At 61.0% G+C, this 57026-nt stretch carries 54 protein-coding genes and 3 pseudogenes (2 of these 57 only partly in view); 12 read left to right on the top strand and 45 right to left on the bottom strand.

All coding sequences use genetic code 11. The features are described from left to right. From ACVIJ6_RS15905 to ACVIJ6_RS15865, 9 genes are all read right to left on the bottom strand, one after another. Nucleotides 1-778 carry the 5' portion of a DUF2336 domain-containing protein gene (locus tag ACVIJ6_RS15905; protein ID WP_456773468.1) on the bottom strand. 311 nt of this gene lie to the left of the window's left edge, so only the first 778 of its 1089 coding nucleotides appear in the window; the start codon lies at nt 776-778; its stop codon lies off the left edge, out of view. Between the two features lie 70 nt (nt 779-848). Further along, the gene (locus ACVIJ6_RS15900) at nt 849-4292 is read right to left on the bottom strand and encodes a bifunctional diguanylate cyclase/phosphodiesterase (protein ID WP_456773467.1); all 3444 of its coding nucleotides are present in this window, start codon (nt 4290-4292) and stop codon (nt 849-851) included. A 276-nt stretch (nt 4293-4568) separates the two neighbouring features. Further along, nucleotides 4569-4934, bottom strand: coding sequence for a response regulator transcription factor (locus ACVIJ6_RS15895; RefSeq protein ID WP_456773466.1), 366 nt, complete (start codon nt 4932-4934; stop codon nt 4569-4571). Between the two features lie 871 nt (nt 4935-5805). After that, entirely contained in the window at nt 5806-6174 is a 369-nt protein-coding gene (locus tag ACVIJ6_RS15890; RefSeq protein WP_456773465.1) for a hypothetical protein, read from the bottom strand. An 81-nt stretch (nt 6175-6255) separates the two neighbouring features. After that, a complete protein-coding gene (locus ACVIJ6_RS15885; protein ID WP_456776997.1) occupies nt 6256-7554 on the bottom strand; it encodes an MFS transporter in 1299 nt (432 codons plus the stop codon). A gap of 127 nt (nt 7555-7681) precedes the next feature. Continuing rightward, the gene (locus ACVIJ6_RS15880; RefSeq protein ID WP_456773464.1) at nt 7682-8329 is read right to left on the bottom strand and encodes a hypothetical protein; all 648 of its coding nucleotides are present in this window, start codon (nt 8327-8329) and stop codon (nt 7682-7684) included. A gap of 175 nt (nt 8330-8504) precedes the next feature. After that, nucleotides 8505-8942, bottom strand: a complete 438-nt coding sequence (locus tag ACVIJ6_RS15875) for a CopG family transcriptional regulator (protein WP_456773463.1) — start codon at nt 8940-8942, stop codon at nt 8505-8507. An 8-nt stretch (nt 8943-8950) separates the two neighbouring features. Continuing rightward, on the bottom strand, nt 8951-10957 hold the full coding sequence (locus ACVIJ6_RS15870; protein WP_456773462.1) for a conjugal transfer protein TraG: 2007 nt from the start codon (nt 10955-10957) through the stop codon (nt 8951-8953). 142 nt (nt 10958-11099) lie between these two features. After that, nucleotides 11100-13238, bottom strand: coding sequence for a DUF3363 domain-containing protein (locus ACVIJ6_RS15865; protein WP_456773461.1), 2139 nt, complete (start codon nt 13236-13238; stop codon nt 11100-11102). A gap of 897 nt (nt 13239-14135) precedes the next feature. Here ACVIJ6_RS15865 and istA point away from each other — a divergent pair. Both istA and istB read left to right on the top strand, forming a co-directional pair. Further along, on the top strand, nt 14136-15668 hold the full coding sequence (gene istA / locus ACVIJ6_RS15860; protein ID WP_083780767.1) for an IS21 family transposase: 1533 nt from the start codon (nt 14136-14138) through the stop codon (nt 15666-15668). An 11-nt stretch (nt 15669-15679) separates the two neighbouring features. Beyond that, nucleotides 15680-16423, top strand: a complete 744-nt coding sequence (gene istB / locus ACVIJ6_RS15855) for an IS21-like element helper ATPase IstB (RefSeq protein WP_012041725.1) — start codon at nt 15680-15682, stop codon at nt 16421-16423. Between the two features lie 551 nt (nt 16424-16974). Here istB and ACVIJ6_RS15850 read toward each other — a convergent pair. The 6 genes from ACVIJ6_RS15850 to ACVIJ6_RS15825 all read right to left on the bottom strand — a co-directional run bounded on the left by ACVIJ6_RS15850 (nt 16975) and on the right by ACVIJ6_RS15825 (nt 19718). Next, nucleotides 16975-17484: a S26 family signal peptidase gene (locus tag ACVIJ6_RS15850; protein ID WP_456773460.1), complete on the bottom strand. Its 510-nt coding sequence runs from the start codon at nt 17482-17484 to the stop codon at nt 16975-16977. Continuing rightward, on the bottom strand, nt 17481-17945 hold the full coding sequence (locus tag ACVIJ6_RS15845) for a DUF2840 domain-containing protein (protein WP_456773459.1): 465 nt from the start codon (nt 17943-17945) through the stop codon (nt 17481-17483). Before ACVIJ6_RS15845 ends, ACVIJ6_RS15850 begins: the two co-directional genes overlap by 4 nt. A 152-nt stretch (nt 17946-18097) precedes the next feature. Next, a complete protein-coding gene (locus ACVIJ6_RS15840) occupies nt 18098-18376 on the bottom strand; it encodes a helix-turn-helix transcriptional regulator (RefSeq protein ID WP_456773458.1) in 279 nt (92 codons plus the stop codon). A gap of 136 nt (nt 18377-18512) precedes the next feature. Next, nucleotides 18513-18971, bottom strand: coding sequence for a DUF2285 domain-containing protein (locus ACVIJ6_RS15835; protein ID WP_456773457.1), 459 nt, complete (start codon nt 18969-18971; stop codon nt 18513-18515). A gap of 121 nt (nt 18972-19092) precedes the next feature. After that, on the bottom strand, nt 19093-19287 hold the full coding sequence (locus ACVIJ6_RS15830) for a transcriptional regulator domain-containing protein (protein WP_456773456.1): 195 nt from the start codon (nt 19285-19287) through the stop codon (nt 19093-19095). Between the two features lie 149 nt (nt 19288-19436). Continuing rightward, a complete protein-coding gene (locus ACVIJ6_RS15825) occupies nt 19437-19718 on the bottom strand; it encodes a DNA -binding domain-containing protein (protein ID WP_456773455.1) in 282 nt (93 codons plus the stop codon). A gap of 215 nt (nt 19719-19933) precedes the next feature. On the opposite strand from ACVIJ6_RS15825, the gene ACVIJ6_RS15820 reads away from it, so the two are divergent. Beyond that, nucleotides 19934-20191, top strand: a complete 258-nt coding sequence (locus ACVIJ6_RS15820; RefSeq protein ID WP_456773454.1) for a helix-turn-helix domain-containing protein — start codon at nt 19934-19936, stop codon at nt 20189-20191. Nucleotides 20192-20440: 249 nt separating this feature from the next. On the opposite strand, the gene ACVIJ6_RS15815 is transcribed toward ACVIJ6_RS15820, so the two are convergent. Next, nucleotides 20441-20761: a DUF736 domain-containing protein gene (locus tag ACVIJ6_RS15815; RefSeq protein ID WP_456773453.1), complete on the bottom strand. Its 321-nt coding sequence runs from the start codon at nt 20759-20761 to the stop codon at nt 20441-20443. Between the two features lie 623 nt (nt 20762-21384). On the opposite strand from ACVIJ6_RS15815, the gene ltrA reads away from it, so the two are divergent. After that, on the top strand, nt 21385-22932 hold the full coding sequence (ltrA, locus tag ACVIJ6_RS15810; protein WP_456773452.1) for a group II intron reverse transcriptase/maturase: 1548 nt from the start codon (nt 21385-21387) through the stop codon (nt 22930-22932). A gap of 640 nt (nt 22933-23572) precedes the next feature. Here the strand turns inward: ltrA and ACVIJ6_RS15805 are convergent. The 20 genes and pseudogenes from ACVIJ6_RS15805 to ACVIJ6_RS15710 all read right to left on the bottom strand — a co-directional run bounded on the left by ACVIJ6_RS15805 (nt 23573) and on the right by ACVIJ6_RS15710 (nt 44693). Then, entirely contained in the window at nt 23573-24055 is a 483-nt protein-coding gene (locus tag ACVIJ6_RS15805; protein ID WP_456773451.1) for a hypothetical protein, read from the bottom strand. A gap of 141 nt (nt 24056-24196) precedes the next feature. Next, nucleotides 24197-25120, bottom strand: a complete 924-nt coding sequence (locus tag ACVIJ6_RS15800) for a DUF2493 domain-containing protein (RefSeq protein ID WP_456776996.1) — start codon at nt 25118-25120, stop codon at nt 24197-24199. A gap of 310 nt (nt 25121-25430) precedes the next feature. Next, nucleotides 25431-26495, bottom strand: coding sequence for a DUF7146 domain-containing protein (locus ACVIJ6_RS15795; RefSeq protein ID WP_456773450.1), 1065 nt, complete (start codon nt 26493-26495; stop codon nt 25431-25433). Beyond that, on the bottom strand, nt 26495-30829 hold the full coding sequence (locus ACVIJ6_RS15790; protein ID WP_456773449.1) for a strawberry notch-like NTP hydrolase domain-containing protein: 4335 nt from the start codon (nt 30827-30829) through the stop codon (nt 26495-26497). Before ACVIJ6_RS15790 ends, ACVIJ6_RS15795 begins: the two co-directional genes overlap by 1 nt. A gap of 165 nt (nt 30830-30994) precedes the next feature. Then, the gene (locus tag ACVIJ6_RS15785) at nt 30995-31414 is read right to left on the bottom strand and encodes a hypothetical protein (protein ID WP_456773448.1); all 420 of its coding nucleotides are present in this window, start codon (nt 31412-31414) and stop codon (nt 30995-30997) included. Next, nucleotides 31407-31778, bottom strand: a complete 372-nt coding sequence (locus tag ACVIJ6_RS15780) for a hypothetical protein (protein ID WP_456773447.1) — start codon at nt 31776-31778, stop codon at nt 31407-31409. The genes ACVIJ6_RS15785 and ACVIJ6_RS15780 overlap by 8 nt, the downstream gene beginning before the upstream one ends. 90 nt (nt 31779-31868) lie before the next feature. Next, nucleotides 31869-32177 (bottom strand): DUF4326 domain-containing protein, encoded by a 309-nt coding sequence (locus ACVIJ6_RS15775; RefSeq protein WP_456773446.1) that lies wholly within the window; start codon nt 32175-32177, stop codon nt 31869-31871. A gap of 285 nt (nt 32178-32462) precedes the next feature. Beyond that, on the bottom strand, nt 32463-32996 hold the full coding sequence (locus tag ACVIJ6_RS15770; RefSeq protein WP_456773445.1) for a hypothetical protein: 534 nt from the start codon (nt 32994-32996) through the stop codon (nt 32463-32465). A gap of 79 nt (nt 32997-33075) precedes the next feature. Further along, nucleotides 33076-33270: a hypothetical protein gene (locus ACVIJ6_RS15765; RefSeq protein ID WP_456773444.1), complete on the bottom strand. Its 195-nt coding sequence runs from the start codon at nt 33268-33270 to the stop codon at nt 33076-33078. A 2-nt stretch (nt 33271-33272) separates the two neighbouring features. Next, on the bottom strand, nt 33273-33647 hold the full coding sequence (locus ACVIJ6_RS15760; protein ID WP_456773443.1) for a DUF6915 family protein: 375 nt from the start codon (nt 33645-33647) through the stop codon (nt 33273-33275). Between the two features lie 11 nt (nt 33648-33658). Continuing rightward, on the bottom strand, nt 33659-34135 hold the full coding sequence (locus ACVIJ6_RS15755; RefSeq protein WP_456773442.1) for a DUF6878 family protein: 477 nt from the start codon (nt 34133-34135) through the stop codon (nt 33659-33661). 106 nt (nt 34136-34241) lie between these two features. Beyond that, nucleotides 34242-36380: a DNA-binding protein gene (locus tag ACVIJ6_RS15750; protein ID WP_456773441.1), complete on the bottom strand. Its 2139-nt coding sequence runs from the start codon at nt 36378-36380 to the stop codon at nt 34242-34244. Between the two features lie 168 nt (nt 36381-36548). Beyond that, nucleotides 36549-37741, bottom strand: a pseudogene (locus tag ACVIJ6_RS15745) (DUF932 domain-containing protein). Nucleotides 37742-38268: 527 nt separating this feature from the next. Beyond that, complete coding sequence (locus tag ACVIJ6_RS15740) at nt 38269-39468, bottom strand: metallo-hydrolase/oxidoreductase (RefSeq protein WP_456773440.1); 1200 nt, start codon at nt 39466-39468, stop codon at nt 38269-38271. A gap of 206 nt (nt 39469-39674) precedes the next feature. Then, entirely contained in the window at nt 39675-40655 is a 981-nt protein-coding gene (locus ACVIJ6_RS15735) for a hypothetical protein (RefSeq protein WP_456773439.1), read from the bottom strand. Between the two features lie 135 nt (nt 40656-40790). Next, nucleotides 40791-42128, bottom strand: coding sequence for a S8 family serine peptidase (locus tag ACVIJ6_RS15730; protein ID WP_456773438.1), 1338 nt, complete (start codon nt 42126-42128; stop codon nt 40791-40793). Continuing rightward, the gene (locus ACVIJ6_RS15725) at nt 42125-42475 is read right to left on the bottom strand and encodes a S8 family serine peptidase (protein ID WP_456773437.1); all 351 of its coding nucleotides are present in this window, start codon (nt 42473-42475) and stop codon (nt 42125-42127) included. Before ACVIJ6_RS15725 ends, ACVIJ6_RS15730 begins: the two co-directional genes overlap by 4 nt. Then, on the bottom strand, nt 42472-43128 hold the full coding sequence (locus ACVIJ6_RS15720) for a hypothetical protein (protein ID WP_456773436.1): 657 nt from the start codon (nt 43126-43128) through the stop codon (nt 42472-42474). Before ACVIJ6_RS15720 ends, ACVIJ6_RS15725 begins: the two co-directional genes overlap by 4 nt. 6 nt (nt 43129-43134) lie before the next feature. Further along, the gene (locus tag ACVIJ6_RS15715) at nt 43135-44127 is read right to left on the bottom strand and encodes an AAA family ATPase (protein WP_456773435.1); all 993 of its coding nucleotides are present in this window, start codon (nt 44125-44127) and stop codon (nt 43135-43137) included. Between the two features lie 323 nt (nt 44128-44450). Then, nucleotides 44451-44693: a hypothetical protein gene (locus tag ACVIJ6_RS15710; protein ID WP_456773434.1), complete on the bottom strand. Its 243-nt coding sequence runs from the start codon at nt 44691-44693 to the stop codon at nt 44451-44453. Nucleotides 44694-44821: 128 nt separating this feature from the next. On the opposite strand from ACVIJ6_RS15710, the gene ACVIJ6_RS15705 reads away from it, so the two are divergent. The 7 genes from ACVIJ6_RS15705 to ACVIJ6_RS15675 all read left to right on the top strand — a co-directional run bounded on the left by ACVIJ6_RS15705 (nt 44822) and on the right by ACVIJ6_RS15675 (nt 49720). Continuing rightward, entirely contained in the window at nt 44822-46213 is a 1392-nt protein-coding gene (locus tag ACVIJ6_RS15705) for a TIR domain-containing protein (RefSeq protein WP_456773433.1), read from the top strand. A 111-nt stretch (nt 46214-46324) separates the two neighbouring features. Further along, nucleotides 46325-46747, top strand: coding sequence for a hypothetical protein (locus ACVIJ6_RS15700; protein WP_456773432.1), 423 nt, complete (start codon nt 46325-46327; stop codon nt 46745-46747). Next, nucleotides 46744-48300 (top strand): argonaute/piwi family protein, encoded by a 1557-nt coding sequence (locus tag ACVIJ6_RS15695; RefSeq protein ID WP_456773431.1) that lies wholly within the window; start codon nt 46744-46746, stop codon nt 48298-48300. The genes ACVIJ6_RS15700 and ACVIJ6_RS15695 overlap by 4 nt, the downstream gene beginning before the upstream one ends. A gap of 57 nt (nt 48301-48357) precedes the next feature. Next, a complete protein-coding gene (locus ACVIJ6_RS15690; protein ID WP_456773430.1) occupies nt 48358-48702 on the top strand; it encodes a hypothetical protein in 345 nt (114 codons plus the stop codon). 259 nt (nt 48703-48961) lie between these two features. Continuing rightward, nucleotides 48962-49159: a hypothetical protein gene (locus tag ACVIJ6_RS15685; RefSeq protein WP_456773429.1), complete on the top strand. Its 198-nt coding sequence runs from the start codon at nt 48962-48964 to the stop codon at nt 49157-49159. Next, nucleotides 49146-49346, top strand: coding sequence for a hypothetical protein (locus tag ACVIJ6_RS15680; RefSeq protein ID WP_456773428.1), 201 nt, complete (start codon nt 49146-49148; stop codon nt 49344-49346). Before ACVIJ6_RS15685 ends, ACVIJ6_RS15680 begins: the two co-directional genes overlap by 14 nt. A 2-nt stretch (nt 49347-49348) precedes the next feature. Continuing rightward, nucleotides 49349-49720, top strand: coding sequence for a hypothetical protein (locus tag ACVIJ6_RS15675; RefSeq protein ID WP_456773427.1), 372 nt, complete (start codon nt 49349-49351; stop codon nt 49718-49720). Here ACVIJ6_RS15675 and ACVIJ6_RS15670 read toward each other — a convergent pair. Together ACVIJ6_RS15670 and ACVIJ6_RS15665 are read right to left on the bottom strand one after the other, a co-directional pair. Next, nucleotides 49695-49925, bottom strand: a complete 231-nt coding sequence (locus ACVIJ6_RS15670) for a hypothetical protein (RefSeq protein WP_456773426.1) — start codon at nt 49923-49925, stop codon at nt 49695-49697. The two genes, ACVIJ6_RS15675 and ACVIJ6_RS15670, sit on opposite strands and share 26 nt — an antisense overlap. 145 nt (nt 49926-50070) lie before the next feature. Further along, nucleotides 50071-50439 (bottom strand): annotated as a pseudogene (locus ACVIJ6_RS15665) (YopX family protein); the annotation flags it as partial. Nucleotides 50440-51151: 712 nt separating this feature from the next. Between ACVIJ6_RS15665 and ACVIJ6_RS15660 the strand changes: the two are divergent. Continuing rightward, complete coding sequence (locus ACVIJ6_RS15660; protein ID WP_456773425.1) at nt 51152-52852, top strand: recombinase family protein; 1701 nt, start codon at nt 51152-51154, stop codon at nt 52850-52852. Here the strand turns inward: ACVIJ6_RS15660 and ACVIJ6_RS15655 are convergent. The 7 genes and pseudogenes from ACVIJ6_RS15655 to ACVIJ6_RS15625 all read right to left on the bottom strand — a co-directional run. Further along, nucleotides 52831-52917, bottom strand: a pseudogene (locus ACVIJ6_RS15655) (acyl-CoA thioester hydrolase); the annotation flags it as partial. The gene ACVIJ6_RS15660 and the pseudogene ACVIJ6_RS15655 sit on opposite strands and share 22 nt — an antisense overlap. A 60-nt stretch (nt 52918-52977) precedes the next feature. Further along, nucleotides 52978-53898, bottom strand: a complete 921-nt coding sequence (locus tag ACVIJ6_RS15650) for a metallophosphoesterase (protein ID WP_456773424.1) — start codon at nt 53896-53898, stop codon at nt 52978-52980. 83 nt (nt 53899-53981) lie between these two features. Beyond that, a complete protein-coding gene (gene ruvB, locus ACVIJ6_RS15645) occupies nt 53982-55028 on the bottom strand; it encodes a Holliday junction branch migration DNA helicase RuvB (RefSeq protein ID WP_012046727.1) in 1047 nt (348 codons plus the stop codon). Next, the gene (locus ACVIJ6_RS15640) at nt 55025-55444 is read right to left on the bottom strand and encodes a cytidine deaminase (RefSeq protein WP_456773423.1); all 420 of its coding nucleotides are present in this window, start codon (nt 55442-55444) and stop codon (nt 55025-55027) included. The genes ruvB and ACVIJ6_RS15640 overlap by 4 nt, the downstream gene beginning before the upstream one ends. A 46-nt stretch (nt 55445-55490) precedes the next feature. Then, the gene (gene ruvA / locus ACVIJ6_RS15635; RefSeq protein ID WP_009026702.1) at nt 55491-56108 is read right to left on the bottom strand and encodes a Holliday junction branch migration protein RuvA; all 618 of its coding nucleotides are present in this window, start codon (nt 56106-56108) and stop codon (nt 55491-55493) included. Next, entirely contained in the window at nt 56105-56632 is a 528-nt protein-coding gene (ruvC, locus tag ACVIJ6_RS15630; protein WP_456773422.1) for a crossover junction endodeoxyribonuclease RuvC, read from the bottom strand. The genes ruvA and ruvC overlap by 4 nt, the downstream gene beginning before the upstream one ends. Before the next feature lie 74 nt (nt 56633-56706). Continuing rightward, nucleotides 56707-57026, bottom strand: partial view of a YebC/PmpR family DNA-binding transcriptional regulator gene (locus ACVIJ6_RS15625; protein WP_456773421.1) — the final stretch only. 427 nt of this gene lie beyond the right edge of the window; only the last 320 of its 747 coding nucleotides appear in the window; its start codon lies beyond the right edge, outside the window; it ends in the stop codon at nt 56707-56709.

Genomic DNA, 57026 nt, shown 5'->3' with positions numbered 1-57026 from the left:
GAGCAAAGTCGAACAGTTTGGCCTCATTGAGCTGGCCCCGCGCGTGTAACGACTCGACATGTGCCATTGCCGTCGCGTGCTCATTTGAGCCGGCGCGCGTCGTGGACTGGATCTCGTCCGAAGCATTGGCAACCGCAGTTCGGATTAGCGCGGCACGCCGCGGATCGGCCGCTTCCAGCTTGCGCCTTACGATATCGGTTGCTTGCCCGAATAGCTTTATGAGTTGCTGCCGAGGGATGTCCGGGCGTGACCAAACGCAGAGTGCGAGGTCGCCGTTGTCCTTCGACCGCGAGGCAAGCATCGCGAAGCCAGAGACAGAGAACTTGGCGCCCCGGTTGCGTGCCGTGCCGGTAACGACAAGATCGTTACCCCGATCTACCAGGACATCTGTGACCGGTTCGGCAAGAGTGGCCCGCTCTGAAATAGCCAACAAATGAGCCTGACTCTTGGTGCGGGCGTTCTCTACCAGCGCCGCATCACCCAGCCGCGGGGAGTGCTTGAGGACCGGCGCGGCGACTTCGATCTCGTCATCGAACGCCAGCAAACGGATCACCTTTCCGGGGGCATCGGCGCATTTGGCCAGCCGACTCCCGAAGGCCGCGCGGGCCGTCAATTCGATCTGCTCCACCAACTTGCTCATGACATCATCGAACAGGTCGATCTGGTCAACGCTGAAGTTACCCGAGCCGTGCATGAATAGATCGGTGATCTGTCCCAGCATTTCTGCCCGCTTTGACAAACCCTTCGTTGCCAGCGCGCCTTCGAGTTGGTTGATCAAACTGCCTTGTCCGCTCATAGCTGCAACTCGAATGTGCTGACGGGCTTGCGCGCGGTTATCGCCCTGATTCCTACGCCACGACCTTAGCCGGAAGAAACCGTACGGCCTCGAAGTTAAGATCGGCTTGCGGCATTGGCCGTCCGAATAGAAAGCCCTGGACGCGGTCGACCCCGGCGGCTTTCAAGGCCTCGAATTGTTTACTTGTCTCCACGCCTTTGGCTGTAGTTGTGACATCAAGGCCGCGGGCTAGCGCCACCACCGAAGTAACGACGGCCGCGCAATCACGTCGGCTGACGACCCCTTGCGTGAAGGGTTTGTTGATTTTGACACTGTCGAAGGGGAACGCCGTGAGAAATGTCGATGAGGAATAATTGGTGGTGCTGTCGTCCAGCACCACAGAAACTCCGATATTCCTCAACTGGCGGATATCTCGTAGATACTGAGTACGACGAGTTTCTAGCTCCCCGACGTTGGCGATTTCGATCTCTAGTCGCTCCGGCGAAAGGCTGGAATCGACAAGCGCACACAGGATGACATCAAACAGGTTTTCCTTGTGAAATTGTACTGCAGACACGTTGACGGCGATCCCGACATGCGAAGGCCATGCCGCTGCATCCGTGCAAGCCTGTTGAAGGATCCACTCTCCAAGGGGCAACATCAAGCCTGTCGCTTCGGCAATCGGCAGAAACTGGTCCGGGGAAATAACACCCCTGGAAGGGTGATGCCAGCGGACGAACGCCTCCATACTGCGCACTTGGAGTGTTCGGACGTCGATGATGGGCTGGTAATACAACTGAAACTGATTTTGCGAGAGGGCCTCGCGTATCTCGGATCCGATTGTTTTCTGGTGGTCTTCAGCCGCTGTCAGCTGTGGCTCGAACACGCGAAAATCGTTTCGCCCGGCCGATTTCGTCGCGTACAGCGCCAGATCGGCCTTTTTCAGAAGCGTCTGCGGATCCGCCCCGTGCTCTGGTGCAAATGCAATCCCAATACTGGTCCCAATACTCGCGCGATGGCCGTTCAAGTCGAAAGGCTGTTCGATAAGCGCGATGATCTTTAGCGCGAGTGCGATAGCTCCCTCGCTCTGGTTCTTTTCGTTTTCCTGGATGATGGCGAACTCATCGCCGCCCAGGCGTGCCAAGACATCCGTTTCGCGCAGCGAAGATGAAAGCCGCTTTGCAACCTCAATCAGGAGTTGATCTCCTGCCGGGTGGCCCAAGCTATCGTTCACATGCTTGAACTTATCGAGGTCAAGCATCAAAACGGTAAAAGTGTTGCCATGGCGATAGTGCCGCTTTGCGGCGTCATCGAGCTTTTCAGTGAGCAAAACGCGATTGGCGAGGCCGGTAAGCAAATCATGCTGGGCAAGAAACGCGATCCGCTTCTCGCTCCGGGCCCGTTCGGTAATGTCCTCGTGGGTGGTTAGCCAGCCGCCGTTCGGCATGGAGTGACGGGCGATCGAAATAACACGGCCGTCCGCAAGCTCCTGCACTTCGCTTGCTTGCATGACATTCGCATTGACGTATACATCCGGCGCCACGGCAAAATCGGTACCTTTGTCCCGCCTGTATTGCAGGATTTGCCGCAATGACGTGCCGGGCTTTGTCTGCTCCCGGCCGAGATGATACATTTCTCCGTAGCGCGCGTTCGAGACGACAACCCTCTGTTCTGCATCGAACATGCACAGGCCTTGGGACATATTGTTCAGCGCGGCGTCGAAACGAACGTTGATCCGATTGAGCTCCGCTGCTTTTTCGGCCAAAAGCAGCTCGCCGCGCTTCTGCTCAGTGATATCCGTATGGGTAGCGACCCAGCCGCCGTCCAGGAGCGACTGGCGCTGGATGAATATCTTGCGACCGTCGACAAGTTCGTAGATTTGCTTAGATTCGGTCGGCATCACCTGAGTATATTGATCAACGGAAAGGGTACCGGTTTCTCCGCGGTCTGCGTAATGTTGCAAAATCTGCCGCAAGGGGGTACCCGGCGCGAGCAGCCGATCGGGCAAGTCGTACATCTCCTGATAGCGGCGATTTGAGATCACGAGGTTCTTGTCGGAATCAAATAGGCAGAGGCCCTGAGACATATTGCTGATAGCAATATCGAAGCGTTCATTCGCGCGCTTTAGTTCTGCGGCGTTTGCGATGAGCATCGCTTCCGCACGAAGTTTATCCGTGATGTCCTCGTGGGTCGCGACCCAACCTCCATTCTTCATTGGCGTACGCACGATCAGGATTGTCCGGCCATCGGCCAGTCGGAGCCTATGCGGCGCCCGCTCTTTCGCGCTCTTCAAAAGAGTATCGAAACTGAAGTCAGTTTCTTCGTGCCGACCTCCGAAATCCGCAAGGATTCGACCAAAAGGGGTGCCAGGCCTGACCTGCTCGTTCGTCAAGCTGTAAATCTCACGATAGCGGCTATTTGAGACCAGCAATTTCTCGGTGGCGTCGAACATACTAATTCCGTGAGGCATATTGCTGAGCGCGGCATCGAAATGGGCATTCGTCCGCGCCAATGCCCGCGTATTGTAGGCAAGCGTATTCGTCTGTCGCACTAGTACAACTGTACCGAAAGCGATGATGGTAACGGCGGCCACAACGAGCAAGCCGAACGTGTAGAGGTGTCTAAACCATGGCTTCAGCACCTCGCTACGGACGTAGGTCACCATGACCACCAGCGGCAATCCGCGCACGGCCTGATAGCCGGCTATTCTGTTTATGCCGTCCACTGGGCTTACCAACTCGTAGGCTCCCGTCTCCGAGACTGGGAGATGCTTAGTCAATAATGGGCTGCCCACCAATGACAAGCCGAGCGCCTCGCGATTTTCCGGCTCTCGGGCAAGTAGCCGCCCCTCGCGATGCACCAACGCGACGGAGCCGCCCGCGCCGAGATCGATGGAACGATAAATTTTGGTAAAGTAGGACTGATCGAAGGGAGCGGTCACGATACCGGCAAAGCTGCCGTCCTCGTTGTTCAGCCTGCGAGACGCCGCCGAAAACCATTTGTCGCTGACCGCCGAGCGAAATGGCGGCGCAACGAATAATTCGTCGTCTGCTCGGTCTCGTTGGACTATGAAATGGGACATGTCCGAAATGTTGGGGCGTGAAGGCGTGTGGTCATAGGAATGAGCGAGTACGTTTCCCGACGCGTCGGTCCAGCCGACGGCGACTAGGATAGACGAGCTTTTTTGCAGTTGGCGCAGCGCCGCATTTGCCGCCCCCGGATCGATGTCCTTTTTAGACAGGCTTCTTTGACGAATGACTTCCGCTTCGAGCAGAACTCTATCGATATCGTCGAACGTGAGCACCGTATGCTCGGCCAGGATCTTCGCGAAGCTCTGGGCATCGGTCTTCGCCGCCGCGATTCTGTCCCAGTAACGACCGTGCAAATCGACGAAAAAAAGCACGATGATCGCGGTTGAGAACAGAGCCCCCAGCGCCGCCAGCATCGATCCAGGCGATGTCGTTAGCTTTCTTCCCGGCATTTCCAAACCGTGTCGCAGGACTATGGCCAGCGTCACCGTCGCGCGGACACCTTAATATTTCGTACGTAATGTTGCTGCCGATCCAAGAAGTTACCTCTCGAACAAAAGTCAAACTTTCGTTCAAAGAGCGAGTCTATCTCTGGGCGCGTTGTAAGGTAGCACCATAGAACAAGTTATCCGTAATTTTACGGGCTCTTTCGCTTCGGTACCGGAATGCGGCATACGTAGCCGTCGGGACAAAAAGCTCGGTCCATCGATAGTGATATAATGATCTCTTGAAGCTCAACTAATTAGCTAGCGCAACGGATCTTCTCATGGGACTTTATCGATTGCATCAATCAGCAATTTTGCCGGAAAAGGTTTGCTCAGGTAAGCGATACAGCCCACATTAGATGCCTCCTGGCGGATAGCGTAACTATCAACCGCTGTCATGAAAATGACAGGCAAACCGATGCCAAATGAGGTTAGTCGCCGCTTAAGATCAATACCTGACATTCCTCCGAGATTGATGTCTGAAACCAGGCAATCCGCGTCGGATTTAACGATTTCTTCGAGAAATGATTCCGCCGAGGAAAATGTCTGAACGCGGAAACCGTGTGCTGACAAAAGGCGATCGAGACTCTGCAGTATGCTCGAATCGTCATCAACGATAGCTATAGTGCGTATGCTGTTGCTCATCAATCTGAACCGGCCCGAAGGCGGTCTTTCTTATCGCGGTATTGCGTCTCGTCATTAGCTTATTCGCTTCCAGGCGACTAAATAGCATGAATGAGCATGATGATCGAAGATAAGTTAAAGAGGAAGTGTAGACTGTTTTGCCTCCGATGCGCCACCGGTACTCTTGCGCAGTTGCCCCTGACTTACCGGAACATGGGCGCTCGTTGATGCCCAAAGGCCCATAGCTACTTACAGCTTTCCGGCTACGCGCGCGTGCTGCGCATGTCGATAACTCGGATTCTCTGAATATCACGTTGTTGGTTGGACTCTCGGAGGACACGTGGGCCTCGAGCTTTGGCACGGCAGCCCAAGCGTTCGACCGCTGCTGATCACCGGAACACCTCCTGTTACTTTGATATCCGCCGGCGCCGAGCGGGCCTTCAAGCAAACCCTAATCATGGGCCTAGCAGGTACGCGCGTATTCGACCCGGCTGATCATGCAGGGACCTGCGACCGCCGCGACGACGGGTATCGGAAATCTCGGGTCGCGGCATTCCGGTCTTCGCCTTAGACCGACGCGGTCGGCGCAAGCAGCAAAACCGGTCGACCGGCATGCTAGACTAAATTGAGGGGACTTGGTCGGCAGGAGGTATCGAAACGCGACCAATTTCGCAGGGCTCAAGAAACGGAAAGAATTCGCATAAATTCTCGATTACGCATTCACGTCTATTTCACGCCGATGCCTACTTAGTTAAGCGAAATGTTGCCAGCTTCGACCAGGTTAGTGTCGGCCAAACGCTGCTTTGAGGCGTCCACAAATGCGTACGCGCCCATTTGGACTCCAGATGCGCTTTTGTGCACTCTCGCAGCTCCCTTTTCCATCTCCTGGTCATCAGATCCGGTCACCCGTCATTAACAAAAAGGTGGGGGTGCCTTCGAATAAGCCTATCCTGTCTTTAATTCTCTCATACTTTATGCGAGCTGCGCTCTCGATCAAATCATGAGCTGCTGCAAACGCGTCCCACGCGTCTTCGAGGTCGGCGTAGTCTCTCTTCCCAGACAAACCGGCTAGCGCCTGCAGCGTGACAATTACCCTGATGCCATCGGTTCGACCGGGTGGGTTGATCCAGAAGGCAATGCCGCGGAGCTTCTTATGATAGCTAGGTGCCAAACGCATCTCCGAAGACAGCAGATAGGACGATTTGCTTTGCAACAGAATTTGGCGCTCTCGTCCACGGTCTGCTAGTCGCAACGATGACACTTTAAAGTTCCTAAAGGCGAACGCAGCAGTTCCAATCACTCAGAAGGCGGGGACATGCTGGCAATAGTGCGCGCAGCCCCTTTACCAATCCACTCCGTCACACGCCTCGAAAATGGGCCGCTCGAAGGCTGGCCTTCCGGATCCGGCCGGGATGCCGCGCGCTTTGGGCGGCCGCGCGAACGGACGGCAGAAACTTTTGCCGAACGTACGTATCCACGGCATCGCAAACCACAGCAACGCGGCCGTTTGAAGGGCAACGCTGAGACCGAATGCGGCCTGATACGCGGCTACCGGATAATGCCCCTCCTGAGACGGCCATTGTCCGACCACGATCCCAATGCCGTATTGAACCAAGAACGCCCAGCCGAAGTGCAAGAGGTTGAGAGCGCCGTTGGCGCGCGCGGCAAATTGCCTGGGGAAATAGTCGGCGATGGCCGCGAAGCTTAGTACGGTTGCGGCGCCGGCGATCGACACCATGGACCAAGGCAGAAGTGACGGCAGCGGGAGGCGCAAAATCAGCGCAAGTTCGGCCACCGCGAACAGTCCTCCCACGCCCGCCAACAGGATTTCCGTTCTTATGTTGTGTTTGCGTAGACGATCGGCCATGGCACCGACAAACAAGGCTCCAAAGCTAAGTACAACCGCCATAAGGAACATTTGATGGACGCGGCTCTGTTGGTCGAATCCTTCTACGTCCGTAAGCCAGGCTGCGGCCCACAATGACTGCAACGCCCAAGACGAGCCGATGCAGGCCGCCGACAGCGGTGCAACCCTCAGGAATCGCGGATCTGAATAGACCGACCACAAGGTAAATGGCTTTAGAGCTGATGTAACGATCTCTGAATCCTCGACCCGTTCCGGAACAATCATATAGATGAGTCCAGCTACCGCGACCGTCCCAATGGTCAGGACTTCGAACAGGCTTCGCCAGCCAATCCAATTCAGCAACCAATCGGTTGGCGCCGTGGCTGTGACCGCTCCCAGAGATCCCAACATGATCATCCAGCCGTTCATGAGCGCGACGCGCTCTTTCGGAAACCAGGTGACGACGGCCTTCAGTCCCGCCATCAACGAGCCGGCAACGCCGAGTCCAATCATGGTGCGCGCCACAAGAAGCTCTGGAAAGCTCGATGCGGTACCGAACAGCGTAGCGCCGCCGGCCGCGATGACCAGCAGCACACCCTGGACTCGACGCGGCCCAAATCGATCCAGAAATGCCCCTATTGGGATCTGGACGAGGCCAAAGACCAGGAAATAGACCGACGCGAGCAGCCCGATCTCTGCGGCGTCAATCCCGAAGTCGGAGGCCAATGCCGGCGATATCGCGGCATTGATCGTCCTAAACAGGTAGGCAAGGTAGTAACCCGCGGCGAAAGGCAGAAAGACTGAGAAAATCAGGCACCACTTCGCAGGTAGGGACTTCTGGGAGACCTCTGCCTCCCTTGTCGACTCTGAGTCGGAATCGATAGGTCTCGGCTGCGGGTTAGGCTTTCCATATTCAGCAGTATCAAGCGGGCCGGCTGAACGCGCCTGGACGCTCGCGAAAGTACATATTGCCGCCGCCCTCCCCGGCGGCAGCGAACGATTCGGGATTGATATCAACCTCTTCCGCAGCAGATCCCTGATCTCTGTGTACCTGATTTTGGCGGCGCGAGATCTCGTTGGCTTCGCAGTCGCTGGAATCGAGGCGGTCGATCGTCTCCTGCATCAAAGGCTGGCCCTGCCGAACCCGCCGGTCGACCTGCTCGGCCAGAACCTTGAAGCGCTCGTCGCCGAGACGAGCCGCTTCCTGCTGCCGCGATTGCGGGAGCGATGGCATGACTGAAAGGTGATACCGGGCATGCAGCGCGACGGTTTCCGCCATGATCCGCATGTTTCGCTCAAGGCGATCGAGCTTATCGTCCATGTCGTCAAACCGGTCCCTCACGGTATCTTCAATCGAGGGGGCTACGCTCAGAAAGCGTTCAAGGGCGGCTTCCACGACCATGCTCTTGCCGACACCAGGACGTTCAGTTGCAGCGGAAAATCGATTATACAGCTCCTCGGTAAGCCTGACGGTCACCTTGCGGCTCCGCTTAGGCCTACGCGCGGAAACCGGCGAAGCGTCCACTTCTGCGTGGCTAGCCTGCATATCGAGTTCGCTCTGGAGCTGCATGACCATCTTCCTATTCGCCAAGGACACACTGATCATTTGCACCGGGCCGACCGGCACGAGATCAGGTGATCAATCCTGAACGAAATAAGAAAAAGGCCTCATCGGCGTTGCTTTCAAGCGAACGAAGATATCGATCGTAGTTTGGCGCAGCAAAAGAAAGGAATGGCGAGGTCAATCAAGCCGAACCAGGCTCGCTCGATTGCTTACCGTGCGGCTCGGCATCCACTGATATTTCCTGTGCCAGGCTCTGGCCCTTGGCCAGCCTTCGCGCCAACGCCTCGACAAACCGTTCGTAACGTTCGCGCCCCTTGGCTTGCGCAGCAGGAAGTGCGGCCTCAGGTACAGGCGACGTTGCGGTCAGCCAAAACCGCACGAATAGAGCGACCGCTTCATTGGAGATCGTGACATGACGTTCGAGCCGCTCGACCTGTCGCGTCAACCGGTCAAGCCGTTTTCCAAGAGCGGCTTCCATTCTCTCGGAATTGTCGGGCGACAGAAACGAGGCCAGTGCCGTCTCGACGACGAACGCCTGATGCACCCGCTTTCGACCGGCATAGTCGGCGAGTTGCCTTGCAAGCTCGGGCGGCAGACGAAATGTGTGTTTGGTCCTCATCTCTTAGCTCATAGGCCGAGGCCGTCGCCAGGATCCATCGCTGCCTGGCGGGCGATATCCGCCCCCTGCTTTCTCAATGTCGCCGCGCGTTGGACCTCGTCATCCGCCTCTTCGTCAGCAAAATCGAATTCGGCCTTCGCTGGACTGGGTTCTGGTGCGACTTCTTCATGTTGGAGAAGCTCCGGCTCCCGCCGGAGGCCACCGTTGGCTGGATCATTGCTAGTTTCGGCAGGCTGGTGTTGAACTATTGGTCTGGCTTCAGCGATATCCGCGACAGGCCGGTGCAGGCCGCTCCAGTCATCATGGCGTGCCTCGCGACGCCCTGGATTTTCATCAAGCTTCGCGGGAGTCGTGACGCGCTCGCGGAAACGCTCGTCTTCGAAATAGCGCGCTTTCTTGGCGCGGATCGGCGAGCATCCAGAAACCAGGATCAGCTCATCGTCAGGCGGCAATTGCATGACCTCACCCGGCGTCAGCAAGGGACGCGCGGTTTCCTGCCTTGATACCATGAGGTGTCCCAGCCATGGACTGAGCCGATGACCAGCATAGTTCTTCATGGCACGCAGCTCGGTGGCCATTCCCAGCGCATCCGAAATGCGCCGCGCGGTCCGCTCATCGTTGCTCGCGAAGCAGACGCGGACATGGCAGTTGTCGAGGATGGAATTGTTCGGACCGTAGGCCTTCTCGATCTGATTGAGCGACTGGGCGATCAGGAAGCTTTTCAGCCCATAACCCGCCATGAACGCCAACGCCGACTCGAAGAAGTCGAGCCTCCCAAGAGCGGGAAACTCGTCCAGCATCAGCAGCAGCCGATGCCGACGCCTTTGAGCATCCAGATCCTCCGTCAATCGCCGGCCGATTTGATTGAGGATCAGGCGTATCAGCGGCTTGGTCCGGCTGATGTCCGACGGCGGTACGACCAGATATAACGAGGCTGGCCGCTTGGCTTCGACAAGATCGCTGATTCGCCAATCACTCCATCGCGTCACCTGCGCTATGACGGGGTCGCGGTAGAGACCGAGGAATGACATCGCCGTCGATAGGACGCCAGAGCGCTCGTTCTCACTCTTGTTCAGGAGCTCGCGTGCGGCTGAGGCAATGACGGGATGTGGACCGGATCCGCCAAGATGCGCTGTCGTCATCATGGCATTTAATGTGACCTCGATCGGCCGCCGCGGATCGGACAGGAAATTGGCAACCCCGGCGAGTGTCTTGTCCTCCTCCGCGTAAAGCACATGCAGGATGGCGCCTACCAGAAGCGAGTGGCTTGTCTTCTCCCAGTGATTGCGCTTTTCCAACGCTCCTTCGGGATCCACGAGCACATCCGCGATGTTCTGGACATCGCGGACCTCCCACTCTCCGCGGCGGACCTCCAAAAGTGGATTATAGGCGGCAGAGCTTCGGTTGGTCGGATCGAACAGCAGGACCCGGCCGTGCCGGGCGCGAAAACCTGAGGTCAGATTCCAGTTCTCTCCTTTGATATCGTGAACAACACAACTGCCTGGCCAGGTCAGCAGAGTCGGAATGACAAGGCCGACGCCCTTGCCGCTCCGGGTCGGCGCGAAACACAGGACGTGCTCTGGTCCATTGTGGCGAAGGTAATGGCGGCCGAACCGGCCGAGCACGACGCCATCCTGGTCCATGAGCTGCGCGGCCCGCAGTTCTGAAGCCGCCGCCCAACGCGCCGAACCATAGGTCGCGGCCGTCTTTGCCTCGCGCGCCCGCCAGATCGACATTGCAAAGGCAACGACTATCGAGATGATGCCGCCCGATGCCGCGATGCAGGCGCCCTGCAGAAATATTCTTGGCGCGTAGGCGTCATACGCGTACCACCACCAGAAAAACGCCGGTGGATAATAGATGGGCAACCCATCAACCAGCTCAAACCATGGTGGGCCCAACCGCGGCTGAAAGCCCAACTTCCAGGCAACCCATTGTGTCGCCGCCCACATCGTCAGGAGTACGATGCCAAGCACGACGCAGGTTTGGCCCCAAAGCACCTTGGTCGAAGACATGAGTGCAAGGTGCAAGGTGTTCGCGACCGTTCAAGATGAATTCGCCTTCAGGCGTACGCCTTCGGATCGGAGCGTAGAAATCGGATCAAGCTCATTTTGGCGGACGCTACCGCTCGCAAATCAGTGCAAGTCCCGCCCCCGGTTACAATCCCAACCCACGTTTCCTTCCAAATTCCCATTCGATGCCGCCGGACTCGCGTCGAATGCCGGTAATGAATTGACCGATGCGCTTTTCGAGAACCGGCTGCCAAGGTACCAGTCGGAAGCCCAGCCCGTCCTCGATCATAGCGAAACGTCCGCTTGCAAGAGAGGCAGCGCCAGTGAGCCGGCCGCTGACATATTCACCCGCCTTGCTAGGCGTGAACGTCAGGCCGCGCTCGGCAGCCATTTGACGGCCGACGCGCTCCACCTCGCGCTGCTCAAGATTTGCGATTGCCTGAGCCGGGACCTGGATGGTACCTAGTCTTAATGTGGCATAACCCATTTTGACGAGGTGCTCGGCGCGGCGATGGAGCGCGTCCCTGACATCGCGGCCAAAGCCGCCGTCAGCGATGACCAGAGGCTCCCGAGCCGTTAGTTCCCGATCGAGCCAGGTGGCGGCGTCACTGGCAATCTGTCGCTCAAGATTTTGCGGCGAGAGGGTCGTGATCCTCGGACCCTCACCACCTCTGGTGCGATCATAGGCCAGGCCGCGCTCGACGATGTCGCTGGGGACCTTCCATTGATCTTCACCGAGGCGTTCGACATGCCCTTCCCGACGCAGAGCCTCCAGCCTTCGGACGTGCGAGCGGACGAAGGATTCCGGATCCTTGCTCTCTCGTTCGAATTGCTCGCGGATGCGCCCCAGATGCTGGCTTGGGCGGTAGATTTGATCCTTCTCGCCCATGTTGAGAGCAATATTGCGATCAGCGGCTCGCGGTCCGGAAATGGCCGGCGCCACCTCCACGATCATGTCGCGGCCAACGTCCTTCAGATGAGAAGCATCGGGAAATTCCACGTGGTGGACGCGGCCGTCTATCCCATCGACTACCAGATAGACCCGCTCGTCCATCTCATCGCCAACCAACCCTTTGGCCAGGACACGACCTGTGACTCTCTCGCTCGGCCGGGCACCGTGACGGACGTATTGATCGACGCCGCGTTCTTCCTCAAGCCCGTGAGTTGCGAGGGCTCGGTGCATGGTCTTGACGACATCATTGCGATCGGAAAGCTCCTTCAAGGTGACCTCGGCGCGGTCAGAGATAGCCCACTGCCCCGTCTCGATCTCATTCGCCAGTCCATAGCGCGCCAGGTGCTTGACCCGTGCGATCATGAGCCCGCGGTTCTCACGAAACGCATAGGTCGTTCCTCCTCCCGGCCTCAGGTCAACAATTCCTCTTTCGCTCTGCTCGGTAGCGAGCATCTTGTCGAGCCGGGTCCACCGCTCTGCCGCAACCTCTGTCTTCAATTTGGACTGAAGCTCGATCTCGCTCTGGTGTCCGAGTTCCAGCGTCACCAACTCGGAAGCCCGATGACGGATGCCGTGGGCGATATAGTCTCCAGAGATATTAAGGATACCGCCTCCATCTAGGACACCGCGGACGATGATGTGGGTATGCGGATGGCCGGTGTTGTAATGATCGATCGCGATCCAATCGAGACGCGTCTCCAGGTCCGTCTCCATCTGTCGCATGAGGTCGCGCGTGAAGGTTTTGAGATCGGCCATTTCATTGGGATCTTCCGGTGCCACGATGAAGCGGAACTGATGCCGGTCCTCGCGTCCTCGCTCCACGAATGCCTTGCCATCAGCGTCGTCCTCAGAGGCCGAATAGGCCTTTCCTTTCTGGCCGTCGCGGTTGACCCCATCCCGTTCGAGGTAGCGAAGATGGGCGTCTACTGCCTTGCTCGATGCCGTGGCCCTCTCCGGACCACGGAGACCCCGTTTGCGTCCCTGGTTATTGAGCTTGATTATCCTCGCCTTGACGGCAACGCGACGCGAGCGGAAGCGCCCGTTCGAATCCCGTTGCCAACCACCCTGATCACCATCACGAAGGAATAAAGGGACGAGCTTCGCGCCCCGACCTCGCGCATTGAACCGACCGATTCTTGTCCCTCCGCGCCCTTCGCCGCCAACCGGTCCGCGTCCAATCCTGTTAGGATCCCCACCGGCCCTTCTGACGGCCACCTGGACCTGCTTGGGGAAAGGCTGAGACCGCAGACTACCACGCGGATTGATCCGGGTCCCCCGGCTGCCGACGCGTCCGGGGCGCACATGAAAATCGTCGCTCTGATCGGTCGCCATGAGCTGACGATCCTCATCCGATCCGACGCGCGCAAGAGCCGCGAGACTTCGATTGTAGAAAATCGTAATGACGCGCACGAGATCGAATAAGAAGCGGGGACCCTTTGGTTGAAGTTCGCAAGCGCCATCGCTTGGCCCGTTGAAATTCCTCGTCAAGCTCGAAGGGCGCCATCCGGCCTCGATGAAACGTTGTTAACCGCCAGCCGTGGCGATTCCAAAAATCCAATGTGCAGACAAAGCTTTCTGGATGGCTAACATGTCGGCAAGTTCGCGAACACCAGTTCGCTTTATCTTGCCCTCCTCGGTCGCTGGTTCCCAGGGCCCAACTTCCAAGCCAACAGACTCTCGGTACTCGCGGCGATTTGCGACAAAATGCAGTTTGGGTCATTGCGGTGGATCATCCAATAGCGCCTGCCCGAACACGTCCGCTGGTGGCCGATTCATTGCGAAAGAGCCGCCGCGACTTTGGTAGTTGAGTTGCGAAGCCCCCCACTGTTTGCGAGCGAAGCGAGCGTTTGCGATAGCGATCGTTACCCGGAGGGCCGAGACACCCGTAGGGTGGCTCGGTGAGGAGCGAAGCGACGAGTAGAGCGCGGGCCGAAGGCATCGCCCGTATGACTTCAGCACGTTAATATCGCACTCCTCCGCGAACTCTTGCCGCGTGAGCGAGGGTGCGGATTCCGATCGATGTCGCCCAGGATTCCGAGATGATCTCGCCCACCATTCCGATTTGAAGTCGCCCACCCGTTCCGAGATGATGTCGCCCACGATTCCGGGATGATGTCGCCCGGGTATCGCAAGAGCGAACCCGGGGTGACGAGACCTCTTCTGGCTCCCATAGGGTCAACCTTTCGGCTTTGCGAAGGGGGACCCTGGATGCCGACGGAGAGGCTTGCGATGCGCCGTGTGCGCGATGTGATCAGGATGAAGGCGGCTGGGCTGCCGAGCCGCGAGATTGCTCGGCGGATGGGCGCGGCGCCCTCGACAGTGCGGCTGACCATCCGGCGGTTCGAGGCCGCAGGCCTGAGCTGGCCGTTGCCCGACGAACTCACGGACGCGGCCCTGGAGGCCCGCCTGTTCGCCAAGACCGGCAACGGTAACCGGCAGGGTCATCGCCGCATCGCCGAGCCCGATTGGGCGGCGGTGCACCGCGAGCTCAAGCGCAAGCACGTGACGCTGTCGATCCTGTGGGAGGAGTACATCGGCGCCGAGCCCGGCGGATACCGGTACTCGCGCTTCTGCGAGCTTTACCGCGCCTGGGAGGGACGCCTGTCGGTGACGATGCGCCAGGCGCACGCGGCCGGTGACAAGCTGTTCGTCGACTACGCGGGCGACGGCGTGCCGGTGGTGGTCGACCGCCTCACCGGCGAGCGGAGGACGGCGCAGATCTTCGTCGCCGTGCTCGGCGCCTCGAGCTTCACCTACGCGCAGGCGACGTGGACGCAGGGGCTCGCCGACTGGATCAGCGCCCATGTTGGCGCCTTCGCGGCGATCGGCGGCGTCCCGGCGCTCCTGGTGCCTGACAACACCAAAGTCGCAGTCATCAAGGCGAGCCTCTACGACCCGCAGATCAATCGCACCTATGCGGAGATGGCCGCGCATTACGGCACGGCCGTCTTGCCGGCGCGACCTCGCAAGCCGCGCGACAAGGCCAAGGTCGAGCAGGCCGTCCTCATCATCGAGCGCTGGCTGCTCGGTCGCCTGCGCCACCGCGTCTTCTACAGCCTCGCCGAGGTCAACGCAGCGATCGGCGAGTTGCTCACCAGGCTCAACGAGGAGCGGCCGATCCGGCGGCTCGGCGTGACGCGCCGCCGGCTGCTCGAGGAGATCGACCGGCCGGCGCTCAAGCCGTTGCCGGCGAGCCCCTACGTGCTCGCCGAGTGGCGGATCCGCCGCGTCAGCCTCGACTACCACGTCGAGGTGGAGAAGCATTATTACAGCGTTCCGCATCGCTTCGCGCGTGCCGAGGTCGAGGTGCGGTTCACCGCCCGCACCGTCGAGATCTTCCACAAGGGCGAGCGGATTGCCGCGCATCAGCGCATGAGTGGCAATCACAAGCACACCACCGTGCCGGAGCACATGGCCTCCAGCCATCGGCGCTACGCCGGCTGGACTATCGGGCGTATCCGTCAGGACGCCGCCGCGATCGGGCCGGCAACCAGCGCATTGTGCGACCTCATTCTCGACGAGCGCTCGCACCCCGAACAAGGCTTCCGCGCCTGCCTCGGCATCCTCAGGCTCGCCGCCTCCTATGGGCGCGAACGGCTGGACGCGGCGGCTGCGCGGGCGATCGACATCGGCGCGCGCACCTATGGCTCGGTCAAGTCGATCCTCGCCAACAATCTCGATCGGCGTCCCGCTCACCAGCGCTCCGCGGACGATGCGCCGATCCTGCATGCCAACATCCGCGGACCGCGCTACTACAATTAGGAGACCGTCCCTTGCTCACCCATCCGACCCTCGACCGCCTCAACGCCCTCGGCCTCCACGGCATGGCCAAGGCCTTCGCCGACATCGAAGCCGCCGGTGAGGCTGGCAGCCTCGGTCACGCCGAATGGCTTGCTCTGCTGCTCGAACGTGAAGCCTCGCTGCGGCACGACAAACGGCTCGCCACTCGCCTGCGCTACGCCAAGCTGCGCCAGCAGGCATGCGTCGAGGACATCGACTACCGCACCCCGCGCGGTCTCGACCGCCCGCTGTTCGCCAAGCTTGTCGAGGGCCGTTGGATCGACGACCACGTCAATCTCCTGATCTGCGGCCCGGCAGGCGTCGGCAAGAGTTGGCTCGCCTCGGCGCTCGGCCACAAGGCCTGTCGCGACAATCGCTCCGTGCTCTATCAACGCGTCCCGCGCCTGTTCGACGATCTGGCGCTCGCCCGCGGCGACGGTCGTCACCCACGCCTGTTGCGCGGCCTTGGCCGTGTCGATCTGCTGATCCTCGATGATTGGGGGCTCGAGCCGCTCGATGCCGGCGCCCGTCACGACCTCCTGGAAATCCTCGAAGATCGCTACGGTCATCGCTCCACCATCGTCACCAGCCAGCTCCCCGTGGACCAGTGGCATCTGCTCATTGGAGATCCCACCTATGCCGACGCCGTGCTCGATCGCCTCGTCCACAATGCCCATCGGCTCGACCTCACCGGTGAGAGCCTGCGCCGAACTCGGCAATCCGCCCGAAAGACCTGAGCGCCGTGGACATGCCGCTGCGCTTGGACAACGCAATCGCGTTGTCCACATGCCCACAGCAACCGCAGAAGAAGAAAAAAGGTTGAAGTCGCGATTCCAGATTGACCGCGCGGCTTGACCGATGCCAGAGAACCAGCCGGCCAGAACGCCTCGCCGCTGGGCGAGATCAAATCGGAAAGGTGGGCGACATCGTCTCGGAATCCACGGGCGACTTCATATCGGTACGCCTGGGCGACTTCGTCGGAATCCGCAAGCGAGGGTCCTTCAGTAGCAAACCCGAAAGTCAAAGAACTGTCCCAACGCGCGGAACATCCCCTTGAATGATCCCCCGAGCGGAGCAATGGCATGATGGGCGAACGTCGCGATTGTTCAATGGGCTTGCTGTTGATGGCATGGAGCAGGGCAATTGGTCGACCGCGGCAATGCGCTGAAATGACTCTGGGACTGCAGACTCACGTGTTGTCTTCGGCTTGAAAACGGACCGGGAAGGAAGGACCGGCGGCCGTCCGGGGGTGGCGAAGCGGACGAGTGGTCGCGAATATCGCGCGCGATTATTCCTCGTCGGTCCACACCGGAAGAGCCCGACCAATAACTGCGGATGCAGGCAGCGGTCCGAAATATCGGCTGTCGAGGGAGTCGGTGGACTGCCAGTTCATGACAAATATCTCGTCTTCGCCAATGATGCGGCACCCTTGCCAGGCCGGCAGCGGGCGGTTGCGACCGTCGCGCTCGCGTGCTTGTCCCATCTCAAGGCTGTCGACGGTGATGGTGAGCCCGATTCGGCACACGACCTGTCCTGGCAGCGCCGCGATCCGCTTGAGCATCGGAAGCCCGGAGGGAAGATAATCGTTCAGATCAAGGAAGGCTGCGAGGGGATCGGGCGGCTGAACGGCGACAAGCTCGGTGACGGTGAACTTGCCGGCCGGCGCGACGCGATAAAGGCCGATCGGAACGCTGTTCGATGCGTTCCAGATGTAGCGTGGCGTCGCTCCTCCGATCGTGGAGACGAGAGAAGCAACTGCCGCGAGCGCCGCAAAGATTATGCTGTAGCGACCGTTCATGATGCAATTCGTCGGCGACGGAGCCAGACCTGATGGCGCGACCGGGTATAAGGTCGGGGCGTTTCATTGACCGACAAGCGGTTGTGCACGTGGTGCCAATAATCGGGCGCCGCATCGGCTGGATTGATGCCGAGTGCTTCGACTGCATCGATCGTTTGCAGCACCCGCTCGACTTTCGGCCAGCTTGATAGCCGCAGCAGGCTCTCGCCGCCGGGACTGATCCAGGGGACCGTCGAGTAGGGCCGCCCGGGCGTCGCGGCGCGCAGGATGTCGATGCGGGACAGGATGGCACCGAAGTCATTGGACGTCCAGCGTACGAAGGCGAAGATGCTGCCGGGCGTGAAGGACAGGACGCGGCGGTTTCCGCTCAGGATCCGTTCCGACATCGGATTGCCGAACCGAATCCGGTTCTCTATGCGCTTTTCAAGCCATAATAGCTCTACTGTCGTGAGATCGCTCATGATGGAGACTTCCTTGCTGTTGAATAGCTGCCCGAAACGAAGTGAAGACGGGTCGCGATTTTCAAATCAGCCGGCCACGCTCGCGGAATTGCGCGTCGAAGCCGTCGCGGTCGACGACCAGCTGCACCGCAACTCTTGTCTTCGCGCATGCTTCAGCGACGCTCCTTGCCCGCATACGGGATGCGAGCGTGCCGCTTTGCCGCAAGGACCGTCGCTGCACCGGGATCGCTGGTTGACGTTCTGGTGCCGAGGTCGGCCCACGCGTTCAGATCGGCGACGGCGTAAACGACGCGTCCGCCGATCTTCCGGTAAGCGGGACCGGTGCCATAGATCCGGTGCTTTTCCAGAGTGCGGGGAGAAAGGCTGAGGAATCGCGCTGCTTCGGCAGTCCGCAAGTATCGGTGAGGCATTCCGGTGTTCGGATCCGACATATGAAGGGCTCCGTGATGATCTGGAACGCCGGCGAGGTGGCCGGCGCGTCAACGGACACAATGGCGGAATGGAGCCTCAAAGGGGGATGCCGAAATTGAGGGGGTGTGTTTTCGGCACCCCCAAAGAAGGGCGGAGCTATTTCTTCCGAGATGTGGGGCGCAGCAACGCACGGTAGCCGCCGCGCATCAGAGCGATGCCGCTCTGGACCAGGCGGACGGTCAGGCTGCGAAGATCGTGATCCTTCCAGGAGCGGCCAAGAACGCGCTCCTTGCCGAACAAGCCCTCTGCGATTTCACGATAAGTATGTTCCGCCAGCCAAGCATCGAGGGCCCTCATAATTAGTATGAAGCGCCGGCGACGTTGGTAAGAAAGCGCAAGAGGCGGCGCACCAGGACGGCGTCCCTCGATGGCGGACCAAAATCGGTGTGCCGCCTGAAGTCGTATGTCGAAATTGGCGTCGAGCGGCAATTCGACGGAAAGCGGCGAGCCTCCGACAGGCATTGCCGGCAGGTAAAGCCGGTGGATTGCACCTGCCATTGGCACGATGGCATGCCACCCATCCAGTCCCTGACGAAATTCGCCGGTCGCTACCATGGTCAAGTCAAGAGGACGTTGCCCGACATCGCTGGGCGCGACGGTTTCCCGCAGCGACAGGACGGTCGAGAGAGCCTCGGGGGCCCAGAATATCGCTTGTCGATCGAAAGCTTTTTCCGGATCAGCTGCGAAAAGACAACCCCCATTTATTCCGGAACTCGTGCGTCATTCCGCCGGATCGCGCGGCGCCCGTCAGATTGCTGAAGTCCCGCTCGTATTCTCGATCGCGGCGGAGCCATTCCCAGGCAATGTCGGCCGTTTCTGCTTTTTCGAAATTTGCGTAATCTTGCTCTGATTTCCAATCAACGCCTGACATACTACTTCCCACTGCACTGCACTAACGATAGTGAATTGCAGCACGATAATTGTGACTATTTCTAGTTGCGGGCATTTGGAAAAGCAAATGAGGCCATTTGCTTTTTCGATTGCGCGTCAACAAGATGTCACGTTTGTTTCAAACAAACTTCATTGTTCACTCTTCGGCCATCCCCGCGCGAGGAGCTCACGATAACCATGGCGCGCAACCCATTTCGCTCTAGCCAGATGGCTGTCGTAGGCACGGCGAGCGCGATCGGGCTCGGAGGTCGGGTCGATGCGAAGAACAATACGCACTACTTCTCGCCAGTCGGCGTTGTCTTTTTCGGCATCGAGGAGACGAAGATAGGTGACGGCGTGTCGCTGGTCATAGGGCGTCAGCGCCTGCTCATCAGGGGCTAAGTCTGAAACTTCAGGATCAAGCGGCGGCACGCATGAAACTCCTATTGCACGAGAAGCTTCGATCTGGCGAACCCTAGCTGCACTTGAGCTATTGTCGTACCGACCAGCCCGAGTGGTCTACAGGATTTTGTGCGCTTCAGAGATTAAAGAATCGTTGGATCGCGGGTTCCGTTACGCGGGCTCAGTGACCGTTTGTAGAGGATACTCCGTGGTGAAATACTCTTCAAGGCGCTGCTCTCTCGATCATGGATATTCGAGAGATATTGGCACAGAATTTGAGAAGGCTGCGGCGCGCGCGGCGGTTCTCGCAGGAGGAGCTGGCGCACCGCGCGAAGATCGACCGCACTTATGTCAGTTCACTGGAACGACGGATTTACTCGGCTACGATCGACATCGTGGACAAGCTGGCCCGCGTCCTCGGTGTGGAAGCCTCGGATCTCCTGAAACGGCCGTCGACCGACAGTACCGAGCGAAAAAGAGCGCGCCCCTCGTCGAACAGTTGAAGTATCGGGGGTTGTTTACCTCAGAATCCGACCATCCACGTCGTCTGTCGAGCCGGCCAGCTCTATCTATCGCGATGGTCTCTGATACCCCATATCGCCAAGAGCCAGGTCGTCGCGCGTTGAACAACGACGAGACAAACAAGATCAATGAGGAACCGTCACCACTGCGACGTATTCGCGGTGGCCGATCTTTGAGCGGCAACAAGGACCCCGCCCGATTTCCTCGGGCGGGGCTTGGTGGAGTAAGGCTTACTCGCCGTTCTTTCGCGGCCGCGACCACAGCAAGGTATAGCCTTCGCCGCCCTCGTCGTCGAACAGGTTCGCGTAGATCGGCGCGGTGAAGGAAGGATCGTCGAGCTTGAGCGAGAGATAGTCGCGGCCTTCCTCCGAGCGCTTGGACCAGGCTGCACCGATCTCGGCCCGGCCCACAAAGACGCGGTGGCTGGGTGCGTTCTCGTTGGAAGAGCGGTTCTGCTCGGCGACGATTCGAACGGCCTTGCTCAGGTTCAGAGTGTTGATCTCGCCCTGGAAATCGTTGCCGACCTTCTTGAAAATGCCGATGGTAGCCATGTCACTTCTCGTGCGCCAGGAGTGTCGGGTGGGATCCGACACGCGCATTCAATGCCCCGCAGGGTGGAAGACCCTGCCCTCAACGCGCCGCGGCGCGGGGAGCGAAGCTGACGGGTGAGGCAAGCCGGGTGTCTCCGGCGCGCCATACATCAGCAGAACCCGTCAAAGCCGGATGGCTGGGGACTTCCGCCCTTGGCCAGTCCGGCGAGCGTGTCCGTCACGGAAAGGGTAACCGAACCGATGGTAGAAGCCCCGGTAGAACATGGACCTCACCAAACCGGAAGTGGGTGGGACGACCGCAAGGTCGGTGGAGCGCCGATCCGCGCTGATGAGACGCGGATCAGGGACGTGCGGATCACCGCGCGCCAAGTTTTGGCCCAGCCTGCGGTGGCCAAAGCTCGGAATCCACACGGGGTAGAGTCGGCTCCTACAACGGACGAGGGATCATTGAGTGAACCTGGGAACCTCGCGATGATTTCTTCGACTTCCAAGTCGAAGATGATCGAGATGACCGATGAATGTCATCGCGGGGGGCGGAGTCTCCGTAGTAGTCCGAGGACGGGAAAGCTGTCCACATGGCAAAGGGAGACAGTAAGTACAGCAAGCCGGCAGGAGGTGGGCACATGAAGCCCGACGCGGTGAATACCGCGTTTGTCCTCGACATGCAGCGCAAGCTGTATAGGTGGAGCAACGCGGCCCCCGAAAAGGGGTTCGCCGACTTGTTCAATCTGGTGTGTGATCGCCGCACTCTCGGCCATGCTTGGCAGAGGCTTGCCCGCAACAAGGGGAGCCAAACGCCGGGCACGGACGGGATGACGCGGCACAAGATCGAACAGCGGCCCGGTGGCGTAACACAGTTTCTCGAGGAAATCCGCGAGGAGCTGCGCACTGGAATCTATAAGCCCGAACTTGTTCGCCAACGGTTGATTCCGAAGGCAGGCAAGCCGGGACGATTCCGCCCGCTCGGCATCCCGACGCTGAAAGATCGACTGGTGCAAATGGCTCTCAAGTTCGTTCTGGAGCCCATCTTCGAGGCGGACTTCTACCCGACTTCGTTTGGGTTCCGGCGTGGACGGAGCACCCACGATGCGCTTGCGGTAGTGCAGAAACATCTGCACCCGACGATCCACGGACCATCACCGGTCCGCTTCGTCATCGAAGGCGACATCAAGGGCTGTTTCGACGCCATTGATCATCATCTGCTGATGGAGCGGGCGCGCCGCCGCATCGGGGATCGCAAGGTCCTGCGGCTCGTACTCGCGTTCCTGAAAGCAGGTATCTTGGTCGAAGGCACGGTCCGTCATCCTATCACAGGCACGCCGCAAGGCGGTGTCCTGTCGCCGCTCTTGGCGAACGTCTATCTGACGTCCCTCGACGAGCGATACGGACGATGGACACCACGACCCCGCGAACGGCTGCAGAATGCCGCTGACAGGCGGCACTATGACCGCAAACGGGGACGCCCGACATTCCAGATCGCCCGCTACGCGGACGACTTCGTTATTCTGGTTACGGGCACGGCGGACGAGGCCATGGCCGAGCGCGACAAACTTGCGACGTTCCTCATGCAGGAGCTTCGCATGGAGCTATCCCTTGAGAAAACCTTGATCACCGGTGTCGCGGATGGGTTCGACTTCCTCGGCTATCGCATCATCCAGACGACGGCGCTCCGTACCAGGCATCGTGTCGGGAATCTGTACATTCCGAAAGGGAAAGTGCAGAGATTGCGAGACGCGATCAAGGCTCGGATCACGACCTATCCAACAGGAGAGTCGTTGACCCAGCTCATTCGAGAGCTCAACCCGATCATCCTTGGTTGGCGGACCTACTACCGCCACGCCACGGGAGCTTCACGCGAGTTCAGCAAGCTGGATTGGTGGCTGTCGAACCGGGTGTTGCGCTGGCTGCGCAAGAAGCATCGCAAAGCGGCGTGGCGGACACTGCGTCGCTATCGTGTATCCAGCGAAACAAACGAGCGTAAACTTGTTTGGGGCGAGGGACACGTGCGACTTCGCAGCTTCGCCACGGGCGGCACCATGCCGTATCCGTGGCGAGGCATCATGATCACGAACGGCTGGGATGACTCGCCTGAACCGCGAGGCCGCACACATGTGGCGGCGTCGTGGAACGCGCCCAACCACCTCGCCGGATTGACGACACCCGCGACGTAAGTCGCGCATGGAGAGCCGGATGCCGGGAAACTGGCACGTCCGGTTCGGCGAGAGGCGTGCAGAAACCAGCCGCCGCGAGGCGGTATGGCGCTGCACGCCTACTCTACCTGTTTGTGTTTCGAGCCCGCGACCACCGCGGCCTCGATGGCGATCTACAGGCCGAAGGCGATCGGCGACGCACCCGAAGGGCTGGAGCGCAGCGGAGGACGCTGTCGTAGCGACTTTCTTGCCTCGCGAGGAATGGGCGTTAGCCCAGGGGAAGAAAGTCGTGTCGACAGCGTTGCGGCTCAGACGATCGAGGCGCAGCCGGTCTTCGGCCAGATCGAGCCATCAAAGAGGCCACGTGCGTCGCGTGCTGAACCACAAATCCGAGAGAAGATGGCGGGCTTCGGTTCGGCTCGGCAAGAGGTCGAAACGATTCAGCGTAGGAAAAGAAACGAAGGAAGAAAAAGGGCGATATCGTCAGTACAAGGCCAACCGCGAACGAACGGCTCCAGCGCCGCATCTATGGGCACCGGACGCAATCACTGCCATCTTATCGAAGTGTTGCGAGGAGGGTCGCGACTACCTTTCGCTCAAGCTCGATGACCCGTCGGCGTGCTGCTGTAGTCGACAAGTTCGACATGCAGATGGCACAGGATCATTGCTGATGCGCTGCGGCTGAGAGAACTGGTTGAGGATCTCTCCTGGCCTCCGTGCCCGAATCGAGCGGGCGGCCCTCGGTGAAGATGGTCAACCGCGTCCACGCCGCGCCGCCAATGAAGATCGCGCCGAGACAGGCGAAGATCTCACGCCAAGCCAATGATGGCACGCCGACTTGCGACATCACAAATACGACCTGATAGCCAGCAAGCGTCGCCGGGACAGCAAACAGGGCGGCAATGATGGCACGGATGATCCCAGAGCGTGTCATTGCGAAGGCCCTTTGACCGATCGCGAGTGTTATCCCGCCGGCAGCAATGCCAGCAAGCGGCGCTCCGAGGATGCCGGCGCCGCCGTGCAATGCCATTAGGAAGACGTTGAGTCCGACAAAGAATGGCAGGGCGTATACCGCCAGCGTGAAGATCAGCCAGCAGAACAAGCCAATGCCAGCGAAGTTCAGGAGAGGTCCAAAGGCGAGCATGGTGGTGGCTCCATATGCAAAGGGGATATGGTTGCGCCTTCCACCACCACCACGGCGCAGTCTTGGATATGCAATCGAAACTAGGCGGAGTTGCGGCGATGCAACTCCGCCTCGGTGGTGTGGAAGATGGCAGGTCGGCGCTCACGAGGCGCCGAATTTCCAAACGGCGATCCCGAGGCGCTTCGCCTTGTCGGCAAGGTTGTCCTGGATTCCGGTGCCCGGGAAATGCATGACGCCGATCGGCGGGAGTTCGAGCATGGCGTCGTTGCGCTTGAACGGTGCTGCCTTCGCGTGCCTCGTCCAGTCCGGCTTGAAAGCGATCTGTGGGACCTTGCGGGTGGTCGCCCATTTGGAGGCGATCAGCTCGGCGCCCTTTGGCGAGCCGCCGTGGATCAAGACCATGTCGGGATGCTTGGCGTGAACCTTGTCGAGACGATCCCAGATCAAGCGGTGGTCGTTGCAGTCGAAGCCGCCGGTCAGTGCGACCTTCGGTCCGGGAGGCAGCATGACCTCGGTTTCGGCGCGGCGCTTGGCTGCGATGAAGTCGCGGGAGTCGATCATCGCCGCCGTGAGCGTGCGATGGTTGACCAGTGATCCCGATCGAGGGCGCCAGGATGAGCCGGTGTGGACCTCAAAGAGTTCGATGGCCTGATCGCGGAAGAGCTCCAAGCAGTTGCGGCGTTCGATCAGCGTGATGCCTTCTGCCGTCAAGCGCTCGAGCTCGACCGAGCGTACTTCCGAGCCGTTCTGCTCGCGCTGGCTCCTGCGTTGGGCCTGCTCATTATCGTCGAGCTGCCGGACGATGCGATCTGTGGCACGATGGAAGAGGTTGACCGTCGACCACAGCAGATCCGGAAGGTCGGGCTCGAGCCGCGTGTCGCTCAGGGTAGCGACCAGGGCGTCGAAAATATCGGCGACGGCACCGGCGATCACCTTGCCTTCTGGCAGGGGTCTCGGATCGGGCTGGTCGTCGAATGGACGGTAGCCAAAGAGCTGCAATTCGTTGAGGACGAGGTCGGTGGCAGATGAAGCGTGCGGCGGTTCGATGTCGTCATAATCGGTCATGGGATGTGGTCCTTTGCCGGATCGGCCGCGCCCATCGCGGCCTTCGTGGCGATCACTCAGACGGCGGGCGGAACGGGCCAGAACCCGAAGCAGCGCGGAGGGCCGAAGCGCCAGCGGAGGATGGCGAAGGCCGGCTATTTTGCTTCGCGATGCAAAGGCCCGCAGGGCCGGCGGAAAATAGCCGGTCGTAGCCATTGGCGGCCGGGGCCGCTTGCCGTCCGATCGCCCTCTAGAAGGCCGAGGTCGCGGCTCTCCGGCATTGGGCCGCCCCGCGACCGAGCTGTCGACGTTGATTGGAGCTAAGCGCCGCCTAAACGACAGTGGCCGGCAAGAGCAGGAAGCGGGAGACGTCCTCCGGTGCAAGCTGAATCCGCAACGCTGCTCGGAGGGTATCGAGGCCAAAGACGTGCAGATCCTCGTTGAAATCGCCCAGCCGAGGTGACAAGGGGATTGCTTCGATGCCGGCCGCTTGTGCGCGGTTCAACAGAGTGGCTTGCACCAAGTCTCCAGCAGCGTCAGCGTCCCGCGCGATATAGAGCCGACGCAAGCTTGACGACAGCAGCATGGCTGCGAGGTGATTGGCCGACAGCGCCGCGGCCATCGGCAATGTTGGCAGCGCACAACGCAGCGAGAGCATGGTTTCGATGCCTTCGCCGGCCACAAGCACGTCGTCGTCCGGCGCACCGAAGCGAACCGCATTGCCCAGCAGATCGCCCATGGCGCGTCGCGGCGTGTCGATCGGCGCCTTGCCGAGTCGAATGCGATCAAAGCCGTCTGGATCGAGCCAGGTGCGGTGCACGCCGGTAATGCTGCCAACCAGGTCGGTGACGCAGGCGATCATCGCCGGCCAGGTCTCGGGCGGCAGGTGCTCGTCAGGGCGATAGTAGCAGCGCGGATGGAAGCGGAGGCTGCCACTATGGTGCGCGCGCGCTATTCCGCGGCGTCGCAGATAGGTCTCCACCATAGTGCCTTCGATCGGGCCTGAGATTGCAAAGAGCCGCCTTGCGGCCTCTCGTGATCCCGCCGGGACGGAGCGCACTGGGGGCAGTCGTGGTACGGGTTGCGATTCAGTGCGGGGCAGCTTGAGAAACCGCCTCGCCTCTTCGGCAACTTCGCGGAAGTCAGGGAGACCAAGGCTATGCCCGATGATGTCCAGGAGATCGCCATGCTGGCCGGTCGCGGCGTCGGTCCACTTACCCGCGCTCCCCTTGGTGGAGTCCTGGAGCCGCACGAACATCGAGCGGCCCGGCGTATTGTAGACATCACCAACCAGCCAATACCGCCCTTCGCGCTTTCCATTGGAAAGGTAATGACGGCACACCGCCTCGGCCTCGCGCGCGAGGCGATGCGCCAGTTCGGAGGCGTCGCGGCGCATCACGCGACCTCCCGTTCGGCGATGCGCTCGATTGGATAGTGCTCAAGCAGCTTCGCCAGGACTTCGATGCCGCCTTCATCAGTGGGCACGAACATTCGCAGCTTCCAGGAGATGATCTCGCTGAAGAGGCCGTACGTCCTGAGGCGATCGCGCATCGTGTCGTTGAATCCAGACAGCTCTATGCGGTGGCTGCCCATGACACGGACTCGGCGAAGCTGGAGGGCTTCGGCGAGTTCAAGAACAGTTCGCCCCGCCATCAGAGCGGCAAAGGCTGCGTCGGACGCCAGCTTGGGCGCGTCGGCCGCAAGGACGTTCGCTACCCAACTGGCCGAAACCTTGCGGCCGATGACTCTTTCTCCAGCATCGGTCTGAAGCCGGTAGACCCGCGTCGACTCGTCCGGCAGCTGCTTCCAGATCGGCAGCAGCAAGCCGGCAACGACATGGATTGTGCTTTCCGAGAATTCGGGCAGGTCATGGAGCTCGGCCTGCCAGGCCGTGCCGAAGCGGCCGCGATCGGCTTCGGCCCAATGGCTTTCCGCCATTGTGCTTAGGGGAACACTGTGCTGCTCCATCGGCCGGATCAGCCGCACCCGCCGTTCGATCTCACCGTCATCGAGCATGAAGCTCGGCGTAGGCACCTGAACGGCGGCCCGGCCCGAGCGCTCGTTGACGAGCGGCACGGCGCACGAATCCGAGAGCCGATCGAACGCCTCCCGCAGCGTTACGGGACGATTACGCCGCCGTTCGGTGATGGTCAGCAGCCGTGTCTCGGTGCCAGTCCCGGGATGGGTATAGATGACGCGTCGGTCGGTGATGATGAAGCTCTCGGCGAGCAGCGTCTCCAGGCCGGCATCGTAGGCGCCGGACGCGATCGCGCCTTCGATGCGAGCGGAGAGCAGTTGCTCGAACGCGGCGAACAACACGTTTTGCAGGTCGATGGTCAACGCCAGCAGCCTGTTCAAGAATGTCGTGATCGGCGGCAGTTCATCCTTGATGCCGTTGGCATCCACCAGCTTCAGACCGGTCGCGTCCTCGAACGCCTGCAGCGAGCAGCCTTCAACCTTGCCGCGGACGAGAAGCAGATATAGTTGGCGCAGTGCGTCACGGCCGTAATGGCTTTCGAGGTTGTCCTCGGGGCGGAACAGGCCCTGCCCTCCGGTCTGGCGCTGACCTCGGGTGATGGCGCCCAGCGTGTCGAGCCGGCGAGCAATGGTGCTGAGAAAGCGCTTCTCCGCCTTCACATCTGTCGCAATGGGGCGAAACAGCGGCGGCTGCGCCTGGTTGGTACGATTCGTGCGACCCAAGCCCTGGATGGCGGCGTCGGCTTTCCAGCCAGGCTCGAGCAGGTAATGAACGCGCAGCCTGCGATTCCGGGCCGACAGTTCGGCATGGTAGCTTCTTCCCGTGCCGCCGGCGTCGCTGAAGATGAGGATGCGCTTGGCGTCGTCCATGAAGGCCGCGGTCTCGGCGAGATTGGCCGAGGCCGCGCGGTTCTCGACGATCAGCCGATCCCGCTTACGAACGACGCGGCGAGAACGTCCCGTGACCTCGGCGACCATGTCCGTGCCGAACCGCTGGACGATCTGGTCGAGCGCACCCGGTACGGGCGGAAGCGAGGCGAGCTTTTCGATCAGGCGGTCGCGGAGCTTGGCGGCTTCCCGGCTCTCGACCGGCTGACCGTCGCGATAGACGGGCCGGGAAGAGAGATTACCCTCTGAGTCGGTGAAGGGCTCATAGAGCTGGACCGGGAAGGAATGGGCGAGGTAATCGAGGACATACTCCCGCGGGGTGATGTCGACCTGAACGTCGCTCCACTCTTCGGTCGGAATCTCCGCTAGCCGGCGCTCCATCAGCGCCTCGCCGGTCGAGACGATCTGGATGACGGCCGCATGGCCGGCATCAAGATCGCGATCGATCGAGCGGATCAGCGAGGGCGTCTTCATCGAGGTAAGCAGATGGCCGAAGAAGCGCTGCTTGGCACCTTCGAAGGCGGAACGCGCGGCGGACTTCGCCTGCGCGTTCAGCGTGGCGGTCTCGCCGGTGATGTTGGCGGCGCGCATGGCCGCGTCGAGATTATTATGGATGATGCTGAATGCGCAGGCATAGCCATCGTAGATGCGAACCTGCTCGGGCGTAAGCTGGTGTTCGAGCAGTTCGTATTCGACACCCTCATAAGATAGCGAACGCGCGGCATAAAGGCCGAGCGCCTTGAGGTCGCGCGCCAAAACCTCCATGGCGGCGACACCGCCCTCCTCGATCGCCTCGACAAACTCGGCCCGCGTCGCGAATGGGAAGTCGTCACCGCCCCATAGTCCGAGACGCTGAGCGTAGGCGAGATTATGAACCGTAGTCGCACCGGTGGCCGAGACGTAGACGACGCGGGCATTCGGCAAAGCATGCTGCAGCCTCAGGCCCGCGCGGCCCTGCTGAGAGGCCGTCTGGTCACCCCGCTCGCCTTTGCCACCAAGCGCGTTCTGCATGGCGTGGCTCTCGTCGAAGACGATCACTCCGTCGAAGTCGGAGCCCAACCATTCAACGATCTGACGCACGCGCGAAAGCTTTTCTCCACGCTCGTCGGTGCGCAGCGTAGCGTAGGTGGTAAATAGGACGCCTTCCGTAAGCCGGATCGGCGTGCCCTGCCGGAAGCGGGAAAGCGGCGTCACGAGCAGCCGCTCCACCCCAAGCGCCGACCAATCGCGCTGCGCATCCTCGATCAGCTTGTCGGATTTGCTGATCCAAACCGCACGACGGCGGCCCTTGAGCCAATTGTCAAGCAGGATACCGGCAACCTGCCGTCCCTTGCCCGCGCCGGTGCCGTCGCCGAGAAACCAGCCGCGGCGAAAACGAACCGCATTCTCAGCGTCATCACGCGCGGCCGCCACGACGTCAAAGGTGGCATCGACCGTCCAGGAACCCGCGAGAAACTCCGAATGGGCTTCGCCAGCGTAGACAACGCTCTCGAGTTGCGCGTCCGAGAGGATGCCATCCGTTATGACATTGGCCGGGAGATGCGGCCGATAGGATGGCTTTGGCGGCGCGACCGACGCCATTGCAGCCGACTGCACGAGCCTTGTGGGATGGGCCTGCGCGCCGGGAATGCGGATCGACTGCAATGCGTACGATTCGTAGAGCGCGTCGGTGATCTTGCTGGCATCGGTGGGCGCCCAGTCGACAGACTCGTAGGCGACTTCCGTCGTTACAAGCTCAGATGCTGGCGCCGCGGTCACCGGCTGGCGCTGGGCAACGTAGGCGCGGAGGGTTCGGGGCGTTGAAGGGCTGGCAATCGCTGGCACGACCGCAGTCGGCTTGCCAGCAATTGGTCGACGTGCTGGCACGTCCCGGATGACCCAGCCGAGCAAAGCCGGCAGGTCTCGCGCGATGCCAGCGGATGCCGGCAACAACGCGATATCGCCCGCCGGCACGCGATCGATAACGGTCAGGCGGGTGTCGGTGGTGGTACCGTGCTTGGCATAGACGGCGCCGTCAATCGCCGCCGAGAACACGACCTGTGCCTGTTCCTGAAGCCGCTTGAAGGAGTCGGTCCACACAGGATTGTCGGGTGCGACGTTTGCGCCCGTGATGGCGACCAGGCGCCCGCCTGCTGGAAGACGGGCCAACGCCGAGCCGACATGCCGTAATGCCGCATCTGCCATCGCGCGATCGACGTGGACCGCGGCCGAGAACGGCGGGTTCATCAGCACGACGCTCGGTACGATACGCGCATCGAGGTGGTCGTTGATGTGTGCGGCGTCAAACCGCGTGGTGGAGACGGCAGGAAAGATCTGCCCGAGAATGCCGGCGCGGCTCTCGGCGAACTCGTTGAGGACTAGGGAGGCGCCGGCGAGTTCTGCGAGAACGGCCAGATGGCCGGTACCGGCCGACGGCTCCAGCACGACATCGGCTGGCGTAATCGCGGCGGCAACGCTGGCGACATACGCCAATCCGATCGGTGTCGAGAACTGCTGGAGGGATTGGCTTTCCTCGGACCGGCGCGTCTGGGTCGGAAGGAGACTTGCGATCCTCATCAGCATCGACAGCATGGCCGCTGGCGACGCCGCCTTGCCGCGCATGGCGGCGCCATGCCGCCGCAGAAACAGAACGGTCGCCGCCTCGCAGGCGTCGTAGGCGGTCTTCCAGTTCCAGGTTCCGGTCGCATCGGTGGTCCCGAACCCTGCCTGCATGGCGTTGCGCAGGACAGCGGCATCGATGCGACGTCCCTGTTCGAGATCGGTCAAAAGCTGTCGCGCAGCCCTGACGACTGCGGATGCGACAACGGCGGTGGCACGCATCGAGAGCGGCGCGGCGCTGGCGCCGCCGACGAGAGTTTCGGTCATGGCAGGATGTCTTTCGGAGAGCGGGAATGGGCCGAACCGCCCGGCGCTCTCACGACCGAGGCGGCTCAAACCCTTCCCGGCCCACCTCTCCCTCTTGATCTCAGCCAAAAAGGATGGGTCCGGCGTCCAGCGCCGGACCCTTGATCGAACTATCCAAGGCGACGATCACTTGTTGGGATCGTGCTCGTCATCAGGCGAAACGAGCGTGATGCCCTCATCCGCGGCGTAGCTCTTGGCGAGACTGATCGCCCAACGTCGCGCTTCCCACAGCTCATCGTTGTAGGATTCCCACTTATCTGCGACCCGGGCGCAGCCGTCCGCGACAAGACGCGGCAGATCGGGATGATCGGCGATCTCTTCGCGCGCCTGTTCGAGCGTATCCTCCACGGTGAGGATAAGCAGCGGATGCCAGCCTGCCGGGTGACGGCAGTCGAGCATCAATCGCTGCGCCTCGTCCGCCGAAAGACGTCCCGCTGCATAACGCCAGGCTCGCGTCCATCGACCAAGGCTGACGCCGCAGCGATAGCGGTGACGGCGTGTCCATGACGTAACGGCGGAAGTGCAGCGGCGGATGAGGTCAGACATCGCACACCTCGCGGATCCAATGCGCGAGTTCGCCGGGCCTGTTGAGCAAGTCGAGCGACGCGAAGTTGTTCGGACCGCCGACAAAATCTTTTCGGCCCTTGCAGGTCCGAAACAGAATGCCGCTGTGGTGGCCCATCGCCGATTGGGAGACCTGCACGTAAAGATGATCGCTGTGAAGGGTAATTTCGCCGGAAACGGCAATGCCAGCCTGGTTGGAGCGGAGGTCGTAGGAACCGGGCTCAAGACCCAGCGCCGTCGCAATACGACGGAGCTGGGATTTCGCACGGCTGTGGAAGAGGCGCTTGGCCTCAGCGTCGTAGGCGACGGACTTTCGAAAATCGAAGGCGTTGGATGTCCTGGACATGTGGGAAACTCCGAGAGCGGGCGAACCATCCCGGCGGCTCGCTCTCGCCATGCGCCGGGCTCGCCTGAGGTCCCGGTAATCCTCTCGCTCTCACGCCGCGGCCTTGACGGCGCGCCACCACGCGACGCGCACCTCGCGCGTGGCGTTGGCGAGCCGTAGCAAAAGGTCGCCGTGGCAGGCGCACGGCGCGCAGAAGCACACGAGATCGCGTCCGCGCAGTTCCTCGAGCGCACGCAGCAGATGGTGCTGGTCCGCCAGCCATCGCTCGTACTTGGCGATGACGGCCGCGCGGTCGCCGTCGCGGCCGATCCGGAACGGATTGCCCCATTTGCTGCCGCGCCCGATGTAGACGGCGCCTGCCGGAATGCCCGCGTGATGCTTGTTGAGAACCCTGCACATTTTCTGTTGTCTCCCGACCTTCGCGTTGCGGTGGACTGACGACGGGCGCGGTCCAGCATCGGATGTCACGCGAGGCTCCTCCGCCGCGGCGGGAACGGCTTGCCCGTTGACAGCCGATGTGCCGCGCCCAGACAGGACACGACGCAACATTGGTTGGGAGCGGCGACGGGTGCAGGGTTCTCAACAAGCATCGCGCGTGCGGTAGCCGGCGCGTCGGAGAAGGTGATGAAGTGGTGTTCGTCCGGACGTCCTGGTAGCAACGTCGCTTCGCCCGCCGGACTAAGGTCAGATATCGCTTCCGGGCGCGACTTGCTCGATGAACTCCTCGAGAGGATCGTTGGTGGACTTGCCAAGGATGGCGTCGGCCGAGATCACGACGACGGCGCCGCCGAAGCCGTCGACGCGCATGCGCGAGCATGTGAAGGAGGATACCGCCGACACATATCTGAGCGTCGTCGAACGCCGGACGATATCCTGAACGATGAACTCCCAGGAGGTCTGGCTGAGATCGAAATCCAGGTGTGCCTCCTGAAGCTCTTCGCCCTTTAAGCTTGCCAGCAGCTTCGTGACGAAGCTGTTGGCGGTGTTGTCCACATCGAGTTGAGACGCGGCGAGCGCGGCCTCGAGCGCCGCGCGCGCGACGATGAACGTGTCGGCTGGTTGCGACTCGGCAAAGAAATACCAACCGTCTCCGTCGCGCTCGGCTTCGAAGACGTGGGACAGAAGCAGACGTTCGAGCGGGGTCATGTCCGCTTCGGGAATCGTCTGTTGGATGTCGGTGGGAGTAAAGTAGTCAGCCATTTTCGTTCTCCTGAACATGCGATGGCCCGACGCTCCTTGCGCCGAGCGCTGGGCCGAGTGGGACTTGGATGGGGAAGGCTCTCGACGAGACGAGGTCTCAGAGCCGCCAGGTCGCAACGATTTCTTGTTCCCGGCGGTGATAATCGAGCATCTCGCGGTAGAACCGCTTACGCGCTATGCGACACCGGGGGTCGCGAAGCGCTTGCAGAGTGAGCTTGCGCGCTGCCGCGCGAACCACCGCACGCCAACTATCATGCACGGTGATATTCAGGCGCAAATACGTGCCGTACATTGTCAAGCTCCGTCTGCGGTCGAAGAAACCGGCGGCTCAACCTCGCACGAGATGCGCCGCGTGCGGCTCATCCAGGGTTCGGGACGGATGCACCTCACCCAATCGGCGAAGGACGGGATGAAGCCGAGATCCTCGATGACGTGCTGCTCACCGACCCAGCGCGTCGGTATAACGCGGCCGGACGACAAAGTGATGGTCGGACCAAAGATGGTCTCGGCCATGAAGATGCCCTCGGCGTGATGGCGGAGCGCGCGGTGCCGAAAATCCGCCGTGATCTGCTTGCTGGCATCGAACCAGTTATGGATTGGCAGATAGTCATCGACTGCCCCGCCCCATTTCTTCACCGAGGAGAGCGAATGATGATAGGGATGCGCCATTGCTTCCTCCCTCAGAACACATGCTGGGTGTATTCGGAGGTTTCGATCTGCTCATTGAAGTTGAGCGCGATCGTTCGCTCGGCGACGTCGAACAGAAAGTCACCGTAGGCGCCCTGGTTATTCTCCCATCCGGAGTAGGTCTGCTCGAGGAGGTCGTAGACAAGCTTCTCGATCGCGTCCTTCACCGACAGGGTTTGCCGCGTGACAATCTGGTTGCCGCATTCGACCCGCGCAATCTCGACATGGATGCTCTGGAGATCCGTGTCACCGCCCTCTCCGTCCGCGACAGCGCCGTCGATTTGCCCCTCATCGGCATAGCCGTTGAATGTGACCTCCACGGTGTCGATGCGCGCACTGGCGAGCGCGTCGAACAGCGCTGTCTTGTTCTCGGAGAGAGTGGAGTTGCATACTCTGATAAATTCCTGGTCCCGCAGGAGCCAGGAGGCAGAATCGAAACCCGAGCCGGGTGTTGAAGTATCGTCGGTCATGATGGTGCTCCCAAGACGATGAAGCCCGGCGCGAGGGCCGGGCCGAGAGATGAAGGGGAAGTGGTCAAGAACTGCGGGGCGGCGGATGCCGCCCCGCAGCGATGGCCTATTCCGCCGCGACGGCGTGCGCCTGCTCGCTCTCGCCGCCGTCGGTCGATTCCTCGTCACCGCCGGAGAGAAATTCGGGAAGCGGCTCGGACGGCGCGTCAGAGCTGTCTGAAGGCGAAGCCACGGCGGCGATGCGCAGGGGCTCGGGGAGCCAGCCGGCGCCCTCGAGCAGGCGCTCGGCTTCCTTCGCCATCTCCGACTTCTTGAGATGGTCGATGAGCTGAGCCGAGGATTCGCCCCTCGCCTCGCGGATCGCATCGAGGATACGGCCCTTGGTGACACGGCCGAGATAGTTGTCGACCGTCGGACGCCAGCCGGCCTCCACCATGTCGAGACCAACTGCACGGGCGAGCCGATCAGCCTGATCGAGACGGCGCTGCAGCCCATGGCTGGTAATGCCGGGCCCGCCATGGCGATCGACCTTCTCGAACAGGGCATTCACGCCGAAGGAAACACAATGGGCGAGCAGGGCCAGCCGGCTGGCATCGTCGAGCGCAACCAGCCAATCCCACAGGGCAGCCTCGTCGGTCGGCATGTCGGCTCTCCAGCCCTCATGCCGAGTGGCGATCGATCTGGCGGACGCGCTTTCCTTCAATTCGGGCGCCTGGATGGAAAGCTGCACATGACGCACGCCGGCCTCGATACAGCATGGACCGTAAGTCCGATGGAAGGCGTCGAGGCAGAGCTTGTGCAAGAGCGCCGTCATCGCGACCTGCGGTTGGGCCGCAACCGCGTCCTGCAGCGCCAGCGTCCGGTGCGCGGTAAGCTCGATGACGAGCCGGTCGGGCAAGGGCCGGATGGCATCATCCTCTTCCTCATCCGGCGGTACCTGCCCGGCCATGGTAATCACGCTGCCCTGGACCGGCGGTGTGGGTTGAGCACCATCGTCGGAGCCAGGCGTTGCGGGGCCGGATTCAGGATCGGGCTCGACTACTGCCGCAGCGAACGCCGCTTCGTCCTCGCGGCGGACATAGCCGCGCGCGACCTGCACCGTCCCATCGGTATCGATGCTGACGAAGGCGCCGCCGTGCGGGATGGCGGCCGCGTCGAAAATATGCGGCCAGTCCTCGAAGGCCGCGAGGGCCTGCTCGAGTTCGCCGAGCCGCGTGTCCGCCTCATCCGGTATTTCGTCGGCATCCTCGTATTTCTCCTGGAGCGCCGTATACTCGGCCTGGAGCGCATCGAGGCTTGCTTGTTCCTCAACGGTGAGATCGGCCGGTTCGCTTTCGAGCCGGCGCAGCCCGTGATCGTAACCGTAGGGGAAGCTCGGGGCGATTTCGATCCACTTCCACCCTTCGGCCGCGATCGTCTCGGCTTCGGTGCGGAGCTTCTCGGCGACAAGACGGTCGAGCAGCGCGATGTCCTCGAGCCAGCCACCACCGTCCTCCTCGAAGAGATCGTGCAGCACGTTGCCGCCGGCCGCCTCATAGGCAGCGAGACCGACGAAACGGGCGCGCTTGTCGGTGGCCTTCACCGCACGCTCGGTCAGAACGCGCCTGATCTGATACGGCTCGCTATAACCGGACCGGTTGACGTTCTCCCAGACCTGTTCCTGCCGAGCATGATCGGCCGTGACGGAGAACGCCATCAACTGCTCGAGCGACATGCCGTCGTCGGCGTACACATCGAGCAATTTTGGCGAAACTGCCGCAAGTCGCAGGCGCTGCTTCACAACACCGACGGATACGAAGAAGATGGCCGCGATCTCCTCCTCGGATTTGCGTTGCTCGCGCAGGGTCTGGAATGCACGAAACTGGTCGAGAGGATGAAGCGCGACGCGATGGACGTTTTCGGCAAGCGAGTCCTCTTCCGCGGAAATCTCGCCACCGGCTTCCTTGATGACGCAGGGGATCGGCGCCGTCTTCGCAAGGCGCTTCTGCTTCACCAGCAATTCGAGCGCACGATAGCGTCGGCCGCCGGCTGGCACCTCCCACATGTCGGTTTCGTTGCCATCGGCATCAAGGATGGGACGAACGTTGAGACTCTGTAATAGTCCACGGCGACCGACGTCCTCGGCAAGATCCTCGATCGAGATACCGGCCTTCACGCGCCGGACGTTGGACTGCGAGAGCACGAGCTTGTTGAAGGGAATGTCGCGCGATCGCGACAACTTGATCTTCTGAACGGCCTTTGCCATGTCAGTTTCTCCAAGAACGGGCGGCCGAGACCTTCTCTCGGCCTCCAACCCGTTCAAGGAGCGAAGCGCCGCCCTCTTACTCTAAGAGGGCAGCGCCACGCAGGAGACGAACCGAGAAGCGTGAAGAATGAAGCCAGGGTACGAAAGATCGTCCTGGCTTGGCAGGGGTCAGGCGGCGCGATCCAAGAGCTTCTTCGCCTTCGCCTCCATGTCGAGGCGAGCATCCTGATGCGGCTTGTCGCGCGCGACGGCCGTGATGCCCTGCACGAAATCGAAGATGCTTTCAGGCGGGCGGCCCTCCTCCGCCAGCACGGTTTCTATCACCTTGGCTGTCTCGGCCTTGGAGAAGCCGCGGCGACGCAGAAACTCGGTGCGATCCTCGTCACTATGTGCCACGATCCGCTCGCGCGCAGCCTTGATGCCATTGACGAAGGGCATGGGAGACGAGTTGGCGAAGTTCAGCAGCGCAGGGGCCGCTTCGTGAGCAAAGCGGGACGAGGCGTACTTGGAATGGCGAATGATGATCTCCTCGAAATCTTCCACGCCCCATAAATTCCGGTTCTGACAGACTGCGCGGAGATAGAAGCTCGCCATGCCGAGCGTTTTCGCCCCAACCTCCGAATTCCAGCAGTAGAAGCCGCGGAAATAGAGGTCGGGCGAGCCGTCGCGGAGACGACCCGCTTCGACCGGGTTCAGGTCATCGACCAGGAAAAGGAAAACGTCCCTGTCCGATGCATAGAGGGTGGTCGTGTCCTTGGAGATGTCGACACGGGGATTGTAGGTCCCGGTCGACCAGTCGAGCACCCCCGGCACCTTCCACCGCGTATCACCGGTGCCATTGCCGGCGATGCGTTGCACGGCCTCAACCAACTCATGGTCAAAGATCCGTAGTAGTCCGGGCTGGTGACGGCACGAAGCTCAATCCGGCCATCGTCGGTCTCGAGCGTTTTGATCTGTTCGGCACGATCGGCGGTCAGGCCATATTGCAGGTTGATGGCTGCGAGGGGTGCTGGGAGTTGCCGGAGGTAAGCCGCCGGAGCGCCAACCTGGCTTGCAAGCTGCCCGAAGCTCCAATGAGTCGGCGCGACCGGTTTGTCCGAGCCGGGCAGCATCAGGACCAAACGCTCGGGATCGCCGCGGCTCGCCTCGACATGAATGAGCGCGCTTTCGACCACGCGCGTGCGGCTGCGGTCCGTGCGATCACGCACCGTGCGCGCCAGCTCGTTGAGCGACAGATAGCGCTCATCTGCCGGACGGGAAAACCACTCGGAGGATACCCGACCGACGCGCTCGCCGCGGCTCACGTCCACCCTGTAACCGCCGCTGGCGTCGCGGCGGGCATCAAGAATCTGCATGTTCATGGGAGCAATCTCCATGACGGGCGCTGGAAGACTCTCCTCCAGCCCTCAACCCGTCACGACCCGCTCGTGCCTGCACTCTTCCTCTCGCTTGGCGCGGCCTCAGCGCGCACGACGGGTTACGAAGCGACCGAGTGAAACCGCAAACTCCGCGTCAGGGATGGAGCCCGAAGGGTGAAAACCCAGCGCAAGCCGGGGTTTCAGCGAAGCCGACAGCCCGGTCCCGCAGGGAGACGCCCGTTCTTAAGCGCGCGAGCGTGCGCCCCGGTCACATCGGAAGAATCCGGCTAATTTCCCTGATAGTCCGTCTGCGATATCTTGCGGGCGATAGGTCGGAAGATAGCCAGGATAATTCAGCGGCATCGAGCCGCAGAGATGAAAAGGATCTGCGATAACCGCAACAACACGCCCGTCTCCAGATACTCCTCGGCGCCGACGCCCAACAGCCCTGAGGCAGGGATGGCGCGCATTCGGATTGTGGATCAGCGCCGTTCCTTCTCGCCACGCAGCACGGCCTCGGCTTCAGGATTTCAATCGACGATGCGATTTCCTCGGCTGGCAATTCCCCTGCGACCCGCCGTGGTCACGCACCTTGTCCAGCCGGCCTTTGCATGTTTTTGCAGGGCTTCTGCGTGAGGGTGCCTGTAGACGTTGCGGCATCCATAGGAAATCACAAGCGTACAATCTCCGTTGTTCGGCGTTGGTACGGTCGCCACCCCCGCGCTAAATCGCGCGCCGTGATGGGTGGCGATAAGGTGATCGACGTTCTTTGCCTTGGCGTGCATGAGATGGTCATAGTACGCATCGCCGGTCAGCAAGGCGGATCGCCCACTGGCGAGCGTAACGAGTACGGTCAACCCGCTGTCATTAAGATCGCCGGCAGGCCCCCGGCTCTGCACCAACTCGCCAAACGGAAAGCGGAGTCGTGCGGTGGCCGGCCGCACCAGCAGATTGCCTTTTCCTAAAAGAATTCGCGCCAGCCTCGCGGCGCCAGGTCCCAGCGGCTGATTGGGAACTACCCAGGGACACTCAAGCAGATGCGGTAGGTGAAAGGCCCCGTGAAGGTGATCCCAATCCCAATGCGAGAGAATGATCGGCGGCTTCTCGCTTCGCTCGATGTTGAAATCGGTCGGAAAAGTGTGGCGATTGAAAGAGATCGGAAATCCAACATCGAAATGCAGGATGGCGCGGCCGGCATCGTCGCGTAGCGTGATGAAATTGGCCTGACCGACGTCCCTCACCAGCACAGATGCCGGCAGCGCGACGCTTTTGAGGATCGTTGATATTTCGTCGCGTCTCGCCGGCTTCGGCAATGCCGCGCAAGCCCTGGCAAGCGAACTCGGCAATACCCGCCGCGGAGCAACAGCGGCGCCAAGAGGCTGGACTCGCGATCGCGGGCCCGGGGTGTGATCTGGCCCATCGAGTCGCCGCGCGTAGGTCATCGAGCCGCGCGCATGCGTTGAGTAGCCATTGGCCTCCAGTTGAGAGTGCCAAGTTGGCGGCCCGGAAACGCCAGGCTCGATTTCGATATGAAACCAATCGCCCGGCGCCGGTGTTGCGCCCGCGAAGTCCGCAAATCGGGCCGGCGTTGTCACCACGCGCAGCAGCGCGAACGGCTTCGTCTGCTCGGCGTGGAAGCCATCCAAAAGCTGCGCTCCAATGCCGTCGACATAGTCAGCGTCGATGCAATCAAATTCGAAGGATGCGCGCCGGTGCAGGCTCGTGCTCAAAGAATCCACACGAGAGACGCGCGCGTACAATCCCCTGCGAGGAAATTCTGGCGGGGTTTCGAAGAATAAAAAAAAGAAAGCAGCCTCCCGTGATCGGAATCATGCCCCGCGCCTCCTCGCGACTGCGAGCGTGCGCGCGTTTTCTATATAGTGGCGCGAGCGCGGCGATCCAGCCTATTCGTAGGGCAATTCGCCGAACAGACCGATCATGAGGTCACCATCGAGTTGTGCGAAGGGGATATCGACGTAATGATCGGGGTGCCGTGGTTTGGCTCTGCCGTCATTCGGTCCGTTCCTGGTGTGCCCGCGCACCTGCTCGCCGCTTTCCTTGATATAGGGCAAAATGACCAATCGGCCGTGGTTGGTCGAGCGGATGGTGCCTTCCTTCCACAAGGTGCTTCCCTCGGACTCTTTGGTGGACGTGGTCTGTTTGACCTGCCAACCGATGCCGCCATCTTCTTCGTACCAGAAGACGATGCCGTTCGTTGCAGCAACTGGTTGGCGCGGGGCAACAAGATCTGACGAATCTTGGCCTTGGTCTTTCCCCAATGGTCGTCGGCGCTGTAGCCGAAGCCGTTGGCGATTCGCGCTCGCATGGCCTTTGCCGCGGATCGCTCACCGGCGATGTAAGGCTTGGACCATTTATTGTCGTGCGAGAGGTAAAGAATGGAACGGTGCCAACTGCGATCCGTCTCCGGGACCGTCACGATCACGACTCTCAGATAGGGCATGTCCGAAAGATGTTCGCTCAATTCCTGACGGAAAGGAGCCAACTCCGCAGGCAGCACGATTGCGGATGGGTCCGGTCGTGGATCATTGGCGTGCCGGCGGCGTGCCTCGGCGAGCATAAGCTCCTCTTCTTCGCGAAGGCGTTCTTTGGATTGCAGGTTCTTTGCGACTTTAAGCTGGAGCGAACGTTTCCTCCCGGCATACATCTCGCGCGCTGCGAGCGCGTCGTGGAGTGTCTGATTGAGCGTGGCGGCGGCCGATAGTGCGGTCTCGCGATCCGGATAGACGTCGCTGCGCACGCGTCCATTCTCGGTCGGTACCCTGCGGTCACGCCAGACCGGCGCCTTGTCGCCCTGCTCCACCAGTTCCTGCATCAGCCAGTTATCGAACAGTGGGCGATAGTGCGGCCACACCGCCAGTGCGGTATCAAAATCTCGGGCGTTGTCTCCCCATTTCATCGCATGCCCTCCGGGGTCAACCAGCTATAACTCCGCCTTGTTGGTTCCGTCCCCGACACCGCGTTGGTGGAAGTGATACGCGGCGCGGAGAAGAGGATCGGGGCCGACGTCAGCGTCGTGCCACTCGCCGTCTGGTTAACCTTGGACGCGGACACGGGCGCGCAGCCGCTCGTACAATTGCACTTCCGCCTGGTGGGTCAGCTCCACCACGACTGCAAAGCGTTGTTGCGTTTCAAACGTTCCTGCCCAGCCGCCGTCGCAGCGCACGACCAGATAATAATTGTCGCCATAGGCTTCGGTACCACGCGTAAACGTTACGCTCGCGGTTTGCAGAGTTCCACGTTCGCGCTCGCGCGGGCCCGGCTTCAGGTCGCAGTCAAAACGACTGTCGATATCCGGCTGGCGTCCCTCCTCCTGGGTTCTCCGTCGGAAGTGCTCGAAGATCAGATCGGGATCACATCCTCGCAGGAGACGAAAATTCATGCCGATGCCGGCATAGTCGGCGCGGGTGTGACGAACCGGGGGATCGAAAGCAAGCGTCACGCGGATGCTGCGACGGCCGCCACTCTGGAACGGCTCGGGTATCGGCAATTGATAGACCGCAAAGTGGTCGAGCGCCAACTCATCCTCGGCGTACAGCACGACACGATGATCATCCGAATATGCGGCCCGCTCTGAATCCACAGCGCCATGGCCGCAGATTGAACGCACGGCATCGTCACCGAGCGTTTGAAGCCTGAGCTGGGCCTCATCCGGGATGCGCGCTGCGCCTGCAAGCAACGCACGGACCAGGTTTGCAGACGCGCCGGGAAAGCGCGCAAGAATCTGCGCTGCCTTGTGGGCAACGCGCGGGGCGGCATAGGACGTGCCGGAGCCAGCGGTAAACAGCCGGTCAAGAAACCGATGATGAAGCGTGAGAACGCCGGCCGTCGGCAAGTCTTCGCCCAGCCGCAGCCGCGCTACGGCGGGGTCAAATACCATCGTGCCGCCGATATCGACCAGGTCTGGCTTGATTGAACCACCGATCCCAGGACCGATCCGCGTGAAAGGCGCGGGTTCGAATGCGCGTGTGATGGGCCGGATATGAACGTGCTCGGCAAGATCGGGGCCAATACCCTCGCCGTGCGCCAAGGCACCGACCGTGAGGACGTTCATGGCACCGGCTGGTTCACAGAGACGGTTGGCCGGCTCGAGCAGATAATCGGGATACTCCGTGATGGCCTGTTCCAGTCGATTGCCGCTGCGGGGCGCGCGATTGCCGGCCGACACGATGATGATGGAATCGAGCTCACGGGCAAGTTCATCCAGCGTCGCCGCCCACGGACCGACCTTACCCCCATCATACGGGCGCTTGGGATCACCGAGTGCGACGACAAAGAGCCGACATCCGAAACGCTGATTGAGGGCAGTCAGCGCTTCGCGCATTTGAGACGGAACAAGCCGACGCTCGTCGAACTGACCACGTTCGTTCACGACCTTGGCCGAGGCGATGCGTCTGCCCGCACCAATGCGCCAGCGGCAATCTGGTCGCGCAGATCGCCGAATAGCGAGACACCGGCGACGCGCGTGCCGTGGCCCCAATCGTCGGCCGTGCCGAGCCTCTCCGGCACGCCGATCGCACCGACAATGGCGCCCGCCAGCAACGGATGGTCGTTGATGCCACTGTCGATGATGCCGATGACCGGCGTGTTTTCCTCGATGTCGTCCATCTCGGGCAGATCGGCGATCGTCAGTTCAAACGCCTCGCCGGTGGCGATATCAGGTTCAGGCGGCAGATCGACGTCGGCAACGTCTTCGACCGTGAGAAGCGTTTGTATCACGTTACCGGAGATGCGTGCGCGCAACATCGTAATCGATGGGCCAACATACGGTCAAGCACTTGGCCTCCCCGCGCATCAATATACTCGGCGATTTGCTCAAGCTTTCGGGTGCGGAGTTCACGCCGGCCAATGTCCCATAGCTCGATATCGAGGACAAAGATCCGGTCCGCATCGAAGTCTTCAGGCGCGGTCAGCCCTTCCTCGCGCAATCGTAGCCCGATGCGGTCGCGGGGCTCGACGGCGCCGATTTCTTCGATGCGGGTGATGAAGCCGTTATAGGATGGAGCGGCTTGTCCAGGCGGGGTTCCCTGCGCGTAGGCTTGCAGGCGGTCACGAAAACTCTGCAGATCGTCATTCGATGCGAAGAGGATCAGGGTTTTGTCTTCATCGCTGGCGAGGAGAGTCAGTCCAAGCCGCTCCCAGTCTTCCTCCATCGTCATTCCGGTCATGCGAACGCGCAGAATGAGCGACGGATCGACAAACTCCGGCCGGCGACGGCGTTGCTGCTCGGCGATCGCGGTGTCGAGCTCAGCACGAAGCTTGCGGCTATGTCCCCCAACGTCGCGTTGAGGAGCAGCACCTCCGCCGCCATGCTTCCGGCGTTCAAGACGCTCGGGAAGCCGCAGAAGCTGGAGGTGGTCGTAGCGTGGCACGCCGGATCAGTCTTCGAAATGCTGCAGGCGTGCGGCACCAGATCGCCGTCGAACCTCATCAGCGACGGCATGACGAAAGTCCGATTCGTGCACCTCTTTGCGGCGCTCGATCACGGCGGCCTTGATCGCCTGCACGCAAATTCGTTCGATCTCGGCGAAAGAATAGCCTTCGAGCGACCCGACTTGGGAGACCGGATCGAAAGCTATTTTGATATTCTTGAATTTCAACGCCAGGAAATGCTCGATCATCTCCCGGTCCGGCTTTTCGAACCAGATCACCTCGTCGAAGCGACGCCAGATCGCCGGGTCAAGGGATTGGTCGAGATTGGTCGCCGCGACAAGAAAGCCCTTCGGCTTGATCCGGTCGATAAAGATCAAAAGGCTGTTCACCACGCGCCGCAACTCGTTGTGCTCACTGGTATCGTCACGCGAGCGTGCCAGGGCATCGAACTCGTCGAGAAAGAGGACGCAGGGCTGCTTGCGCGCGAACTCGAAAATCTTGCGAACGTTGGTCGCGGTTTCGCCAAGATAAGACGAGATCAGGCGGTCGATCTTGACAACGAACAGCGGAAGCCCGAGCTCGCTCGCGAAGATCTCGGTGCAAAGAGTCTTTCCGCAGCCCGGAGGTCCACAGAACAGCAGCTTCGAGCGCACCGGCAGTCCGCTGCGACGGATATCATCGGCGCGGCGGAATTCCTGGATCAGTCCGGAAAAAATCCGGATATTGGCCTTGCTGAGAACAATGTCGCCCTTGGTATGCTCCGGCTCGACGCGCTCGACGAAATCGTTGGCGGCGTCCGGGAACGGAATGAGTGGTGCCAGCGCCCGCGGGGGCGGCGCGCGGTTCGAGGCATGGTCGAGGGTTTGGCGGAGCGACCGGGCCAGAACGCGGTTGTTCTTCTGCTCCTCCTCAAGAATGATCTGTTCGGCAACCGCCCGGAACTCGTCGTCCCGGCCGTAACTCGCCAACAGCTTTTTCATCAACTCGCCGCGAGCCATTAGCGGTCCACTTGTCTACTTTGCCGACAACCATAGTTTGGATTGTCCGGCCCCACCATGCCTTTCAGCCGTTAAAGCCACGTCAACCACAGCCAGATGCAGGCACTGGGCAGCAGCTTGGGCGGGGCTGGCTCCGACCGATCCGGCTGGCTTGGACGCGGCAAGTACAGAGAGCTATATACCGCACCAATTGCGAACAAAACAAGAATAAGCGATGCTCAGCTCGGGCCACCGGGATCGGAATTCGCGTGCTCCCCCTTCATCGGGTGCTGGGTTGAGGTGGTATGGATGAGCCGGCTCGTCTCCTCTCGGCGGTACGGATGCTAGCCGCAGACGTTGTTCACGACGGCCAGTTTCACGAAGTGCCGGACCGCGATCTCTTCCTGGATCAAGCCCGCATCAAGCAAAGGTCTGAAAGCCTCAGAACGAAGGAGCGGATGAAGCCCGACCTGCTCGGCATTTTTCGGCAAGCGCATTGTCCTCGGCAATTCGCCCTCGCACACGACGTCGGGAACCGGTGAGGATTCGCCGGCTCGGCGTTTCGCGACCGAGGCCAGTTTCCGCAAGATGGCTTCTACCGAGGGGGCGCGTCCGCAAACGCCGGTTTATCTTGTTGTTGGTAAGACTTAGGGGACCAAGGCATATCGCGATCCCTTGCTTGACTGCCTAGGAAACGAGCACTCATTCTGGACGCATGAATTATGACTTTTCAAGTCTGTCCCATAGCGAATTTGAAGATCTGGCCCGCGACCTCGTCGGGCGAGAGATAGAGCTGCGCTTCGAGGCCTTTCCCGAGGGTCGGGACGACGGAATGGACGGCCGCCATGCGCGTGCCGACGGATCGATCGTGATGCAGGCGAAGCATTACCGCGGGTCCGGTTTCGCGGCGCTGAAGTCGAAGATGGTAAAGGAGCGGCAGTCGATCGATCGGTTGGCGGCGACGCGCTATATCCTCGTGACATCGGCGCCGCTCACGCCGAAAAACAAGAACGCGTTAGCGCAGATCATCGGCCCGTCGCTGCAAACGCCGGGCGACATTTTCGGACCCGGCGACCTCAACGCCCTGCTTCGCAAATATCCAGACATCGAGAAAGCCCATCAAAAGCTTTGGGCGCAGAGCACCTCGGTTCTGGAGGCAGTTGTCACGGAAGCAGTCGGAAAGGCTCTGTCAAAGCCAGGGGCAATTCCCATAGTTCTTGCAAATCTCCTTCCGCCTGCGGAGGTTGCCGGGAACGCAGCGACTATCAAGGAGGCCGCGCGAGACACCATATTTCTGATCAAGGCATCGCCGATCGACGACGAATTTTCGCTTTGGCTCGCGCCCAAGCTTGAGGCCGAAGGGTACCGCGTGTTCGCCGACATCCTGACGCTTCAGCCCGGCGACCGATGGCGCCGGCAGATCAATCAGGCGCTGCAATACCGGGCGGTGAAAGTTCTGCTCATCTGCCGCGATGCCACGCTCGCGGACCTGCATGTTCAGGATGATCTCGACATCGCGCTGGAGTTGTCCAAGGAGCTGGGCGATTCCCGGTTCATTATTCCGCTCCGGCTCGAACCGGGAAAGAAGGTCAAGGGCGTCGGGGATGCGGTAACCGTCGATTTTGTTCGAGGCTGGGGAGAAGGCGTCGTCCTCCTGCTAGATGCGCTGCAGCGCCAGAAAGTGCCGCGCCCCGCTGGCCAGGTAGTGATCGATCCGAATTGGGAGGTATTCCGGCGGCGCGGCGCGATCCCACTCGTCGAGGGTGCCGAACGATTGACCTCGAACTGGCTGCGCGCCGCCGAAGCGCCCGACGTCATCCGATATTTCGAAAGCACCGGTGCGATCGAGGAAAGATTGCTCGACCGTGCGCTCAAGGCTTTCCCCTATCCGTGCGCGAAACAGGGCTCAGGCATCATTAGCTTCGCGGAGCAATCTGAAGTCGACACCGCGTTCGCGTCCGCCGGCCGCTTCAAGCTAAAGCACGACATCCCGTTGCTGGAATTTGTCGACAACGGTTTTTCTGCGCTGGGGATCGAGCGGCAGGTCGCGTCCAATTTGGTCGTTGCGATGATCAAGAAAGCGTGGCTGTCGTTCTGCAGAGAGTAGGGCTTCGTCGAGCATCAATATTCCAATGCTGTCGGCTTCCACGCTTCGGCCGCGCAGGCACCGACCGGACATCGCATCCCCTGGGGCAAGCAAGGCGACCGGCGGTCGTCGATGCTGCGCAATGTCGCGAAGGGACATATCTGGCAGTTCGGCGTCACCGCGATGCCTTACTTCTGGCCGTTCTGGCATCTGAAACTGAAGTCGAGAGTATTGTTCTCGGTTGACAACAATACGGCCGAGGGACTCGGCATCGATGATGCAAGGAAGCTGCACCGCCTGCGCCGAAGCATTTGCAAGGGTTGGCGCAACAAGCAGTGGCACGGGCGCATGCTCGCATTCCTGGAGCTCTTGTCGGGCGAGTCGGCTTATATTCGGCTGTCGCTATCGGCGAACGCAGCGCTCGCGATCGAAGCGGCGCCGATGCTGTTTTCCTCGCCGGTGAGCACTGCGCTTCCCGATGTTCTCGATGCCGACGAGGAAGAGACCGATAGCAGTACGCTTGGTCGGCCGGACAATGACGAGGTCGAGGAATGAGGTTTCCGGAGAAATCTCTTCAAGTCGAACACTTAGGCGAACCACCGCTGGAGTTTGCATTTTCGCAGCGCAGTCCGCACCCCAAGGACGGACTGTTCCTGTATGGACCGCACGCGAAGGCGAAGAAAAGCCGGGAAATCCGGGTCGGCGTGGTCGGCACCACCGACGGGATCGCGCATTTTCGAGCATGGGGCCGCAAGCTCAAGTCGGCTGTCCAGGTCCCGCCGCCCGGAAAAGGCGAGAAGGCGGACCGGCTGCATCTGGCGAACTTCCCTGGCCTGGACGAGGCGTTCGGCATTTCGTTCGAGCCGGACGAATGCAGCGCCCTGTCGATTCCGTGGAAGGACATCGATCGCGCAACGCGCATCGTCAATCTCAACGAGGCAGTCGACAAGGTCGCGCGCCTCTACATCGATCGCGTCAAGCAGCACTTGCGCAACGACGAGCGATCGGTCGAGGTCTGGATCCTGGTCCTGCCGGAAATCGTCTACGAGCGATGCAGACCTCAGTCTAAGCGAACGGGCCTGCCGATGGAAAAGGGGGAGTTCACCAAGAGGCAGAAAGCGAAGGAGAGCATCCCGCTGCTCGTCGCCATGGGCGCCGTCGATCAGACCGAGGAGGCGATTTTCGAGGATGTCCCAGATTTTCATCGCAGGATCAAGGCTGAGTTCCTAAAGATCGCACCGACGCAATTGGTTCGTGAGACGACAATCGCGCCCGACGCTTTCCTCAACAAGGCCGGTTACCCGCTGCGCAAGACGCAGGACGCTGCAACGGTCGCCTGGAATCTCGCGACCGGGCTCTACTACAAGACGCAGCCAAAGCCGCCGTGGCGGCTGGCCGACGTTCGACCGGGGGTATGCTACATCGGCATGGTCTACAAAAGCCTGCCGAACGACCCCGAGGGGCATGCCTGCTGCGCAGCGCAGATGTTTCTCAATGAGGGAGACGGTGTCGTATTCCGCGGCGCCAATGGACCGTGGAAGACGGGAGACTTCGAGTTTCATCTCAAGGCGCCCGCGGCGAAGAATTTGCTCGCTCTGGTGCTGAAGACCTACGCCGAGACGCACGGCGGTCCGCCCAAGGAGCTGTTCATTCACGGGCAAACCTATTTCAACGACGAGGAGTGGAACGCCTTTGTCTCGGCGGCGCCTCAGGAGACCAACGTCATCGGCGTGCGGATCCGCTCAACCGGCGGCGAGACGAAGCTTTTTCGTGATGGCGACTATCCTGTGCTGCGCGGGACCGCGCTCCTGCTCGATGATCAAACGGCCTATCTTTGGACGACGGGCTATGTGCCGCAGCTCGACACTTATATCGGGCCGGAGACGCCGAATCCGTTGCACATCACCGTGATGCGCAGCAAGAACGCAAAGCCCGACATTCGCACCGTTCTGGGAGACATCATGGGTCTCACGAAGATCAACTACAATTCCTGCAATTTCAATGATGGCCTGCCTGTCACTGTCCGGTTTGCGCGGATGGTTGGGGACGTCCTCACCATGGGATCAGCGAAGGGAGAGGAACGCCAACCGTTCAAGTTTTATGTATGAGCATGCGTCAGCATCCTTGCGACAGGCACCACCGGCGCAGTGCATTGGCGGTCCGGTATGATCAGTTTTGAAGAAGACGACCGAGGGCTGGTCCTCCTATATGAAGTCGAGAACAATGATCCTGAGTGGGCCTCTAAACGGCTGAAGGACGACGGCGAGGTCACCGTCAGCAATGGCTTCACCGTTGAATCCACCGACCTGCTGAAAGCTCCTTCGAAGCGCGGTGGCGAGGACCCGGTCTACGAATTCCGCTTCGCGGAGAAGAAGGCCGGCTATTACCGGATTCCGGGCCGGATCCTGGGGTGCGACCACGATGTGCTGATTGCAGTCAAAGGCATCCGTCTTGAGCGCAAGACCTTCATCGCCGAGCGCAACATCCGAATAGCTGCGCGAACTCATTGATTGCAACATCGTCCACCGCGGGTGAGGCCTGGCGATGCGATCCATTTCGAGGTTCGCGGGCGCCTAGCCGCCCTGATGCAGCCCGACCCGGGCAAAGTGTCGGTGAGAGCGTTGGTGGTAGGGGCCGACCCTCACCGATCCGCTATGTAGTTGTCAACAATAGGTTTTCCGGCAGGCTGAGAAACAATCTACCCGGCTTCCTACCATCCGCATTCCGGCTCCCTACATGCAGTCGAATACCACGGTCCAAGGGGAGCCCATGTCTACGTTTCAAGTGCGGCTTTTGTCCGAAGGGGACTACCAGAAGGTCGAGGCCAGCACCGCGAAGGAAGCTGCCGAGAAGCATTATGGCAGCGAGCTCTCCGAGGTCGGCAACAACGACCAGCTCGGCGTCCTCGTCCACAAGATGATGTGGCCGCGCGCGCCCAGCCCCATCCTGTTCTATGACCGAAACTGATCCTCCCATTCGATCGACAGTCGAAGGCGAGCCGTCCGAGCGCTTCGTGGTGAAGCACGGCATCGAGGTCGCCGGCCGGTTCGATACTGCCGCGGAGGTGAAGGCGTTTTGTGCCAAACGCCTTGACCGGCAGTACGTGATCTACGACCAGCGTAAGATCGTCAAACTGACTGAGCTGAAGGACTGACGATGGCAAAGAGGAAGAAAGTCGTCGAGCAGTACGACGGGTGCATCTATGGCATCGATCGGCACGGCGAGGTCGCTAGAATTTCCGTATACCGAAAGGGCGGCACGGTGCGGATGTCACGCATGTGGCCGGATATGCGAACCTACGACCACACCATAACCCTTCCGGGGCGCACGGCCAGAAGCGAAGCAGTCGTGGTGTATGAAGTGCACGATATCCTTGAAGTCTCGCCGGGACTGGAAGGCAGCGAGCACATCAAACAGGAAATCAAAAAGCTCGAAGAGAAGCGGCGAAACACAAAGAAGAACTCGCTGCGGCCCGCGCCAAGAAAGAGGGCGAAGGCGGAACCTAATTGCGCCACGTCTGCTTGGTGAGCTTGTCGAACCACATCTCCGCAACGTAGCGCGCATTCGGGACCGCCCGAAACTGCGTGTAGAGACGATGGTTGTTTTCCATCCACGTCCAAAACGAACCGAAGCTGTAATGGTGCAGCCCGTCGGGCGGCCACGGAGCTTTTATCTCCGCAACCCACTTGTCGAGCAAGTGCGGGATCATCTTTTCCGCTTCACCGTTTTTCATTGCGCTCATCTCCTGAGGTCGGGCGGCCTTTCATTCCACGGCTCCGGCCGGCTGATCTCTTTGATGATTGGCAGATTCGCGGGCCGCTCAAGATACGAGAACTCCTCTCCGAGCAGCCAGCGACCTTTGAACCTATCCCCAGCCATCATTGCTCCATACAACAGGTCCAACAGGCAAATCCATTTGCGGCTGGTCCTGTTCTTTCGCATGACGAATTGCCCGTAGCCATACTCGCACGGCTGCTCGTGCAGGGATGTTGATGCTGCCCTGCATACCCCCATTTCAGAAAGTCGGAGTTCTTGTAAATGTTGCCGACGACTTCTAGGTCAGCATTGAGGCCATTCAGTCCCCTAATCGCGATAGCGCCACCGCTGAATTTCACTCGCCATATCGCATCCGTTTTGTCGAACTCCAACGTGCCGGTGCGGTTTACTCCTTTGTCGGTTTCGGGCCCCGGCTGCGACCATTCACAGGCAACAATGTCCCCCTCGTAAATCTCCTTACCGTTCTGGTCGTGAAGGCCGGTGGGCCGCGGCCATCTTCAACAGGTCGCTCCTATCAGAAACCCTCCTGAGTCCGCTTGAAGGACGCACGCATGCGTTGGCGCGAGAACAGCATCGTCAGCTATGAATTGGACCCAATCGCATTTTTCGCACCCCCCACCCGCAAGTATCTTTACTCCGCTTTGTTTAGCAAATCCCCTCCAACCTACGATCATCTTCGCAGCAACACGCTAGCGCCGGACACTTGAAAACTCTCATTTTCATTCTCGACTGCAACAGTCAACATGAACGGATTCGCCATTGCAGATCGAGCCTTCCATGAGCGGCACAAAAGCAAAAGTCATCTGTAGCCTTCTTATCGGGTCACCGCGCTTGCCGACGCAAGCTGCTGGTGGACGACGATCTAGATTGGCCGAAAGACCCCCAGAGAAGCTTCTATCGAATCTCCGAATGGAGGATGCGAACGCCGCACGTGATCCCTGCGACCTAGCCGTAGCGCAGGATGGAAATTTGCGTTAGCTTGTGAAGGCTTTTCTGTAATGCGTACCCGAATCCGATCGCCTCGGGGGCAAAAGGCGATCATCCGACCGCTTGATCCTTCCCATCCTCAAAGTTGGGACAATCCCGGCAATGAGGAAATTTGGTTTGAGCTGGCGCGTGCCATCGGACGGCAGCTTGCGCGGGATGAAAACGACGGTTTGGGGCAGCCGATAGAGGAACGGGATGGCGACACCGTTACCAAAAAAGAGGGCCGTGATATACGCCCGCTATTCGAGCGACATGCAGAAAGCGACGTCGATTGACGGCCAGCTATTGCTCTGCCGGAAGGTCGCCGCACGAAACGACCTAGATGTCGTTGGTGAATTTGTTGACGCTGCAAAGTCTGGCCTTACCGAAGATGCGCGCGACGGCTATCAACTATTGCTCAATGGTGTGCGAAAGCATGACTTTGACGTGATCATCGTCGAGCATTTCGACCGCCTGTCGCGCGATCCCGCAACCATCCAGCGCCTCAAGCAGGTGCTTGAATTCAACCGCGTTGAGCTGATGGATCAGAAAGGCGTTTATGCGACCGCAACTGACATCAGCATCGCAAGCCTCTACAATACGATCTACAAGCCGCAGCTCGCTGACAAGGTTCGGCGCGGGCATGATAACGCTGTCAACAACGGAAGAATTCCCGGCTCATACGCCTATGGTTATCGGCCGAAGCCGGGAGCGCCTGGCGAGCGGATGATCGACGAGAGCGAAGCGAAGATCGTGCGCCGTATCTTCATCGAGTATACGTCGGGCCGTTCAACGCGAGATATCGCCGCCGATCTCACCCGCGAAGGCGTGCTCTCCCCTGGGGCCACGCGTCACAAGAACAAGGCTGGTCGTACCACCTGGAATCATCAGTGCATCACTGGCGGTCGCCATGGTCGCGGCATTATCGGGAACGAGCTGTATATCGGCGAGATACATTGGAATGTTCGCTCAACAATTCTCAATCCGGAAACACAGAAGAAGCAGAAGCGCCGCAATCCGGAGGAACGTCACATCATCGTCAAAAACGCCGAGCTCCGGATTATTCCGCAAGAGCTCTGGGATAGCGCGCAGAAGGTTCGCAGTGAACGCGCTATCCATATGTTCGGGCCGACCGGCAAGCCGCGGCGCCGACCCGTGGTCCCGCGCAACAATGAGCACCCGCTTGCGGGAGTTCTTCGGTGCGGCGTCTGCAACGGTCGTATGCGAATCGCTCAATCCTCCCGGAATGGCGGCCCGCGGGCCGCATGCGCCAACGCGCATCAGCGAGGCACGTGCGAGCATACCCGCAGCTTTGATATGGACGTTCTACTGAACGATGTTGCCGAAAAAATGGAAGTAAGATTGCTTTCGCCGAAAGCCATTGAAGAGGCGATGCGTGCTTGGAAGGAAGAGCGGAAGAGCGATCAGAGAAAGGACAGCGAACGCTCTAACCTAGAGCGTCGACGCCGTGTGCTGAATACGGAGATCGAACGCTTGTCATATGCGATCGCAAACAGCCATCGCAAACCGGATGAGTTGGTCAAGCGGATAGATGAATGCGACGTGGAACGGGAAACTGTCGAGGAGCGCTTGCGGTTGTTGGGCAGTGGCGGCGAAAACGTGATCCCGTTCGATCACCCGAAGTTCGGTGACCGATATCGTTCGGAAGCTAAGAGACTGGTCACCGCGCTCAAGATAAATCCTAAGGCGATCGAAACCCGCATCGCTTTCCGTAACTTGGTCGATTGCATTATAGTGCATCCGGTGCGCAAGCGGATGCCCTACGAATATACACCGTACCTGAATGCCGCTGCCCTTTTCAGCATGAAGATTTTCTCAGAAGACCGCGACAAAACAGGAACGATCAGTACTGCCTACTACGACAACGTCCAGTCAGAGAAATCCGTGTCCTCGTAATAGACGCGCACCTGCATATGGTGGCGGCCGTCGCGGATCTCGCCGTCGAGATGTTGATGGGTCACTGGAAATCCTCGATCGCCCGAAATGGCGATCGTTTCGCCCAGTTCAACCGCGAGCGCAAGCTACGACGTGACCTCCTGGGGTTCCCCGCCGACGGTGACCTGAACGATTTCCGGCGGCATGCCGATCCGCACCGGCATGAGGCTGCAGCCGAGCCCGCCTGAGACGATGACGTCACATTGCGTGCGGATGTGGCCGTAAGACAGGTTGACACCGTTGCGCGGGGGAACCGCCGGTGACCAGCCGAGCAGACGGACCTGCCCGCCATGGGTATGGCCGGACAATTGCAACGACACGCGCGACGGCACCCGCAGTGCGATGTCAGGCTCGTGAGCCATCAGGATGACCGGCGCGCGATCCGTGACCTTGCGCAGCGTGCCAGCGAGATCATCGACACCGATCCGCGGCACGGACCGGAATCGCCGCGCCGGCATGTAGGCCAGCTGATCGCCGAGGCCCGCCAGCCAGAAGGCCTGGCCGTCCTTGGTCAGCCGCACGACCTCGTTCTCATAGACGGGGATCCCGGCCGCCTCGAGCGCTTGCTGGGCGACCGGAACGCCGCGGCCGTTGCGTTGCACGGTTCGATCGTCCCAATAATCGTGATTGCCGAGAATGGCATGGACCCCGAGCGGTGCCTTCAAGCCGCCCAGCACCGGCGCCCAGGCCGCGGCATCGATGCGGCCGATGTGATGACGATGACCGGCGACATAGTCGCCGAGCAGCACGATCAGATCCGGTCGCAACGCGTTGGTCCGCGCCACGATGGTCTCGATATGCGCCAGCGACATCCAGGGATCGCAGGCATGGATGTCGGCGATCGCCGCGATCTTCAGCTCGAGGCCTACAGGCCAATTGCGCGGACGAACATGATAATCGGTGATGCCGAGGCGAAGCGGCTCGATGCCCACGCCATAGGTGGCGGTGGAAAAACCCGTGGCGGCGAGGCCACCTGAGAATGAGAGAAAGCGACGGCGTGACAGCATGGACGAACTCCTCGCACGCAATCCTCTTCTCCGCTCATTGCAACCGATTTCGGGTGCGTCTGTGCAGATTGTCAGCAGTTTCGTTAAGCATCGTCCTCGCTGCCGAACAGGCCGAACTGGCTGGCATCGCGGCTGGGCTCGGCCATGCCGAGATGACGGAACGCATGCGAGGTCAAGAGCCGGCCGCGCGGGGTGCGCTGCAGATAGCCGCACTGGATGAGATAGGGCTCGATGATGTCCTCGATGGCGTCGCGCGGCTCCGACAGCGCCGCCGCCATGGTCTCGACGCCGACCGGGCCGCCGCCGTAGTTCAGCGCGATGGTCGTGAGATAGCGCCGGTCCATGGCATCGAGCCCGGCCGCGTCGACCTCCAGCGCGCTTAGCGCGTGGTCGGCAATCGCGCGATCGATCGCGTCCGCGTTCGCCGCCGAGGCGAAGTCACGGACCCGGCGCAGCAGGCGGCCGGCGATACGCGGCGTGCCGCGGGCACGACGGGCGATCTCGTTGGCGCCGTCCGCGGTCATGCCGACCCCGAGCACGCGGGCGCCGCGCGTGACGATGCCCTCGAGCTCCTCCACCGTGTAGAAGTTCAGCCGGATCGGGATGCCGAAACGATCACGCAGCGGATTGGTCAGCAGGCCCGCACGCGTGGTCGCCCCGACCAGCGTGAACTTCGCCAGGTCGATCTTGACCGAGCGCGCCGCCGGCCCCTCGCCGATGATGAGGTCGAGCTGGAAATCCTCCATCGCCGGATAGAGCACCTCCTCGACCGCGGGGCTCAGACGATGGATCTCGTCGATGAACAGCACGTCGCGCTCTTCGAGATTGGTCAGCAGCGCGGCGAGATCACCGGCCTTGGCGATCACGGGTCCCGACGTCGCGCGAAAACCAACGCCGAGCTCGCGCGCGACGATCTGCGCCAGCGTCGTCTTACCGAGACCGGGAGGGCCGACAAACAGCACATGGTCGAGCGCCTCGCCGCGCTTGCGCGCCGCCTCGATAAAGATCGACAAATTGGCGCGCGCCTGCTGCTGGCCGACGAACTCCGACAATTGCTGCGGGCGGAGCGCGGTGTCGCCGACGTCGTCGGAGCGCCGCTCCGGGCTGACCATGCGCGCGGGCGGCTTCATTTGCTGCCGCGCTTGTATTTGTTGGGTAGCAGCTCGCCGATGGTGACGACCTCAGGCCCGGCGCCGTTCGACGGCACGATGACGCGCGCTTTGGCATCGTAATCGTGGATCAATTCGCGGCAGGTGCCGCAGGGCGAGACCACCGCGACCTCGCCGGGCTCGCCGGGCTTCGGATGGCGCACCGCGACGATGGTCTCGATGCCATGGTCGCCGTGCTCGGTGATGGCGCGGCCGATGGCGATGGCCTCGGCGCAGACGGCATTGCGGCCGAGATAGGCGTCGATGTTGACGCCGGTGATGATGCGGCCGTCGCGGGTGCGCATGGCCGCGCCGACCTCCTGCCATTCGTTGCGGTAGCGGCTCTTGACCGCGGCTGCGGCGGCCTCGATCAGCTCCTTGTCCTTCTTGCTCACCATGGGGGAAACATCTGTCCTTCTGCTCGCCCGGCGCGGCGACGATAGCTTATTTCGCCAGCTCTTTGAGGCCGAGACGGATGAGTTGCGCGGTCTCGGCCTTGTCGCCGGCGGCCCGCGAGGCGGCGGCGATGGCCGCGGCCGCCTGCGGCTGGCCATAGCCGAGATTGATGAGCGCGGAGATCGCATCCGCGATCGGTTGCGGCGCGCGGGAGTCCTCGATGGCGCCGGACAGCCGGACGACGCCTGGATCGACATCGGCAAAGGCCGGTGCCTTGTCCTTCAGTTCGGTCACGATGCGCTCGGCGACCTTGGGACCGACACCCGGCGTGCGCGCCACCGCAGCCTTGTCGCGCAACGCGATGGCGTTGGCGAGATCGGCCGGCGGCAGAGTGCCGAGGACGGCAAGAGCAACCTTGGCGCCGACGCCCTGCACCGTCTGCAAAAGACGAAACCATTCCCGTTCGACGTCCGAGCGAAAACCGAACAGCTTGATCTGGTCCTCGCGCACATAGGTCTCGATCGACAATGTGGCGGCTTCACCCGGCGACGGCAAGGCCTGCAGCGTGCGCGCCGAGCAATGCACCTGGTAGCCGACGCCGCCGACATCGAGGATGACGAAATCCTCGGCATAGGAATCGATCAGGCCCTTGAGCTTGCCGATCATAGCCCGGCCACCTTCATCCGCAGCGCCTGGCCCTGGCGGTGATGGGCGTGGGTGATGGCGATGGCGAGCGCATCCGCCGCGTCCGCCGACGGCGGCTCGGCCTTGGGCAGCAGGATCTTCAGCATCACCGCGATCTGGCCCTTGTCGGCGTGTCCGGCGCCGACGACGGTCTTCTTGACCTGGTTGGGGGCGTATTCAGCGACGGAAATTCCGAACATCGCCGGTGCGAGCATGGCGATGCCGCGAGCCTGGCCGAGCTTGAGGGTGGCGACGCCGTCCTTGTTGACGAAGGTCTGTTCGACCGCGGCCTCCATCGGGGTGTAGCGACCAAGCACCGCTGAGAGCCCCTCGTGGATCGCCAGCAGCCGGTTCGCCAGCGGCAGGTCGTCGGGCGGCTCGATCGAGCCGCAGCCGACATAGATCAACCGGTTGCCCTCGCTCTCGATCACGCCCCAGCCGGTGCGGCGGAGGCCGGGATCGATCCCGATGATGCGGACGGCGGCGCGAATCGGCTGGGCTTTCATGCGTTAGAGATAGCCTCGCGCCACACCGATGGAAACATAAACGGAACAGCTGGAGCGACGTGGTTAATCGTCCGTCAACCGCCCATTTTCGCCATCAGCGCGTCCGAAATCTCGAAATTGGCATAGACGTTCTGAACGTCGTCGTGCTCGTTGAGCAGGTCCATCAGCTTCAACAGCTTCTCGCCGGTCTCGTCGTCGACCGCCACCGTGTTCTGCGGCTTCCAGGTCAGCGCCGCCTTGCGCGGCTCGCCGAACTTGGCCTCGAGGTTCTTGGCGACCTCGCGGAAATTCTCCGGCGAGGCATAGACTTCGTGACCGCCCTCGCCCGAGATCACGTCGTCGGCGCCGGCTTCGATGGCCGCGTCCAGCACCGCATCATCCGAGGCGACGCTGC

Source organism: Bradyrhizobium sp. USDA 4369 (assembly GCF_054056435.1).
Note: the sequence above shows the minus strand (reverse complement) of the source record. Positions and strands in the feature narration are given on the sequence as shown.

What these genes read in the sequence shown, in the direction of transcription:
- ACVIJ6_RS15780 (WP_456773447.1), bottom strand. Translation starts at nt 31,778, where the DNA reads ATGTCCAGGACATCCAACGCCTTCGATTTTCGAAAGTCCGTCGCCTAC.
- ruvB (WP_012046727.1), bottom strand. Translation starts at nt 55,028, where the DNA reads ATGAAGCCGCCCGCGCGCATGGTCAGCCCGGAGCGGCGCTCCGACGAC.
- ACVIJ6_RS15845 (WP_456773459.1), bottom strand. Translation starts at nt 17,945, where the DNA reads ATGAGCGATCTCACGACAGTAGAGCTATTATGGCTTGAAAAGCGCATA.
- ACVIJ6_RS15770 (WP_456773445.1), bottom strand. Translation starts at nt 32,996, where the DNA reads ATGTTCAGGAGAACGAAAATGGCTGACTACTTTACTCCCACCGACATC.
- ACVIJ6_RS15790 (WP_456773449.1), bottom strand. Translation starts at nt 30,829, where the DNA reads ATGACCGAAACTCTCGTCGGCGGCGCCAGCGCCGCGCCGCTCTCGATG.
- ACVIJ6_RS15685 (WP_456773429.1), top strand. Translation starts at nt 48,962, where the DNA reads ATGTCTACGTTTCAAGTGCGGCTTTTGTCCGAAGGGGACTACCAGAAG.
- ACVIJ6_RS15800 (WP_456776996.1), bottom strand. Translation starts at nt 25,120, where the DNA reads ATGACCGATTATGACGACATCGAACCGCCGCACGCTTCATCTGCCACC.
- ACVIJ6_RS15755 (WP_456773442.1), bottom strand. Translation starts at nt 34,135, where the DNA reads ATGACCGACGATACTTCAACACCCGGCTCGGGTTTCGATTCTGCCTCC.
- ACVIJ6_RS15865 (WP_456773461.1), bottom strand. Translation starts at nt 13,238, where the DNA reads ATGGCGACCGATCAGAGCGACGATTTTCATGTGCGCCCCGGACGCGTC.
- ACVIJ6_RS15850 (WP_456773460.1), bottom strand. Translation starts at nt 17,484, where the DNA reads ATGAACGGTCGCTACAGCATAATCTTTGCGGCGCTCGCGGCAGTTGCT.
- ACVIJ6_RS15830 (WP_456773456.1), bottom strand. Translation starts at nt 19,287, where the DNA reads ATGTCAGGCGTTGATTGGAAATCAGAGCAAGATTACGCAAATTTCGAA.
- ACVIJ6_RS15870 (WP_456773462.1), bottom strand. Translation starts at nt 10,957, where the DNA reads ATGTCTTCGACCAAGGTGCTTTGGGGCCAAACCTGCGTCGTGCTTGGC.
- ruvC (WP_456773422.1), bottom strand. Translation starts at nt 56,632, where the DNA reads ATGAAAGCCCAGCCGATTCGCGCCGCCGTCCGCATCATCGGGATCGAT.
- ACVIJ6_RS15705 (WP_456773433.1), top strand. Translation starts at nt 44,822, where the DNA reads ATGAATTATGACTTTTCAAGTCTGTCCCATAGCGAATTTGAAGATCTG.
- ACVIJ6_RS15765 (WP_456773444.1), bottom strand. Translation starts at nt 33,270, where the DNA reads ATGTACGGCACGTATTTGCGCCTGAATATCACCGTGCATGATAGTTGG.
- ACVIJ6_RS15820 (WP_456773454.1), top strand. Translation starts at nt 19,934, where the DNA reads ATGGATATTCGAGAGATATTGGCACAGAATTTGAGAAGGCTGCGGCGC.
- ACVIJ6_RS15795 (WP_456773450.1), bottom strand. Translation starts at nt 26,495, where the DNA reads ATGCGCCGCGACGCCTCCGAACTGGCGCATCGCCTCGCGCGCGAGGCC.
- ACVIJ6_RS15650 (WP_456773424.1), bottom strand. Translation starts at nt 53,898, where the DNA reads ATGCTGTCACGCCGTCGCTTTCTCTCATTCTCAGGTGGCCTCGCCGCC.
- ACVIJ6_RS15735 (WP_456773439.1), bottom strand. Translation starts at nt 40,655, where the DNA reads ATGAAATGGGGAGACAACGCCCGAGATTTTGATACCGCACTGGCGGTG.
- ACVIJ6_RS15670 (WP_456773426.1), bottom strand. Translation starts at nt 49,925, where the DNA reads ATGAAAAACGGTGAAGCGGAAAAGATGATCCCGCACTTGCTCGACAAG.
- ACVIJ6_RS15680 (WP_456773428.1), top strand. Translation starts at nt 49,146, where the DNA reads ATGACCGAAACTGATCCTCCCATTCGATCGACAGTCGAAGGCGAGCCG.
- ACVIJ6_RS15675 (WP_456773427.1), top strand. Translation starts at nt 49,349, where the DNA reads ATGGCAAAGAGGAAGAAAGTCGTCGAGCAGTACGACGGGTGCATCTAT.
- ACVIJ6_RS15880 (WP_456773464.1), bottom strand. Translation starts at nt 8,329, where the DNA reads ATGCAGCTCCAGAGCGAACTCGATATGCAGGCTAGCCACGCAGAAGTG.
- ACVIJ6_RS15875 (WP_456773463.1), bottom strand. Translation starts at nt 8,942, where the DNA reads ATGAGGACCAAACACACATTTCGTCTGCCGCCCGAGCTTGCAAGGCAA.
- ACVIJ6_RS15760 (WP_456773443.1), bottom strand. Translation starts at nt 33,647, where the DNA reads ATGGCGCATCCCTATCATCATTCGCTCTCCTCGGTGAAGAAATGGGGC.
- ACVIJ6_RS15815 (WP_456773453.1), bottom strand. Translation starts at nt 20,761, where the DNA reads ATGGCTACCATCGGCATTTTCAAGAAGGTCGGCAACGATTTCCAGGGC.
- ACVIJ6_RS15660 (WP_456773425.1), top strand. Translation starts at nt 51,152, where the DNA reads ATGGCGACACCGTTACCAAAAAAGAGGGCCGTGATATACGCCCGCTAT.
- ACVIJ6_RS15775 (WP_456773446.1), bottom strand. Translation starts at nt 32,177, where the DNA reads ATGTGCAGGGTTCTCAACAAGCATCACGCGGGCATTCCGGCAGGCGCC.
- ACVIJ6_RS15715 (WP_456773435.1), bottom strand. Translation starts at nt 44,127, where the DNA reads ATGGCTCGCGGCGAGTTGATGAAAAAGCTGTTGGCGAGTTACGGCCGG.
- ACVIJ6_RS15805 (WP_456773451.1), bottom strand. Translation starts at nt 24,055, where the DNA reads ATGCTCGCCTTTGGACCTCTCCTGAACTTCGCTGGCATTGGCTTGTTC.
- ACVIJ6_RS15750 (WP_456773441.1), bottom strand. Translation starts at nt 36,380, where the DNA reads ATGGCAAAGGCCGTTCAGAAGATCAAGTTGTCGCGATCGCGCGACATT.
- ACVIJ6_RS15695 (WP_456773431.1), top strand. Translation starts at nt 46,744, where the DNA reads ATGAGGTTTCCGGAGAAATCTCTTCAAGTCGAACACTTAGGCGAACCA.
- ACVIJ6_RS15700 (WP_456773432.1), top strand. Translation starts at nt 46,325, where the DNA reads ATGCTGCGCAATGTCGCGAAGGGACATATCTGGCAGTTCGGCGTCACC.
- ACVIJ6_RS15785 (WP_456773448.1), bottom strand. Translation starts at nt 31,414, where the DNA reads ATGTCTGACCTCATCCGCCGCTGCACTTCCGCCGTTACGTCATGGACA.
- ACVIJ6_RS15640 (WP_456773423.1), bottom strand. Translation starts at nt 55,444, where the DNA reads ATGGTGAGCAAGAAGGACAAGGAGCTGATCGAGGCCGCCGCAGCCGCG.
- ACVIJ6_RS15840 (WP_456773458.1), bottom strand. Translation starts at nt 18,376, where the DNA reads ATGTCGGATCCGAACACCGGAATGCCTCACCGATACTTGCGGACTGCC.
- ACVIJ6_RS15835 (WP_456773457.1), bottom strand. Translation starts at nt 18,971, where the DNA reads ATGGTAGCGACCGGCGAATTTCGTCAGGGACTGGATGGGTGGCATGCC.
- ACVIJ6_RS15690 (WP_456773430.1), top strand. Translation starts at nt 48,358, where the DNA reads ATGATCAGTTTTGAAGAAGACGACCGAGGGCTGGTCCTCCTATATGAA.
- ltrA (WP_456773452.1), top strand. Translation starts at nt 21,385, where the DNA reads ATGAAGCCCGACGCGGTGAATACCGCGTTTGTCCTCGACATGCAGCGC.
- ruvA (WP_009026702.1), bottom strand. Translation starts at nt 56,108, where the DNA reads ATGATCGGCAAGCTCAAGGGCCTGATCGATTCCTATGCCGAGGATTTC.
- istA (WP_083780767.1), top strand. Translation starts at nt 14,136, where the DNA reads ATGCGCCGTGTGCGCGATGTGATCAGGATGAAGGCGGCTGGGCTGCCG.
- ACVIJ6_RS15895 (WP_456773466.1), bottom strand. Translation starts at nt 4,934, where the DNA reads ATGAGCAACAGCATACGCACTATAGCTATCGTTGATGACGATTCGAGC.